This window comes from Flavobacterium kochi, from assembly GCF_048286715.1.
Classification (GTDB): Bacteria; Bacteroidota; Bacteroidia; order Flavobacteriales; family Flavobacteriaceae; genus Flavobacterium.
Window position 1 is genome coordinate 1 of sequence record NZ_JBLVPW010000028.1, and the last position, 47,924, is coordinate 47,924.

Sequence of the window (47,924 nt, forward strand, 5' to 3'; positions counted from 1 at the left end):
ATTAAAACATTTATGAGCAAGTTCGGAATAAACCCTAACAAGAAAAAAAATAAGATTATCTTTCGCAAACTGTTAGACTTTGGTAAAATTGCCGCTTAAAAAGTACCGAAGTATTGAAAATTATTAACTATATCTTTAATCAATGCTGGTGGGTACAAGCTAGAAGACATTTGATTATATTTATTTAAAACCCGGGCATTTAAAAGAAAGCAGTGGGGGCGAAAAACTCCAGTTGATGGGATATTTTCCCCAAAAAGGATAGCACCAGCAACTCGTGTCCCATGCCCGCCATTACCATACAGATCCGAGGTAGTATTATCAAAAGTATCGTAATTTACTGATTTATTTGATAAAATAGATTCCGATAATAATCGATGGTTTTCTTGTATACCGCTATCAATTATGCATATTTGGGGAGCATTTTCTTCTGGAGCAATAATGTCTAGGTCATTATCAACAGGTTGGCCATTTATACTTATTGGTTGTTCATTTTCTGAATATTCTACAACTTCAAAAACATAAGGATAATTTAGGACAAAATCTTTTAAAGCAGCTCCCGACAAAGTAACTCTAAAGCAGAAACTGTCGTCAAATTGAACACTTTCGGGATTAATGTCCGCATTATAACTGCTAAGAAATCTTTGTATTGATTCTTCTCGTGCATCTGCTAAATCTGATTGGCGAAGACTTATTTCTCTTGCCTTAGTATGCCAACGTTCAATTCTTGCCTGAAATTGTTCATCTGTTTCCTCTTTATTTTGTTGAGGCTGAACTGGTGTTGCTATATAACACGCAACGGAAATATCTACTGTAAATATTTCGACATCTTGAATAGAGGGCCATTTTTGAAGTAAGTTTTCACATAAAATCTGTTCAGTTTTCCATGAAGTTCCAGTATTAATTTCCCACAATTGTGCGGCTTGGTTCTTATATTTGCCTTCCTCGTTTATGAATTTTTCTATTTTTGCTTGTAAAGATGCAAAACTATCGGTACTTGCTCCAATAATGTAGCCATTGAGTTCTTCTGCAATAATATCAATACCCATTCCCTTTAAAGATTCTGTGTTGAATAGATTGGTGTCTACTTTAAGAAATATTGGTATAGCGGTTTCTTCTGGAATATCAGGCAAACCAGCCTTTCGTCTATCTGTAATAATTCTTTCACGTTCATCTTTAAGATTAGATGTGGCTAAAATTAATGATTTCCCGTACGTCTCCCTGTTTGCAATGTTAGCAGCCGTAATCGGATCAATAGGTTTATTTCTACCATTACTTGCCGGTTTATGAGTGCCAGTAAGTGTTTGGATTAATGGGAGATGTGGAAATTCTGCCATTTATGATTTGATGTATAATTGTTTTTCCTTTAATGATTCTTCAAGGAAAAACAAATTCACATTATCGTTTCCTTTGATTATTGAGAGCTTTGCGGCATCATTAGCTATTTTAACAATCAGCGCTGCAGAAAAGCCAATCATTTTTTTGGCGATTATATTCCACTTAATATCTTTGGCAATTTTTATTGACCCAAGCGTAGATCTTAGAATATCTTCTATTTCCTCATGACCAGGCTTAGGCATTTCTATGATATCGTCAAATCTTCGAAATAATGCTTTATCAATTGAACCTTCTAAATTCGTAGTTGCCATTATAATTCCCGGACCATCATAATCTTCTAAAACATCGAAAAAAATTGGGTCTGTCGCAGCTGTCGAGCATAAATTTTATTTATTATTGCTTTCGGTGGGTATCAATAAGAAATAGTCCGGGTTTGGTCAGTAACTTTTTCCAGATTAAATATGAAAGCCTGATTCGAGCATCGTGCTTTAATTATTGAATGTACTTACTTATGAGTTTTTATGTAAAACTGAAAAATAATCGTTTTACTGCTTTATACTTTTGAAATATCAGTTTTACTAAAAGTATATCAATTTTACTGCAACCCTTCGAATTTATCAATTTTAAAAAACGTTTTTACAGAAAGATTGGAGTTTTTTATTATATTTACTGCGATAATATCTTTTTTACCGCATTTTATGGCATTACAAGTAGCAGGAAGCCTTTGGCTGAAAGAATATTTTGGACTCACCTATTATCGCATAACCCATCGGTCTTATATAGGCACAAGGGACAAAATTGAAATGGCTCTTGACGGCAGTACCGAACAAACTTATGGTCCTAAATACGCCCCTAAAAGCGATACTGTAACAGGTCATATCGAATTCATGCTGAAATATGACGATTTAAATCTTGACCTTTTAGCTGCAGTATATCATAAAATGGAAGAACAGGAACTTCTGAATTATATTTCCGAAAGCCCAAACGGGCGTTATTCAAGGAGAATAGGCTATTTATATGAATGGTTAACCAGTAAAAAACTAAATTTAATACATGAAGCTAGCGGCAATTATACTGATTTACTGGACACAGACCGATACCTTACTGGCAATATAATAAAAAATGCCCGCTGGCGAATCAACGACAATTTATTGGGTGTTCCTGAGTTTTGCCCGATAATTCGCAAGACGCAAGCCTTAGATGCATTACTTGCCAAAGACATCAGGAGTGAAATTGAAGGGCTTAAAAATAATTATACCCCTGAAATATTTCAACGCGCCACCCAATATCTATACCGAAAGGAAACCCGATCGTCTTATGAAATTGAAAGCGAAAAGCCATCGCCTGACCGTGTAGATCGCTTTATCAATTTACTCCACCACGCAGGCAAACAACCTTTTGAGGATGTAATGGCAGAACAGAATTTAACCACTTTACAAAATGCTATTGTAGATCCTCGCTATGCCCAGCTGGGTTTTCGTAATTTTCAAAATTATATTGGGCAGGCCAATTATCGAGGTGAAGAAATTTATCACTATATATGCCCGCCACCGGCCATGGTTCGTTCTATGATGAAAGGACTTACCATAACAGAAGAAAAAACCTCCAGAACTCCGGCGGCTGTACGGGCGGCAATAATTGCCTTCGGTTTCGTTTTTATACACCCCTTTTTAGATGGGAACGGACGCATTCACCGTTTTCTAATCCACGACATGCTCACCCGGGACGGTTTGGCTGAGCAAGGACTTATCATCCCTGTCTCGGCGCATATGCTACAAAACATTACGGAGTATGACACTGTACTTGAGGAATATTCGAAACCACTGATGCAGCGTATTCGCTTTACTATTTCGGCAAACGGTGATTTGACCATTGACAATACTGAGAATATCAGCCCATACTTTAGATATCCAGACCTGACTTTACAAAGTGAATACCTAGCGAATACAATATTTGCGACCATACGACAAGACTTACTTGAAGAGCTATTTTTTCTGGAACGTTATGACGTACTAAAAAAGGAACTCCAGCAATTGATTGATATGCCTGATAGGAGACTAAGGGATGTCATTATGTACCTTCATCAAAATAAAGGCATTTTTCCTAATCGAAGAAAAAAATATTTTGAAGAAATTACTGATGCGGAATTTAAAGAGATGGAGAGTATTTATTTAGAACTATTTTATAAATAGTATCTTTTCAGGAAATACCAGTGGTTGGGGCTAAAAGAAACCAATAAATTATAAAAAAGACTTCTCTTCTAGGGATAAGTGGAGGTATGAATACTGATAAAAGTGACTTAAATTTTTGTAGGAACTTCTGATTCTCACAATAGAAGTATAAGTCAGATGGTTGGTTTTGTCGCATCTGACAATAACTTTTATCTTTAGGCCTTTTAAATCATTCTGTCCATGAATATCAAAGGTCACTGCTATCCAAAATCTATCATTCTTCAAGCTGTATATTTCAAACTTAGATTTACGTTAAGCTATCGAGATGTTGAGGAAATAATGAAAATGAGGGGAGTTGTTGACCATTCGACAATTCAGCTTTGGGTGTACAGGTTTAGTCCTTTTATCGAGGCGCAAATGAAAAAACGAAAACTAAGAGTTGGAAAAGTTGGAGAATGGATGAAACCTATATAAAGGTTAATGGTAAATGGTGTTATTTGTACAGAGCAGTTGATAAATCGGGTAATACAGTTGATTTCCTATTAACCAAGAAGGAAAAGGATGAGTGCCCAATCTTTTTTAATTATGGCAATTGGAAATAATGGTAAACCAGGAATAATAAATAGTGACAAAAGTGGATCAAACATAGGCGCTATTAGAGTTTATAATCAGCGTTCGTTTTCTAAAATAGTGATCCGGCAATGTAAATACTTGAACAACATTGTCGAACAAGATCATCGTTTTATCAAGTGGAGAATTCTAAATGGATTAGGATTTGCAGCTTTTGAATCAGCTAAAAGAACGTTAGGTGGAATTGAAGTTGTACATATGTTAAGAAAGAAACAGATGATTAATCCTGATGTAACTATGTTTAAATCATTCTGTTCATTGGTAGCATAACCCATCGAAAGCAATAATAAGTAGATTTGTAATCGACAGCTGTGACAGAACTTTTTTTAGTCATCATTATTCAATCTCCACTCAGCAATTTTCGATATTCAAAAATATTCAGGTTGTCCAGATGTCTGTGCCTTCTATTGGTATTGTAAAATTTTTCAATGTATTCAGAAATTAAAGATTCAGCTTCGTATTTGTTTTGAAAATGATTCTGGTAGACCAGTTCTACTTTTAATGTCTTGAAGAAACTCTCTGCAACTGCATTGTCCCAGCAGTTTCCCTTTCCTGACATGCTCCTGGTAATTGATTTGTGATTGTTTATTTCACGGACAAATTCCCCACAGGCGTATTGTATTCTGCGGTCAGAGTGGAAAATAAGGGGAGAATTGTTTGTGATTGCTCTGTTGGCAAGGGTCATTCTGAAGGCACTGACACTGGTGTTTCTTGCTGTGATCACAGAGGACAGTGCCCAGCCGATGACCTTCCTGTCGAACAGGTCGATTACCGTTGTCAGGTACAGCCACCGCTTCGCTGTCCTGATATAGGTTATGTCCGACACCCAGGCCTGATTTTCCCTGCCCATGGTGAATTCCCTGTCAAGCTTGTTTGCTGCTACCGGATAGCTATGGGAAGAATCGGTGGTTATCTTAAATTTTCTTTTAAAGACACTCTGCAGGGATGCCTGCTTCATCAGTTTCCGGATCAGTTTTTCCGAGGCATGAAAGCCCGAGACCTTCAGCTCTCTTGCTATCCTCGGACTTCCATATCTTTCCTTGTTTCGGTAGTGTATAATTTTTATCTGTTCAGTCAAGACAAGATTATGCAGTGCTCTTTTGGATGGCTTCCTGTCATTCCAATAGTAATAACCGCTCTTGCTGACGCCGAGTATTTTGCAGATGTTCTCGACAGGATAGCAGTCTCTGTACTCTCTTATGAATTCAAATTTAACCTGCGTTCTGCTAAAGAGAGTGCTCGTAGCTTTCTTTAATATGTCCCTTTCCAGCTTGACTTCTGCAAGCTCTCTCCTCAGCCTTTTTAATTGCAGAAGTTTACTTTCCGATGCAGAAATTAGCAACTCATATTTTAATAGTGTTTTCAGTTTCAGTGGTACAATTATGGTACAATTTAAAGCAAACTATCACAAAATAAAACAAAGTATCCTTATTGAGATAACAAAACTCATGGGAGTTGTTTAGTACAAAAATAGTACAAATTTTGAATATAAGATATATAAAGTTATTTATAAATGAAGGAGTTATGTTATAATACATTTGAAATTAAATAGATATTTATCTGTATATAAAGAAGGCCAAAAATCTGAATTTAATACTAGATTTTTGGCCTTTTTTCGACATCGCATTTTATTTCTAAATAAGTCTTTACCCGTCCTGACTTAATCCATTCCATTAATTCATTCCTGTAAAAATAAATACGTTTACCTTGTTTATTAACTGGAATTTCTTTCTTACAAACTTTACTATAGATTGTAGCTACAGATAGATCTAAAAGTTTTGATGCTTCTTCAACATTAAGAAGTTCATCTTTAGTTTCTCGTGAATCGGAGATTTGCTCAATTAGTTTTTCCAAATGCTCTAATTTGTTATGAAGTTTGTTCATCATTATTGGTATTTGGTCAAAAGTAAATGGCTTCATGTTGATTTATTTATAATTAAATATTTAATACGATCTAGTTGAATGATTTAATTAGATATATTGCAAACTTTATATAAAAATATAATAGTATTAATATTTTTATTATTGAATGTCTCCACAAAAGTTATTTTGGCTTTTAGTTTCTGACAATTAATGTTTTTAGTCCAGTATGTGGGCTGAAGTGAGAGGTACTATAATTAAAAGTTTTTGCTTTTGAAAATTTCAGATCTAAAAAAGTGCAGTGTGTGGTAGAGTGTGCAGATTGTAAAAAAACAAAAGCAGCTGTTGGATGGGGCTGAACAAAGAATTAGTGGTTGGATCCTCTAGTGCCTGTAAATGAACTGATTTTCACGGATTATAATCTTCAGCATTATTCCAAATGGTAAAGGGGGCGAGGGATGAATGTCGAATGAAAATTTGTGTACAATTAAAAAAAGAATAAAACTGAAAACTTTAATTTATATTTATGAAAAAAACTTCTTTTAAAAGTAATTATAAAAATATTGAATTTTTGTGTAAAAAAATCTATGTTTGGGCAGCTAACTTCTATTGCTGGTTTTGGATTATTAGAGAAATATTTTGGCGAAAATCAACTGATTTTGAATCCTACATTTTATGGTTTTTTCTATCTGCTGGTATGTATTTCTTTATAAGAGACAGTAAAGATTTAGACATAATTTATAATATTGACATAGAGGAAAAACAAATATCTAAAGAGAAAACCAAGCATATGTAATTATTAACGAAGTACAATAGAAAGATTTTTAATAAATTTAAAACTACACAATATGAAAAACCGTCTAATCATCAAAGGTACACTACTAAATACTCAAGAAGGTTTTTATGTTGGCGGTGAAATATTTTCTTCTATTTTGTTTTCCGTTGTAAACTCTTGGTTTTATTCTAACTATGAAAATAATGGAGCAATAAAATCTAATATTTCTGAAGAAAAAGCCAGGGAGTTTGGAAAAATAAAATCTGCAATTTATGGATTTACAGAAGATTTACATAATCTTTCAATTAATTATTGTTTATTCAAAGAAATTAACGAGACTGTGCACATAAACGGGCATAAATCTAATCTTTATATTTCTGTAATTTTAGAAAATTTATTTACCAATTTGAGAAGTATATACGACTTTCTATATCATTTTGTCAAAATAGCTCTGACTGATAAAGAATTAAAACAGTATCCAGTGAAAGATTCTATAAATAATTTACTAACCTTTTCAAAAAAAGATAATAATAAAGATAAATTACCAAAGAACATAATTTGGGTGCTTAACAATATTGAAAGTGACTTAAATGATATTAAGCAAATAAGAGATAATATAATTCACAAGGGTAAGGACTTTCTTCTGACGAGAAAAGAGGGGATTTTATTTATGAGAGTTCCAATTAAAGAAATTAATAGTAATGATAATTTACTGCCGAATATTTTAAAAACGGATGACATCGATTATAATGTAAATAAGTATCTAAATAAGATAATTAAAACAACTCTCAAAAACATTGAAGATTTTGGTGTAGTAATTTACAATGAAGTATCAAGCAATTCTGAAATTCACTTTAACTTATACTCTATAAGTAATTATTGTATTGACGAATTTAACGAATTCCTAATAAATAAAAATAGCCACTAACAGCATTTTTTTTAAAATAGGTAACTGTCAAAAATGCATTTTCATTCAACTCTCTGAATAAACGAATATGAGGCTGCGAAATTTCACAAACAATTTCACAGACTTAACAATATGATATAATTGTTAAACGAACTTAAATAGACGTAATCTTTGAATTCGAAATTCTTAAATTTAGAATCTTGTTTAAATAAAAAACACTTTATTATTTTGCATTATACTACTTATTTAATTAATCCCAATTCCTTTCCAAGATCTTGATATAATTTTGAAAGAGGTCTTTTATGTTGATCCTTCTGTAATGCGTAATTTCCAAGAATCATTCTATCAATTTCTGATTTACTAAAGTTTAATCCTGTGTAGGAATTTAGATAATTATTATAATTTTTTGAGTACTTTAATCTTTGTTTTATTACCAATTCGATTGCGTGATCATGGTGTAGTGAATAAATGTCATCCAAATTAAAAATGTCACAATGACTTTGAATTTTTTTCTTGAAAAATACTGTTATATCTGATTTGCCAACTAAAGGATTAATAATCGCAATATTGTTAACTTGATGAGAGAAAATAAAGTCATCAATGTTAAGTAAGTACGGATTTACCATGTTTTCGGAAAAGGGATCTTTTTGACCTTTTGCACCAAAACCATTACAACATTCGCAAGAGGGTATTAAATTATAATAACTTAATCCTAACATTGGATATTTTTTTTTGGGATAAAAATGGTCAATTTCTGGTTTTATCCTTTTATTCTTTGGTGTTGTAAAAATGTAATTTCTATTACAATAAGAGCAGGTGTCAACGTTAATTCTATTTATAAATTCCCATTTATCAAAATCATTTTCGTAAACACTACTAACGAAAATATTACCAAGGATCTTATAATCGGGAGATGTTTCGTCAATGTAAGATGAAACAGTGTTATGCCACTCCATTATTAAGTCAATCAGCTGATCAGGAGTTTGGGTAATTAAAGGATATAAAAAAGTGTCTGGATCATTTAAAAAATTATTTAAATCGTTTTCCAATTCTGGCGAGTATCTAATTGTGTAGTTAGCTGCATTTTTTGGCTGTTTTTTTATTCCGCCATTATTCAGAATTCTTTCTATATGATGTAAGAGCTTAGTTCTTATTTTATCAAAATGAATTTTTGCGTACGAATCATTTACCTGAAGTGGAATCATTTCTCAATCGATTTATTTTTTCTATTAATTTATTTATTTCAAGTTCTTTATAATCAGAAAATGTTTCTAGAAACATATCATTTAATTTGTCACGTAAATAAGGTTCTCCAATTTGATCAAGTACTTTTTTTACATCATCACTTGATGTAATCCATTTTTTGGGCGTGCAGGTTCCTGCTGATTTTATATATTCAATCGAATCCTGAATCTTTTCCTTTGCAAACTCACCAATTAATCCATCAGCTAAAAAAAAAGAATCAGATAATAAATCAGAAATGTTTGCTCCGAAAGATTTTTTATCAGATTCAATATTATCTAGCAGTACACTAGTTTCCTTATCTTTTTTTAAATATGTAACACTTGAATTCGGAATATCAGAAAGAGTTAGCGGATCATGAGTTGTAAAAATGATTTGGACAAATGGAATTTTTCTTAAAGAGATATATTCACCTTTTTCACTATCATATTTGTACGGAGTAATTTTTGAGAATAAAAGTGGTAATGTTTTAGAGATCGCGTTTATAAATTTCTTTTTCCATAAAGGCTGAAAACCTAGGTCAGGCTCGTCTAAGAGTAGGAGGTAAAATTCATGACTAGTATGATTAGATTCTTTGTTAATATCAATATAATTGTATATTGAGGAGTAAAGATCTAAAATGGATTTTTCACCAGTTGAGAGTTTTTTATCTGGAAAAAAATCAAATAAAGATATGCTTGTTGGAATATTACCCAATGAGTTTAAAATATATTTATATTTAAAAACGAATTCATTAAATAAAATTACTTGCTTAGTGTCTTTTACATTAAAAATTAGTGTATTATTTTTAAATAAAAAGGATTGTTGGGTCAAGTCTAGTATGTACTGATAATAGTTAAGAATTTCTTTGAATGATTCACAATGTGTAATCATCCTGTTCTTTATAGGCTGTAATTCAACCCCCTGAGTCTTTACAAACTTATCATTTTTAATAAGAGCTATAATACTTTCAGTTTCCTCAACTTTTATTCCCTTTAATTTCCCAATTATTGACTGGGTAATAATTTTTTCTTCGTTTGCTAGGTACATTTCTAAAAAAAGATCTAGCCTTTCTTTAAAATTTACTGTTTGCGTAATTCTAGAGAATTCTATTCCCCCGCCAAGACCGGTTTTTGGAAATACCGCACCAAGTAGTAAATAGCTTAAAATAGTAACCTCCATATTTTTTATAAAACTATCAGAATTGTGGATATAATCATATCCACTATCATCGATAAAATCATAATCATCAATACCCCATAATTTATTGAATTGCTCTGTAAAACTTTCGCTTTCTAGGATGGCAATATTTCTTTTACTTAAATCTATTATATCTTCGTTTGTGTAGGTTGATTTTCCAGATTTATTATTTTCGAGATCACTTATAAAACCGGTCAGTTCATTTTTTAAAACATCTCCTTTGTGAGGATTGCCGAAATTAGCTTCTAAATATGGAGCTCTAAATTTGGATTTTCTGTGCTTTTTTATCTGAATACTCACTGTATCGTAACTTGGGAAATCATCGTAGATATTTTTTATATCTTCAATTATCTCATTGTTCATTAGGGAAATATTCCTAATCACTGAGTCAATGAAATAATTCTCAAGGTCCTCGTCAAAATAATTTACAAGAGAAATGGGCGAATATGAATCTTTTAAATCAAAATCTAAACAGGGTGAATAAAATAGTGGCTCAAAAATTTTATTAGAGACTATTTCAAATTCCAAGTCTATTAAAATTTTAATTGTTATGTTTGTTTCATTGATAATTGTCAATTTTTCTGAATCATCATATTCAATAATGTAGACAAGTTTTTTATTTGAAATATCTCTGGAATTATTCATAGCTCGTAGTAGGGATGTTTTGCCTGCGGCATTCTGACCTACAACTGCACTTATTAGGCCTAAATTCTCATCAAAAAAGTTATTAATGAAATTTGAATTCTGGATCTTTTCCGTGATAATTATTTCCGTGTCATTTTCATCAAAAAAATAAAAATTACGACTTCCTAAATTCATTGTTTTAGCGCTATGGTCTTTACCGAAGACGTGAGGTAAAGTGCTTTTGGGAATATAAATTGCTGCTAATTTCATGATTAATTCTTATTATATTTAGGTAAAAATGTGCTTTAAAATCGATGAATCTTACAAGAATATCGTTACACCAATTAACTTGGATATCAATCTCACATTTCAAAATGTTTCCAGCGTTTGTTTTTAGAGCAAATATTAGAATTTAATTCGTGAGTTTAATATGGAATAAAATATTTTCTAGGTTTAATTCTTTGCTTTCAAAAATACAGATTCATAAAGAGAAACTAATACGTAATTATACGGATTTATTTTTTCCATAAAGGATGAGGATTATACTTTATAATATGTGACGTCGGACTGTTCTGTTTCAGAAGATAATTATTGCAACGTAACACAACAAGTGATGGCAAAGTCTACAATACTATCTTAAAATTGGACTATATAAATCAAGTTATTAGCAATTGGTATATAATTATGCATAAAAACAATTTATACCTTAATAAAAAAACTCAGATATGACTGAGTAAATAAATTATCTTTATGGCAGATAGTTCATTTTCTACACGCATTGAGGAAGTGTTCTATAATTTATTAAAATACTTTTAATCAAATGGATAAAATTAATTGGGCTAATTACAACTATGATGATTTTGAAATGTTTTGCAATGGTCTGCTGACGTTTGAATTAGGAAAAACTTACCATCCTTATTCAGCTGCCGGTAAAGATGGCGGTATTGATGGAGCATTCACGGGAACATATCAAAATTTTTCTGGAAATTGGAGATTTCAGTTTAAGTTTTCTCATGCTGCTAGGGGTGAGGCAGTCAGCAATCTACGCTATCAGTTAAAAAAAGAAGTTGCCAAATTAGCAGAAGAAAATTATTTTGTACTTATTACGAATATTGAGTTGTTACCACAGGAACATAAAAGTTTAGTAGAAATTTTTGAAACCGAAAGAATTAAAGAAAATAAAACTTGTATTGGGTTTATTTGGGACGGTGCAAAAATATTTAATTTATTACTTCATCATCCGATTTTATTTTTATGGCTCAACGACGGTTTTACTACAGCACAGATTCAAAGCTACAAAACGGTATTCTACAATAATTTAAATTCGGATCATTTTGAGCCATCTTCCTTGGCTAATTTTTTTATTTCCCGTGAAAATGAGCTAAAAGAAATAAAGAAATTTATTAATTCTGAAGATAATATGATTGTGGTTACTGGTGAGGCAGGGATAGGTAAAACCAGACTTGTTATTGAATTTTTTAAGCAAGAAGTTGATCCGCTAAACCACTGGATACCATTAGTTTTGCTTAACAGAAATATTGACTTTGATAAATTAAGAAAAGCTTTAACATCAAAAAACAATTTTATTATTTTAATTGATGATGCTCATACTTATAAGCCCGAAATCATTGCTGATATTAAAGTTTTAGTACAAGGCTTGAGCAATAAAGTAAAATTAATTTTGACTTCCAGAACAATTGGCGCGCTTGATTCTCTTTCATTGTTAAAAGAATATGAGAAAATTTTGTTCATTAAACTTAATGAACTTTCAAGACCTGATACCGAGGCAATATTTAAGCATTATCTTGAAAATACAGATTATAAACATTATACAAATCAATTGATAATGACATCTTTTGGCAAACCCATACTTATTGTGGCAATGCTAAATGCAATTTTTAGAGGAGAACCTATCAGTAAAATAAAAGAACAACACTTCTTAAAAAACTATGTAAATGGTTATTTTAAAACATATATTGAACAAGTCTCCGATATTACCGGTGTGAATAAGTTGAGCCTGACCAGATTATTGCAAAATATTGTTCTCATTGAGCCTATTAATTTTAATGATTCATTCATAATAAATAAATTAAGTGAATTACATTGCATTTCGGTTCCAGCATTAAATGAGTCTCTAAGTATACTTGTAAATAATGGATTTGTGAATGGAAGATATGAGCAAAGTATTAAGCCTGATTATTACAGTGATATAATTCTTTCTCAAATTAGAAGTTCAGAAATAGTTAATTACGTAAGTGAATTTTCACGCTACATAGATAATATAATTTTAAATTTGAGCAGTGTAGATGAAATAGAGAAAGGTCATACAAATGTGCTTAATGAGATACTTTTGACTTATATAGAAGTGATAGAAAACGAACATGATATTAAAAAAATTCAAAAGGTACTTTCTACTATTAGCAGGATCAGCTTTGTTCAGCCAGAAGTTGCAAGAAAAGGAGTCGAAATTTTTTTAGCTTCGTTGTTAATTGAAAATCATCCCATAATTATAGAATATGGAGAAAGTAAAAGTAATAATTATAATCCTGGAGAATCAGCTGTAATAACAATTATAGCTATTTTATCCACCCTTTACGAATTTCGGGAATATTATGAGTTTGTATATAGCAGTACTTTTAAATTATATAATATTCTTGAGGAAAGTAAAATAGCAGGTATTTATATCTTTTCTAAAAGAGATATTGTTGAGAGATTTAGCATGGAACGTCAAAGTTACTTTGTAGAATTATTTGCTAAGGATGCTGATAAATACAGCGAAAAAGAATTATTACTGGCTTTTGCATGCTGTAAATCTTTTATGAGTCTTGATTTTAGTAATTCTGAATGGGATGCGGTAAATAGGGAGAGTATTATTTTTACTACTTACTATATACCTGCTATCACCCAGGTAAAAAAGTTTAGAAGAACTATTATTAATTTATTATTTAGATTTTATAAACTACCCAATGCTCTATATCTAAAATCCCAAATTTTAAATTATATAATTGACATTCCACGTGCCATCTTTGCTACACACAAAAATACTACACCGTATAAAAATGACGTAGAAATTAAGTCCGTCTTACAATTTCTAATAAGGGAAGGGGCAGAATTTAATATTTTAGATCAGAAAGAAATACTAGAAAAACTTTATTGGTTTGAAAAATGGGGAATTTCAAATGATTTGCGACCATTAATTGAGGAGGTAAAGATAGCTCTTAAGCCTAAAAATTTGACAGAGCGCTTATCACAATTGTTTTCTAAAGCTGAAATAAGCATTCTTGACATGCCAAATATCGAACAATATGTATCTGACAAGTGTGATGAAATGGTTAAAATTGCGGACAGTGAAGAATTAGCTGATAGTATAATTTCATTCTTAGAGCCTCAAAAATATCCTCCGCATTATTACTTCAATTTTCAAAAGACACTTGAAAATAAATATCCGGTTTATGCTAAAAAGTTGCATGATAAAATGTATAATTACTCGCTAAGACTATACAGCATATATGGGTATAAAATTTTATCTACATTATATTTTAAACATAAGGAAAATATATTCTATTGGAGCCAGGTCAAAAAGTTACAGAAATTAAATACTGTTGATGCTGACAATTTTTTACTCTCTATTTATTCAGACAAGGTGCCAGGTTCATGGGACTTGGGAGAAGAAGATATAGAAATAATACTTAAGGTTTTCAATAAGAAAAAATTTGAAAATAGTTTTAATTTATCCACTGCATTACAAAGTCTTTTTGCTGTTAAACACCCTTATGTTTTAGAGATTTGTGGTGATTTTTTGGACAGGACCCCGCAGCGTCAAACTGAAATGTTTTTCATTCGCCTAAGTGATAATCCTACTGTAACTGAATTTCAAATGTCGGAACTTGTTTTGAAACACACCCTTGGATACCAGCTAACTTATGAAATTGAACACTGTCTAAATAAAATACTAATATTTAATGGTCCAGAATGCATTTTTACATATTTTCTGAATAGATTTAATTTTATAAAGAATCTTATGATCATTAAAAAGACTTTTGTAGATTATGAATTTGCTCCTGATGGCAATCATTCGCACTTATTTACTAATTGTGATCCTATCATCAGAGAAGAAATGTTTCTCCGGTCTGTAAACTGGTATTTAAATTTAGATGAGTCGGTAGAGCATTTATATATTGCAAAAGATCTTTTGGAATATTTGAAGCCTGGTAAAGCACTTTCAAATTATTCAGCTGATTATTACTATTTATTAATTAATAAATATGCTGCAGATACTGAAAAACTTGAAAGAACAATCATGAGTTTAGATATTTTTCATCAGAAGGAGGAAAATATACTTAATATTATCATTTATGCATTTAACATTGCTGCCAGTTATAAAAATAAGCAAGTTGAGAAATATGAAAGTCTCAGGGATGCCTGCTATATTGTCATAATTACAATGGGAGTGAAATCAGGCTCGGCCAATATGCCTTTTCAAGTTGATGTTGATCTTCATTCTCTATTAAGTAATTTTATTTCTGTAGAACCAAGGGATCTCCCGTCAACTACATTTCTTAAAGAAGTATTGCAATCAGTTGAAGCAGATATAAATCGTATAACCGATAAAGATAATCTAACATGGTAAAAACAATTATTTTAAGCAACTTTACTGCTGAGAGAAATGCTTTATTGCTTATTGTCAGAAAGAAAATTTCCGAAACAAAAATTACTAGTCATAATGAAGTTTTTCATAATAAATATAAAGTACAGCTCAACTCCATTACTGAGCTTTTGAATGCTATCGAAGCCAAATTTAAAAGATGTGAGATTCTTTTTCATACTTATTTTGAGGATATTGATCATGCAATTTTAAGTAATAATGTAACTTCATTACCATTTGATATGGATTGCACATACTTTGATGGTACTGCACAATTGAAATATAACTTTAAGGTGGATGATAAAAATTTTTACAAAGAAATAATCGATCTGAATTTTCAAAGCTTTATACTACAAATTGCCTCCCTATATGAAAATTTGGTTTTTTTAGCTGAAATACTAATTAAAAAGGTAATCGTTTATGTTAGAGAACCATTAAGTTCTCCATTATTGGATTATTTAAACTATTTAAAGCGTTTGGTTAATTTAGGATATCGACAAAATGATAAACTAAATATCTGCATTAACTCTCACAACGCATTTTTCGACAAGTACCTTTTACAAATTAATAATTTAAGAAACAGGTTTATACACGGATATAGTATAAATTTAAATTCTGACGGCTATAATTACTACGTGGATAAAATGGATAAGACTCCATTCCTACAAAATTCACCTGATCTAATGATTGATATTTTTGCAAAGGAGATTTTAGACAATACAAATTTTTTTATAAGAGAACTTTTAACTGCCTTAAAACACTCAGCAAGTCATCATACAAAATCTATTCCGGTCTAATACGGCCAACAGTATTCATGGTCCAAAAAAACAGCTAATTATTTCATATATAAAAACAAGTCTTTTTATTGGACTTGTATTTCTACTAAAATATTAAAGGTAACCATCTAATTCTTTAGTAGGAATAAATAAACAAAAATAAATAAAAATATATATATTGAATTACGATAAAAATAAGCTACGACGACATACAAAGGAGATAAATGACATCATGTTGTTAGCTCAGTCCTCTTTTAAAATTGTTGATTATCTAACCAACCCGCAATCTGTTATTGAGAGGGAGGTAATAAATCAAAATAAATTTTTCAAATACAGTACAGAACTAAATTGGCGAATTTTCGTAATCGAAATGGCCAAATTATTCTCAACGAGCGACCGCGCTCATTTTTATAATCTTAGTAAGTTTATTAGGAAATTTAAACCTGATGGAGAGTTCGGTCAAGTAGAAGAAATAGACCAATATTCCATGTCTATTTGGGAACAAAATCTTAATTTGGAAAAAATTAAAATTGATAATTTAATGTTACAAAGAGATAAGTTATATAGTCACAATGACCCAAACCGAGAAGGTATAAAAAACGAACTTTCATTTGTTGATGCAAAAGAATTGTTGAATGTTGTAAAACGCATTATTAGTGAAATATATGCTGCAGTTTTTGATCAATATCGCAGCTACGATTTATTAAACGAACCAGTGGAAGAATTGAAAAAAATTGTTTGTGAATTGTCAATATTAAAGCAACAGCAAATAAATGATTTTATTAGGCATAGCGAAAAGAATGACATCGATCCTGCCGAAATGGGTTTAGGTTAAAAATGCTATTTTGAACCTATTAATTCTAAAGACTCTAGTTCGAATTAAAGTAATTTAATCGCTTCAATACAAAAGTAATTAGTCAAAAACAATTTGGATTATTTAAAAAAATCAAGACTTTGTTTTGAACTTCTTAGCATGAGATAACTTAGTAAACCAAAGGCATTAAGTATAAAAAACTGTAATTATAAAACAAATACAATTTAAATGGCGGAAATAAAAAGAGAAGCAGGTGATAAAACTAAAGGATTTACATTACAAAAACAAAGAGCTCTAGGGCTTTTTTTTGATGAAGTAAAATCGAATTCAAATGCTAATATTAATGTAGCCATTGAATATAAAGGCGACGTATTCCTGCAAAATGAAGATTCTCGATATATTGAAGAAGAAAAAAATTATGATAAAAATACATCATTTTCTTTCAACTCTCAGCAAATATTAAATACTCTTGTCTATTTTCTCGAAATCTGGATAACGGAGAAAAAAAGTTCAAATTTAAAATTTGGTTTTTATTCAACCAATAAAATAACCGTTGAGAAAATTACAAAAAAAATGACATTTTTGGGTGTTACTTTATTTACAGAAGGGACATTAAAACTTATTATTGAAAAAAAATTATCAGAAGAAAATTTACTTGATTCTATTAGAAAGTACTTAGTACAGGAATATATTGAACAGTATTCTACTGACATAGAATCAGAGTTAGATGATAATTCTTTAACTACTTTTTTAAATTCTATTGAGTGGTATTTTGAGCAAGATAACGAGAAAGACTACAAGAAAGAAATAGTTGAAAAAATTAGGGCTTCAGATTTTGCGAGATTTACTACTCCATATCAGCCAGAATTTGTTTATGCAGCACTAATGTTAGCATTAGAAGAAAAGCAGGATGAGGTGGACACTATTTTAAAACTCCTTCGAAAAGATAGTGTGGAAAACTTTTTTCTAAAAATTTGCGCTGGAAATGAACTTAATTTAAAGGCTTATAAATATGTAACTAGCGACCTGACAGAAATTAAAATTAAAACTAAAATATGGTTAAAAACATTTCTTGAAAATAAATATTTTTCTAATGTTAAAGATAAATCATTTCCAGAATTGATAAAACGGAAGATTGCAAAACATAATAGAGAAATCAAAATTGAAAGGAAGAATATTGAACAGACAGATCCTGAAAAAGCAAAAAATTTGGATGTTGTAGTTGAAGACTTTGGGGATTTAATTAATGATTCACACCCAACATTTTTATTCGGAGAAATAGGAAGCGGAAAAAGTACACTGTTGGCTCACTATTTCCTTACTGAATCCAGCGAGGATATTCTCCCAATTTTTATACCCTCGACGTACTTAAAGGGGAAAGTACCAGCAGCTGTTATAGAGCTGAAATCAATTATTAATGATTTTGTAAATGAAGAATTAAATATTACTGAGAAAGGATTTTATTTAGAAACTATCCTTCATGCTAATCAAGAAGTAACATTAATATTTGATGGTTTAGATGAATTTGATTTAGACGAATCAAAAAAGCTGATAGGGCATTTGCTAAATATGTCCAAAGGCATTTCAAATATCAGAATAATAGCGTCTGGGAGGCCAATTGAATTATCATCAATTGTACATTTTGATCAATGGAATTGTCTTACGACACTAGATTTGACAGATAAAGAAATAAAAAATTTGCTAAAAAATGAGGCGGTGGGTGCAGGGTTAAGTACTAGTGAAGCAGAGAAAGATGCATTACAGCGATTGAAAATTTTAAATTCGAAACAAGAATTAAAAGCTAATGCGATTACACCGCTAACCGTTTGTTTGATTAGGGATTTTCTTGATGAAAATCTTAGTATTAAAACATTAGGTGATATAATGTATGAGGTATTGAAAAGCAGACTTAATTGGCATAAAGATGATCAAAAAGAAAATTTAGCAACATTTTTAAGTGAATATCCCCATACCCTGCAGAGAGAAAAATTTATTGCTCCTATTGCTTACAAAATATATACATCGTTGGACGGTACAATTAGCGAAGATGCATTTTTTCAGATAATAGATTCTAATGAGCTTATACCTGCTAATATTGCTAGTAGAAACTTATTAGTTAGCGAAACGATAAACTTTTTTAAAAGTAATTTTTTACAAAATATAGGCGATAAGTATACTTTTCAGTCTCATCAGCTTCATCAATTTGCGGTTGGTTTGCATCTTTATAAAACTGTATCTGAAGGTAAAGATTTTAGGTATAAGAATAGCAGGATTGATTCATGGAGAGAAATTTCTCATGCGGCTGCAATTGCAAGAACAAAAGGAGAAAGCAATCTTCTGAAACAATTTTTATTTGAAGTAATTGATGAATTGTTGTTCACCAGTGGCAATACTCCAGCAACGGCTGTTTTATTAGCAGAAGCACAAATTAGGGAGTTAAATTCTAAATTTCTTGATAAAATTAAATTGATAGGATTTAGGCCCTTGAAGTTTTGGGGAAAATCAGATTCCTTAGTTCCGCACGCTTATTCCTATATAATAAAAGATTTAAAACAAGTTGGATTCAATTGGTTTTTTAATGATTACCTTAACCCAAAGTATCCTGCTTTAATGGGTAGTGATGGAATTGCAGCTCTTATTCTTAAGTTTTATTTATTAAGATCACAGTTTAATTTAAATGAGAACGAAAAAAGCAAATTGAGCTCAATAATTCCTTTTCATTTAACTGCTCGAACTTTCTCTTGTAATGAGTTACTACCAATAGTTTCACTAGTTCTTCCCGAAAAATTTGAAGTAAGAGTACGTTGTATTCTTTTAGCAGATGCGTTACGAAATAATTTACTAAGAGAAAGAGCAGAAGCATTATTGAGGCAAGAAATAATTACCGGAGAATTATTGAGTGTTAAAAATGCTTTAGAAATTGCATGCAGGAATAAAGATTATGAACCTGTGGAGGCACTCAAATTGTGGCTAGAATTTTTTAGCGACGATATCCCTAAAGTAATTCTTGATAATTGTATAAATCACATCGGAAATGGAGAAAGTGAGCTTCTTCCTATACTTCAAGAGAGGCTGGGAGAATCGAATCTGGAAGCGTATTGTAGATTCAATATTGTCAAAGAAAGCGCTATTTCTGATTCTTGCGCAATAATTTTATATCAGTATTATTTAGAACGTGATCCAATTTTGATTGGCGAGACCATTTTAAAGAAATCCTCATGGTTTGATTATAAAAATAGTGTAAGGGAAGAAATTGTTGCTTCGCTCATTTACAATAATCAGAATAGGGAAGGATATATAATAACCTATATCTATAATCTGGATCTAAAATCTGGAATTTCTGAACTGTACTTAAAGTATTTTTTAATGGAGGTTATGAATTCTGAGAAAATTTACCTTAATGAATTTTTATATGTTGTAAAACATTTGGCGAAGTATAGTTTGTCAAGATATCCAGAAATTCGGCAAATGTTTACCAAAGTGCTTTCCAAACCACAATATTACAATGGTTTAAAGGATTCACTTAACAATCTTGATGGTAATTTAAGATTTCGCTCGGCTTCAGTTTTGTTGGTGTGTAATCCTGGTAATGAGAAAAAGGCTTTAGAAATAATCATCAGGTCAGCTTCAAAAAGAATATTTGACAATCAAGAGTTCTTAAGACTCTGTATGAAGCTCAATTTTGGGAATTCAACACTTGATTTTATTAATAATTTAGTAGAAGACTTACCAGAATTAGCAAAAACTTTTGCTTTGAAACTTCTCTATCATAATAATCAATACAAACTGAATAGTATTTTATTGGGGGAGCTTATCAGCGGATTGAATGGCAATTCTAATTTTTTGGATTGGAGCGGCAACTTACTAGATGATGGTGTTGAAAGGGTTATGGGTAAAGAAGAATTTTACAATTTCGTTCGGGAAGATTTGATGAATTCAGATCAGTTAGAAATCAAGATAGCGGCCGCCCACAACCTAATTAGGTTTTATTACGATAAGCTTGACATTAAAGAGAAGGCCTATTGCTGGCTTTTGCATATTCAATCTTATAATGCAGAATTGATTGAGTTTCATTACAAATTTCAAGAATTGTTTAAAGATGCCGATTTTATTAGCGAGTTAAAGGAAAGATCGAAAGCAATTCAAGAAAAAGATAATGTAAAGGAAATTCTACTACTTAGGTATTATGAAGTTGTTAAGGAAGAGGGCAGTTGGCAGAATTTCTTTTTAGCTCTAATAGGAAGTGAAAAAAGGTCCAATCATGATACTTTTGAACAATTATTTGGTTTTATAATTGAATTAGGAAATTCAGATCCCGACATTAAGCAAAAAATGGGTAGATCAATAAAAAATATAATGACTTACCCTTCATTATCAGAAGATCATCTCCATAATTTGTTAATTCCTTTCCTTTCAATCTTAGCTCATGAGTTCGAAGCAATGAACGATGAAAAGATAATTAAAATTTTGACAGATTATAGAATTTCTCAAGATGCATTGTTATGTGCATTGCTTTTCAGATTAGGGAAAATACCGGAAGGATTAAATTTAGAAGAAGGATATATTGAACATATCTCAGCCTTTGCATCAAACAACGTTGTACCATTTAATTATTTTAGTATAGACGATCTAAATATTCTGTTGCACGATGGTGATGAAATTCCTAATAATTTGATAACTGCAATAGAATCAGTAATAATAAAAGGTGATTTAACTCCTGATATACTTAGAAACTTATCTATAAAAGGAAACCTGGGATGCTATTTTTCGACAGTGATAAATTTTTCAAGAAAGCATAAATTAGAATTAGCAAATTTTGAAATTGCAAAAGATATTGGCAGTTTAAGGTTTGATAATAGATCGACAGAGCAATTTTATAAATCTATTCTACTAAAAATTAAGGATATATTTTTGTCTGACAGTCAATGCGAAAAGTTGTATGTCGAGTTATTAATAATGCAAATTAGTGACGAAAAAAAATCTAAAGATAAAATAGATTTATTCTCTGAATTATTTTATTATGAGCCTAATTTTGATTTCAAATTACTTCCAATCTTATTTGATACTTTGATTGAAGTTCCTTATCGCAATAACTTTAATCTAGTTTATCGAGTTAATGAGTTTGTTTTAGGTCTTGATGATGAAAAACAAAAGGAGCTTATAAAACCATTAAAAACCATTTTAAAATCAGTGAATAATTTTCATAGAGATAGACATGAAAATGATCTGGAACTTTTGTCCTGGTCTTTGTCGCTTATTTTACTCTATCTTCAAAAGGTGGTTGATGAAGAAATTGAAAGGGGTTTCTTGATAGGATTGAAAAACATTTTTATTCAAAATGGACGACAGTACGCTACTGGAGATGAGACATATCTAAAATTTACAGGGAGAGATCTCTTTATACATAGTAATTCAATAATTAAAGAAATTGAACCTCACCTTTTTAAACAACTTATAAAAAATGGTATTGAAAGCAATATTCCAGAAATCAGCTCTGTATGCAGTATGTTTACTGTATTCACTACTTAGGATTAAAGGTTAAGGACAGGATTTAAAGTTCAAAGCACAGGATCTTGACCAAGCTTGTAATGGGAATAGGTGCACCTGGGTTGCTGGTATAATTTATAAGAAATTATTTCTTCTTTTTATATTATGCATTCTCTATATTGTGCTATTTTGTAGATTTGTAAATGACCGCCGAAAACATTTAGAAGTTTAGGTACTGAATTAAAAAATAATCTCTATTTATTGTCAATGGATAACCTGATTAACTGGGAGAACCTTAAATCATATGAGGACGACAAAAAGAAAAGCTTTGAAGAATTATGCTATCAGCTGGTTTTTGAGTTGTATTCTGCACAAGGCAGACTGACTTCTATAGATGATAGTGGAGGAGGAGATGGAGTTGAGTTCTATCTTGAACTGCCTGATGGTGATATCTGGGGCTGGCAGTGTAAATTTTTTGGGCGCTTTAGTGAAAGTGGCAGACAGGAACAAATAAAAAAATCTTTACAAAAGGCTGCAGATATTCATGGAACCAAGCTTAAGAAGTGGTTTTTATGCAGTAAACTATCTATGACACCATTGGAAAAAAAATGGTTTGATGAGATTGGTGCTCTGACATTTAAAGGAAAACCGGTTTTGAATTCTGTATGCAGTCCAGAATTAATTCATTGGGGAGAGAGCGAAATATTAAATTTTTTGCGGAAGTACCCAGATATTCACCGGTATTTCTTTTCAGATAAGATACTTGATTTGAATTGGTTTAAAGAAAAATTTACCCTTGTAAGAGAGTCAAGGGTTATCAAATCAAAATATTTGGAAAAACTGCATACAAAGGGGCAGGCCGACGAAGATATCGCACAAGTAATTGGAGGCAAAGCCCTTGCATCTCTTATCCTTGAACGGTCAAGAATTCTTAATATAGATAAATTTAAAAATGATTATCATGATAAGTTAAGAAAAATAAAGGAATTTGATGTAGATCAAGGATTTGAAAAAACTGTAAAAAAAATCAGCGATTTTGTTCTCAGTGATAATCATTTAACGTTGATAGACAGAGGTAATTTTCTTTTGAAATCGGTGCGGAAAACTTTGGAAGAAAAAGATCTACATGAGCTTCAGCCTTTACTACGCGCTGTAAATGATTTTGTTGAAGAATATCAAAATTTTTACAGTGAGTACTCCAGTTTTAAAGAAGATATTACGGTTGCTGATATCAACTGGAAAACTGAGGAAAAGGAACCTGATGAAAGGAAAAGACGAAAAATTCGTGAATGCCGCGACTGTATGTTTGGGCCTTATTTTACGATGCGAAATTTTGAATCTTACCTGCACATATTTCAGCTTCTTAAGTCTGTAAATCAAACAGAAGTGTACATTACAGGAAATGCTTCAAAAGGCAAGACTCATCTGGCAGTTAACACGGTTCTTCTGCAAATAGAGAATGACAAGCCGGCGATTTTTCTTTTTGGAAGCCACTTTAGATCTAATCTGCCTATAAAGGAGCAAATGAAACAATTACTGGACATTCCAACTGACTGGACAGTAAAAAATTTTTTGGGAGCACTTGAAGTTTGTGCGCGTGTACATCAGACAAAACTTGTGATTGCTATTGACGGGCTCAACGAATCAACGTACTGGAAGGAAATATGGGCTGTTGGTATAGACGAGCTGGCTAATGAAATAAGACTTCATTTCCCTAACGTGCTCTTACTGGCCACATACCGCAGTTCCTATGAAAAGGTATTGTTCCCTAAAGGTTATTTGTCTTATCCTGAGGGCAAATGGCAAATGAAAGTACAGGTCGACGGCTTTACACGTTATAACATAAATAAAGCAATTAAGAGGTACTTTAAGCATTATAATATTACAGTGGTGAATTCGGTAAGGTTAAACCATTTTAGTGAACCTTTGTACCTGAAAATCTTTTGTGAAGCCAAAAAGGGTGAGACAGTATCATTTCACAACGAGGATATGTTTGACATTTTTGAGATATATCTCCAGAAGTGCAATGAAAACATTGTCGAGAGACTTGGGCGAGAGCTTCGTTACCACAAATCCTTTACAAATGATATTCTAAATAAAATTTCTACGGCATTATGGGAAAGTGATAAAAGGGATGTAGCACTCCAGGATATTGTGCCTACTGTGCTTGACCCCAACACACTTCATGCATTTGAAGGTGAGGATCTGTTGATTTTCAGGGACTGGGATGGAAGAGAAGTTGTAGCATTTACATATGATTTGCTTAACGGCTACCTGATTGCCAAAAGTATTTTACAGGGAGTAAAAGATAGCGGCGAAGTTCAGCTGCTAATAATTAACAAAAAATTTGAATCATCTCTTTTTGGCAAAAACCGCAGACATCCCTTATATGATGATATCCTGCGGTCATTTTGCATACTGGCAGTTAAGTCTTATGGTCTGGAATCTCTTGTGAGTGAATCTTTTACTTTATCGCGATATACGGTGGAATCTTTATTTGATTTGAATGCAGATATTGTGCTTCGGAGTGAAGCACTGGCAAAAAAAATGGTTAGCGAAGCTTTTAAAGATATTTCCAGAACGTGGTCGACAATTATTCTTTTTGATACCACTGAGCTGGTTATGGAACATCCGCTTAATTTCCTGTTCCTTTCAGAGCTTCTTCATTCAATGAATGTAGGTTTTAGAGATATTTACTGGACAGAAAACTGCAGAGGAGATTACTCTTTCGAAGAAAAGACAGGTTTTTACAGATATATTGATCATTTTGAGAAAGTTAACAAAGAAAATCAAGTTGTGTCAGACCGTGTTCATATTGTAGCGAGAAAAGTGATGTGGATGCTGACGGTCACAAACAGAGATATGCGTGACCAGGCCACACGTGCGCTGTATTATTATGGCAGGAGATTCCCTGAGGAGTTTACCGAGCTTCTTTCGTATTCGCTAACCATCAATGATCCCTATGTGTGGGAACGAACCCTTGGCGCAGCATATGGAATAATACTGGCAGAGCATAACCGTAGTGATTCGCAATTTCGGGACCTTCATTTAAGATCTATCGCCCAGATGCTTTACAGGTTAATTTTTGCAGCGGATGCTCCGCATGGAACCACGCATTTTCTTGCTCGCAGTTATGCTGCACAGAGTATAGAAGTGGCTTTGAAGTACTATCCGGATCTGCTTTCAGAAATGGAACAGATTAATATACGAGCACCATACACTACAGACGGTAACAGGGAATGGGGTGAATTTGATTATGAGAATGAAAAAGGTAATTTCAGTGATCCGATTTACATGGATTTCAGTAACTACACAATCGGCAGGATAGTAAGCGAAGGAAGAAGTTATAATGACCCAGAGAATAAAAAAAAGGTACGCCGTCAGATATACTGGCGTATTTTTCAGTTAGGCTGGGACTCCTTGATATTTAAAGAAATGGACAGCAGGATCCAAAGAGAGAGCCATTCTAGCCGGACGCAGAAAGCTAAAATAGAACGCTATGGCAAGAAGTATTCGTGGATTGCTTTTTATGAACAGGCGGGTTTAAGAGATGATGCAGGCCTGCTTAAAAATGAATATGAAGATTTCAGGATAATCAGTCCTGATATTGATTTGAGTTTTCCTGAAGATGTGAATGATAACAAAACAAAATTTGTACAAACAGATTATCTCGGTGACAGGAGTCTGAGTTTAATGGAATGGTACAAAAACGGGGGTGGGGCAGATGTTTCAAAATACCTTGAGGTTTCTGACTTAAACGGTCAGGGGAAGCGATGGATCTGTATGGACGGATTCATAAATCAGGAAGATAAAGAAATCCACAGAGAACGGTTTATATTTATCAGAGCACTTATTGTTAAGACTAAAAATCTTGACGATATACTGGCGCGGTTAGAAAAGCGGGATTTCAGAGGAAGATGGCTTCCTGAAAAAATGGATAATCATGATTGTTTTGCCGGTGAGATGTATCTTTTTGAAAAGGCGGTTTATGATAATAATATTAAATTATCTTTTGTTGAAAAAACTATAAAATATAACGTACAGAAAGATCATCCAGATTATTATCCAAAATTTAATCCTGATACGTTGAAAATGGAATATCCTGATGAAATGGAAGTTACCAAACGGATAAAGAAGAAATTTAATGTTCTTCTGCCTGTTATGGAATTTGCATTCTCAAGTGAAAGCGTTCTCCATGATTTTGGATATAAAACTGTTATTTCAAAAGAATTAGTTGACGAGATGGGATTAATTAATGAACCGCAGACTTTTGATCTAAAAGATTCTAAAGGTTCCATTGCTTCACAGGAAGTTAATTATAATTTTGATTATGATAATAAACACAATTTAGTTTATCTAAGAAAAGATTTGCTTGATGAGTTCCTTACTTCTAAAAATTGCACTTTAGTCTGGGGAATCTGGGGCGAACGCCAATTAAGTTTTGAGAATATTGACACTAAGCAGGACCTGCATGGCGAAAGTGGATTAAAAAATTTCCCTGTTTTCCAGTCAGTTGAAATTTACAAACCATAGTGCATTGCTGCAATAAAACAGATAATCCATATTTTTCAAAAGATGAAATTATGTATCAAGACTTGATTTAAAATTCCATCTAATTTATAATTTTCAGTTGATGATTAAATAAATGCCCTATTCAAAGATTCCAAATGTGTTTTTTTGGGAATATTTGAATAGCCATATCACTTAATATTTGCTTGCGATTAAGAAGCGCGTTGTTGATTTCATAGTATTCAATAAAGATAAAAAACAGTTTACAATCGCTATCTAAAATGGCTAAAACTTCTGAAAAGCAATCAAAGTGATTTTCTAGTATAATTTATACTATTACTTTAAAAAACCTTCAATATCCTTTTTAGCAACATAAGTAAATTTTCCTTGTGAAAATTTACTTATGTTATTACGTTTTATAAGATTGTATAAAGCCCCACTTGAAATTTTAAATTTATTCTGTATTTCAGTTATCGTGTAACAGTCTTTAATTTCAGCGTGTTTTTTTTGTTCTATTGGTCGTAATACTACTTCAAATCCAATTTGTGGCTTTTCAAATAAAGCATTAATATCACACCGTCTAATTAGGGTTTTTCTTTCTGAAAAGTTATATGCGTTTATTTTTTTTGTATTGATCAAACGATAGACAGTTTTAACTGAAAAGCCTAAAAGCAATCCAAGTTGTTTAACATTTAAAAATTCTTTGTCTTTAAGATCAATGAGCGGCTGGTTTTTTATTTTGATTGTTTGAAGGTTTGAGCTTTCAATTTTCTGATTTTTTAACCTTCGCTTATAATCTTTACTTGAACATTTTAATGAGCAATACTTTGTAGTGGTTTTATGTGCAACAAATTCAAAACCACAAAATCCACATATTCTATATACTGAAATATTTGAGCTCATTTCCAATTTTTATTAGTTGGAATTATAGGACTGAAAGTAGTTAACTAAGAATGGAATGAAGTTAAAATACTTAAATAATAAGTTTTAATTGGTAGAGAAATTATTACAAGTATATTTTTTTAATTATCTGGCTAACTATTTAGTTACTTCAGTAAATATAGGGATTTCAATTCTAAAGAGTTATGTTTCTAAGCTTAATTAAACAGTTTAAAAAATTTGCTAATTTCTGTAAAAGAAAGTAACAAATCAGTATTTACAGGACCTCACAGATAATAGATGAAAGAGTGGTACATTTTTATACAAAATAAAACAAAAAAAAGCAAGTAAAAATGTTAATTTGACTATAATTTTGGTTGTTTTTAATAATATTAAGTGGATTTAAGAGCATTTAAGCGTCGTTATTTGCCCCTAAAAGACACATAAAAGAGATTTTTTCTTTTATGGTACAATTACGGTATAAAAAGTGTATTTTGAGGTAAAATATGTAGGATTTTTAGCTTTAAATTTAACAAAAATTTAAGTTAATATGTTAAAATTGTGTTAATTATTTACCGATACAGAAATTAGCAAATATATTCCCCAACAATTCATCATTCGTTACTTGCCCGGTAATCATCCCAAATTGATACAAGGCTTCCCTAATATCTAATGCCATCAAGTCGCTTGAGAGGTTAGTTTCAAGGCCATATTTCACTTGTTGTATTTCGTTTAATGCTTTTAATAGGGAGTCATAATGCCTTGTGTTGGTAATGATTGTCTCGTTATTTCTTAATGTTCCAGTATTAACAAACGAAAGCAATTTGTTTTTTAAATCCTCAACACCCAGTTTTTCTTTGGCACTTAAAAGTAATATAGTATCTATTTCACTTTTGATCTTCGACTTTTGATTTTCATCTAATTTATCAGCTTTGTTACCAATTATTATCAACGGTTTCAACGGAAATTGATTTTTGATTTTCTCTAATTCAATTTGAATTTGTTTAAAGCTGCCATCCGTCATTTGTGAACTGCTATCTATTAAATAAACTACAACTTGCGCTTGTTCGATTTTTTCGAAAGTCTTACGAATACCAATGCTTTCCACCACATCTTTAGTTTCCCGAATTCCGGCAGTATCGATAAATCGAAACCCGATTCCGCCAATAACCAATTCATCTTCAATAGTATCACGGGTAGTTCCTGCAATCTCTGAAACGATGGCGCGTTCTTCATTCAGTAAAGCATTTAAAAGCGTTGATTTTCCTACATTAGGTTCACCTACAATTGCCACTGGAATTCCATTTTTTATGACATTTCCTACGGCAAACGAATCGATTAATCGTTTTAGTACAAACTCGATTCTGTTTAATAATTCATGAAATTGGGTTCTGTCTGCAAATTCCACATCTTCTTCGGCAAAGTCAAGTTCAAGTTCGATCAATGAAGCAAAATTCAATAATTCTTCACGAAGTTTAGCTATCTCGTTAGAGAATCCACCACGCATTTGCTGCATTGCAATTTGATGAGATGCTTCATTATCACTTGAAATCAAATCGGCAACGGCTTCTGCTTGAGATAAATCCAGTTTGCCATTTAGGAATGCTCGTAGTGTAAATTCACCTGCATTTGCCATACGACAGCCTTTTCGAAGCAGCAGCTGGATAATTTGCTGCTGGATATAAGTAGAGCCGTGACAGGAAATTTCTATCGTATTTTCGCCAGTATAGGAATTTGGACCTTTGAAAATTGACACTAAAACTTCATCTAAAGTTTTGGAATCATCCACAATGTGGCCCAAATGTAACGTATGGGTTTTTTGTTTTAATAAATTTTTGTTTTTAATGGATCGAAAAACAGAATTACCAATTACTATGGCATCTTCGCCAGAAATTCGAATTACGGCTATCGCTCCGGCTCCGGAAGGAGTTGCCAGTGCCACTATAGAATCGTGAGGTATCATATTTTTATATCAATTTTATGCAAAAGTAAGTAAAACTTGTAGAGCAACAAGATTCCCTTATAAAACCATTAACTTTATTCTGACTTAAAATAAGACTATCAGATAAATTTCTTAATTAATTTGTTTTTTTGTCGTAATTTTATGTAAATAATTGGCTAACAATTAATTAATATGTGTCATGAAGAAAATTCTATTTCCAACCGATTTTTCGGATGTTTCTAAAAATGCATTCATTTACGCATTAAAATTAGCGGATTCCATAAATGCTGAAATTATTACATTGCATGTGTATCAGTTGCCACAAGCCAATTATGTTAATATCTCGAAGTATTTACATGAAGTTTATGATGTTACTGAGTTGAGTAATTTTGAAAATTACAAAGATGAAGTTCCTATTTTAAGAAGCATTGCCGAAAAAAATAATTTGGATCATATTAAAATAAGTCATGTTTTGATTTTGGGGAATTTAATTCATGAAATAAAAAAAATGACCAAGGAAGATGCTATTGATTTTGTGGTAATGGGAACTAAAGGCGCCACGGGATTAAAAGAGACTTTTTTGGGTACGGTTGCGACCAAAGTGATGAATGATGTCAAAACTGCTGTTTTGGCAATTCCTGAACACTGTCAATACCAACCCATTAAAAAAATACTTTTTGTCACACAATTCAGAACCGCCGATATTGCGTCGTTGGAAAGGGTAATGGTACTAGCCAAAGTTTTTGAGGCACATATTGATTGTTTGCGTGTACAAACATCCCATCATGAAAACAAAAATGATGCTGTGGAAGACTGGAATCAAATAGTTAAAAACCAAGACATTTTGTTGCATACCATAACTGGGAATGATGTGGAAGGAATCATTTTGAATTTTATTGAAGTGCACAAAATTAGTATGATCGGGATGCATGTCTATCATAAAAATTTCTTTGAAAAACTATTTCAAATCAGTCTTTCCAAAAAATTAGCTTTTCATGTGAATGTACCTATTCTTGCTATCCATGAATAAAATTAATTGGGTCTGTATTGGAATACTAGGTTTTTTATATGGGTTTATACTAGCAGTCTGATTATAAGCAATGTCTCGCTTATTTGGGCATAAATACCTGATAATTATCTTGTTAAATGTTAATTATTATCATTAACTTTGATTAACGAATCTTTTAATACTTATCGATAATGAAAAGAATTCTATTCCCAACAGATTTTTCTGAAGTAGCCACCAATGCCTTTGTGCATGCTTTGGAATTTGCAAAAATAGTTCAGGGTGAACTCATTTTATTGCACACGTTTGAATTGCCTGTATTTGATAATCAGTTTTTTCCTGAAAATTATGCAGTGATCTATGATTCGTTGGAATTATCTCAATTTGATATGTTTAAAGAGGAGATTCCAAAGCTTCGTGCTATAGCTGAAGAACGGAATCTCGATAAAATTAAGATGACTCACAGGCTTATGGATGGTGATTTACTTTTTAATATTAAAAGAGCAATTAAGGAAGATAAAATAGATTTTGTTGTGATGGGTACTTCTGGTGTTACCGGATGGGAAGCATTTTTTGTGGGAAGCAATGCCGGTTCCGCTATAATTGGTATTGATGTTCCTATGTTGTGTGTCCCATTGGAGGCAAAATTTAAAAAAATTGAAACTATTGGATTTACGACCCGTTTTAGACCTAAAGATAAGAAAGCACTAAAAACAGTATTAGATATTGCAAAAAAAACGAACGCTAAAGTGAAATGTCTGTACGTAAAAACCAGTAGTTCTGATGTGTCAAAAGATACAATAGAAAAATGGGAAACGGAGTTTATGAAGGAACCTATAGAGTTTTTTGTTATTACCAGCGATGAAATAAAAGAAACTATTTTAGACTTCGTTTTGTACAAAGATATCGATGTGTTAACGATGCTTACCTATAAAAGAGGCTTTTTTGAAGGTTTGTTTAAACCAAGTTTTACAAAAAAAATAGCGCCTAATTTTGATATTCCTATTTTGGCCATTCATATCGATTAAAGACATTCAAATTTGAAACATTTTGAAAATAAGTTGATTTGTAGGAATTTGATTCAATTATTCATTGTTCATTGATGAATAAATTGTCTTTGTAAGCACTATATTTGTAGTTCATCAATTTGGATTATGGAAGTATACAAAGCAAAAAAAATACACTTTTCGATAGCATTAAATACAATCAATAGAAAATACAATAGTATCAGCATTTTAAGGCTTGTTACTATTGTATTTTTTTTAATGTCGCTGTATTATTATATAAAAACGAGCGGAGCTCTTTTTATAGCTCTGGCCGCATTTCTTTTTGGACTGTTTATCGTTTTAATGCGTTTTCATTCTAAATTAGTTTTTAAAAAGCAAATCAAACAAGCGCTATTGGATATTAATGAAAATGAAAGATCCTATTTGAAAAGAAAAGAGATTCCATTTGAAAATGGAGGAGAATTCAATGATTTTCACCATCCTTACGCCTATGATTTGGATATTTTTGGTGAGCATTCCCTGTTTCAAAATCTGAATAGAACTGCGTTGTTTATTGGAAAAAAAACGCTTGCAAAACAACTTTTAACAATTTTACCCAATGGGGAAATTGTTAGAAACCAAAAAGCCTTAAAAGAATTAGCCGAAAAGTTAGATTGGCGTCAGGAATTTTTGGCGTTGGCCAAAATAAGTTGCGATACTAAATCCGGTTATGAATCTTTAGTACAATGGAGTAAATTTGAAAGTACACCGTTATCAAAAACAAGTATATTGGTTTCTTTTATTACACCGGTTCTGTTCCTGGGAACTTTTATTGGGTATTTGCTTACATCAAATCCAGCTTTTTTATCGGTGTTATCCATTCTGTTTGTTTTTAATTTGGGTTTTTTAGGCAAATATTTAAAGCGTATTCAAATTGAAATAGCCAATGCATCTAACATTGATAAAATCATTAAGCAATATGGTTTATTGATGCAAAAAATCGAGAATGAGTCCTTTCAGTCCGAGAAATTAATTGATTTGCAACAAAAACTGACATTCAAAAAAGAAAATGCAAGTATTCATTTAAAGCAATTGGCTACTTTATTTTCTAATATGGACAGTATTGGAAATTTTGTGACGGGACTACTATTCAATGGAACTTTTTTATTTAATTTTCATGTTTTAAAGGGATTGATTCAATGGAAAAAAGGACACACTGAAGCACTTGAAGATTGGTTGGAAGTTATAGGTGAATTTGAAATGTTAAATAGTTTGGCAAATCTAGCTTACAATAATCCCGAGTTTGCATATCCAACCTTAAATACCAATTATGAGATTGACTTCACCAATTTAGGTCATCCGTTGCTAAATATGCAAACTAGAGTAGGGAATACCGTGAGTTTCCATCCTGAATCATTTATGATTTTGACAGGTTCAAATATGTCAGGGAAAAGTACTTTTTTGAGAAGTTTGGGTATCAATATGGTATTGGCAGGAATGGGTTCACCTGTTTGTGCTGTTCAGGCTAATGTGCATCCATTGCCCGTTTTAGTGTCCATGCGCCTGTCGGATTCGTTATCAGATAGTGAATCGTATTTCTTCGCAGAGATTAAGCGCCTGAAGCAGATTATGGACGAATTGGAAAACCGGCCTGCATTTGTTTTACTCGATGAAATATTACGCGGAACTAATTCAGATGATAAACGAAACGGAACCATAGAAGTGGTCAAAAAAATAATTTCAAAAAAGGCAATTGGAGCCATTGCAACTCATGATATCGAAGTTTGTCTGACTACAAATGAGTATCCAGGTATTCTCACCAATAAATGTTTTGAAGTGGAGATTGTCGCTGATGATCTGCATTTCAATTATAAATTGCGTGACGGCATTTGTAAAAACCGAAGCGCTACGTTCCTGATGAAAAAAATGGGCGTAATATAGCTTGATACAAACAAACAAAAACAAAAAACCGCAATTTCAAAAGAAGTTGCGGTTTTTTAAATATAAAAATGGTTTGGTTAATAGCGTATTTGTTTTACAATGGTAAGTATTATATTTGGATTTTAAAAGTATAATTACAATAAAATCAAAATTTAATGTTAACTATTTAGCATTACCGGCATAACCAGCATGGTAACTGTTTCTCCTTCTTCTAATCCATCGACAGGAGTAAGGATTCCGGCTCTGTTCGGTAATGACATTTCAAGCATAATCATGTCCGACTGTAAGTTAGTCAACATTTCAGTTAAGAAACGAGAATTATAACCTATCTGCATATCATCACCTTGATAGTCACAAGTCAATCTTTCTTCAGCTTTATTTGAGTAATCTATATCTTCGGCAGAAACATTCAATTCAGCACCAGCGATTTTCAAACGAATCTGATGCGTAGTTTTATTAGAGAAAATTGCTACACGACGGACAGAACTCAAAAATTGAGAACGGTCAATCATTAATTTATTTGGGTTTTCTTTTGGGATTACTGCTTCATAGTTTGGATATTTTCCGTCAATCAAACGACACATTAAAACGTAATTGTCGAAAGAAAAAGTAGCATTAGAATCGTTATATTCAATTTTTACTTCAGCATCAGAAGACGAGAGGATATTTTTTAAGATGTTCAAAGGTTTCTTTGGCATAATAAAATCAGCCACTTGAGAAGCCGTTACATCGGTACGCGCATATTTTACTAATTTGTGCGCATCAGTTGCTACAAAAGTCAATCCCTGTGGAGAGAACTGAAAGAATACACCAGACATAACCGGACGCAAATCATCGTTGCCGGCGGCAAATATTGTTTTGCTTATGGCTGTTGCCAAAACATCAGCAGGAACAAGCGTTACAGATGGATCGTCTAAATTTACAGATTTAGGAAATTCATCACCGGGAGCATAAGCCAAAGCGTATTTTCCGGAATTTGAACTGATTTCAATTGTACTGTTTTCTTCAACTGTAAAAGTTAATGGCTGCTCGGGAAATGTTTTGAGGATTTCCAAAAGTAATTTTGCGGGAACAGCAACACTTCCTTTGCTTTCAGAATCAATTCCTAAAGTAGCAGACATTGTTGTCTCTAAATCGGACGCTGAAACCGTTAGCACGTTGTGATCTAAATCGAATAGAAAATTATCTAAAATAGGTAAAGTATTACTACTGTTGATAACGTTACCTAAAACTTGTAATTGTTTCAATAAGTACGAACTCGATACTATAAATTTCATCTGTTTTGTTTTATTTTTTAAGGTATTTCTCTATATTCAAAATACGATACATTTTACAAATATATCGTAAACAATTCTAGTTTGGAAACTTTTTTATTAACATCTACTTGCTGTATTTCCTTTTTCTCAGGAAAGTAAATAGAATACCAAAAAGCAGTAAAATTAGAATTGGAAGCCCGATAGTTATGAATTGCGTAACGGTGTAGTTTTGATAAACTTTTTCTTTATCCAATAATGGCAAATCAAGATCTTTGCTTCGAATGTTAATAAGTCCGTTGTCATCCAACAGGTAATTGACACAATTTATGAGAAAATCTTTATTGTCATACAAATTTCCGGATCTTTGATCGTAACCTAATTCTACCGGTTGAAAATTTTTATCCAATTGGTTTTTAATCAAATCTCCATCAGAAATTACAATCATTTTATTGTCTTTTCCTTTGGTTTCAAATGTTTTCTGCTCGAATGGCAAGACTCGATTTTCAAACATTGAATGAAACGAACCTTCTAATAAAACTGAAAGCGGAATGTTCCCTTTGTTCAAGTAATCATTGGGAGAAGCTTCCTCGGTAACACTATTCAGATTTATTTCTGTAGGTGTGCCTATTTTTCTCGAATATTGAGATGATTGTAACAGAATGGTTTTTTTAATTCCATTTTTCAACGTATCAATGGGATTTGCAAAATCAAACCGGATTCCTCCTAAATTTTTCACAATAGGATGTGTACTGTTGGGATAAACCTGAGGTGCAAATTTCCAGTTAAATTCCTGAAATTGAGTGGCACTTCCTTGTTCTCCTGTAGCTAATTTAATAGGACTTCCACGTTCGTCCTGTACTAAATCAGGGTTGATTCGAATGCCATATTTGAAGAATAAATCATTCAGGTTCAAATCTCTGGGATACGCCAAAGTTGCTCCGGATGAGTTGTATAAACTGTCCATTTCAATAGCAACCTGATCAACAAGCCACAATGTTTTTCCACCGTTGACAATGTATTGGTCTAAAACTTGTTTTTCCCCATCTGAAAAAGTTTCTGTCGGTTTAGCAATAATCGCCAAATCATATTTCTCTAAAGCTTCTAAACTTCCTATTGGATTTTTTGCAACTGAATCTAAGGTAAATGGACCAATATGATAACTTTCTTTTATTTGCAATAGAAATTTAGCTATTACGACATCCTGAAGTTCGCCATTCCCTTTGATTACAGCAATTTTCTTTTGTTTGTCTTTGGTAATTTTGTTCAACGCATCTGCAATAGAATATTCCAAATGCTGTACAGAACCAATCACTTTTTGGGTAGTTGAAGCTCCCATTCTATTTTTTAACAATGGAATATTAACTTCTTTATTATTATAAACTGCAATTGCCCAAGGAAAAACCATCGTCTGAGATTGTTTTCCTTTGTCGTCAACAGTTATGTTTATCGGTGTCAGTCCTTTGCGATACAATTCTTTTATGTTGTCCATACTTTCGTCTTTGTTTTCCAATGGATCCACAAATTCGAAAATAATATTTTTATTGTATGCCTGAAATTCTTCCAGTAATTGTCTGGTTTCTTGCTGTAATCGTTTGAATTCAGCCGGTAAATCGCCTTGCAGATACACTTTTATAGACAACGGATTTTTTACTTGTTTGATAATGTTCAAAGCAGTAGCTGAAAGTGTATACCTTTTATCTTTTGTTAAATCAAAACGGTGAAAAAATGTACTTCCAATCAAGTTCAAAAGCAATAAAACAGCAATAGTGATTGCAACGGATTTTAGATTGTTTTTTTTAGCTGTATTCATTACGATTTAAAAGATTTTAGATTATAAACAGTAAACGAAAGAAAGCCGACTGTTAGGCTTACAAAATAGGTAATATCTCTTGTATCTATAACACCTCGGCTCATACTTTTATAATGATCTTGTATTCCTAGAGCCGAAATAAAGTTTGAAATAGCTGGCGCAACAGTAGCTAAACCTTCAAATCCAAAGTACAGAAAAAAACATAAAAATACCGCAACAATAAATGCTACAATTTGATTATCTGAAAGGGTAGAAGTAAATATTCCAATCGAAGAATAGCCTGCAATAAGGAATAATAATCCAAAATAGGAACCTATCGTGCTACCCATGTCAATATTTCCTTCAGGCATTCCTAAAGCGGATATAACTTTTACGTAAATGAATGTCGGAATGATTGCCATTACGATCAAAATCAATGCTCCAAGAAATTTTCCGTTGACAATTTGCCAAATGCTCAAAGGTTTTGTGAGCAATAATTCCAGAGTTCCCTGTTTTTTTTCATCTGAAAAACTGCGCATCGTTACCGCTGGAATTAAGAAGATTAAAATCCAAGGAGCTAATGTGAAAAATGGAGTCAAATCGGCAAAGCCTGTATTCAAAATGTTGTAATCTTCTTCGAAAACCCAAAGGAATAATCCGTTGATAATTAAAAAAATGGCAATAACAAGGTAGCCAATGGGCGAACCAAAAAAGGATTTTATTTCTCGTAATACTATTGATTTCATATTTTATTTTTTTGCTGCTAAGAAGCAAAGGTGCAACGTTTTTTGTATATCGCAATTGCTTGACCCTGTTTCCTTGGCTCGAATCGGAATTTATAATTCGTACTTATTCTAAACTTACTAATTTATCAACACTCCAAGCTTCTGGTTTGTCGTTGAATAACTTTTTAGTGAATGTCCAAACATCATAAAAAAGTTCAGAATTTCTATAATTTTCTAAATCGGATTCGGTTTCCCAATAACTATAGGTAAAGAAAATGCTTTTGTTATTTTTATCCTGATACAGTTCTAAGAAACGATTTCCAGGCGCATTTCGTATTTTAGTTTTCATTAGTTCGAAGTTTTCTAAAAAAGCAGGAATATTTTCCTCGTGAAAACTCAATTTTACTATTCGTACAAACATTTGGGATTTATGATTTAAGATTGAGGATTAACGATTTTGAATTTTTTTAAACTGATTATTGAGCCCTGCTAACGGAATATTATATGTATAATGTCCCTATAATTCAATCCAAGTAAACTATTAGCAGAGCCTACTTTAGAAGGATTGCTTCGAAAAATGGCAATTTCAAGAAAACCGGTTTCATTGAAAATGGCTAATTTTTCCCCTTCATAATATTTGATCGGATATTTATCAGAACTTGCAATCGCCGAATAATTTGGCAAAATGGTTTTAATATTTTTGGTTTTCAATACAATCTCATAGGGTCGCCCTTTCGCCACTTCAATAAAATATTTTTTTGAAATATTGGTCACTACATTCCCAAAATGGTCGATGTAAATGACATGGCCCTTCAAAGAATTACCATCAGCGGCCGCTGCAGCCTGTAAGTCGGTAACTTGTTTAATACCATTTATTTCTTTACCAATAACGTTCATGGAACCACCTTTGGCAATGTGACAGGCTACTTTTACAAAAACATCAAGATCAGTAGCTTCGGTATGCAAACGGTCATGAATATTAATGGCAACCATTTTTTGCGGAACAATCTTTTGTGAAAGCATGCTTAAAATGCCATTATCGGCGGCAATAAAATAATGATCGTTCCATTGCATGACAACATGTTGATTTTCTTTATTGGATTCCATATCGACTCCAATAAGGTGAACTGTCCCTTTTGGAAAACTGGCATAGGATGCTCCAATAATGTAACTTGCTTCTACAGTGTTGAATGGGTCTATGTCATGCGAAATATCAATAATGGATGCCTCGGAATACTCAGATAAAATCTTCCCTTTCAACGCACCTACAAAGTGGTCTTTCAGTCCGTAATCGGTAGTAAGGGTAATTATTGACATAAATTTGTTTATAACTATTGGCGTTATGTAGAACTAATTTTATTAAATTTGAGAAGTGCAAAGCTAATAATAGTAAACTCAAAAAACGAAAAACAAAAAACAAATTCTATTTAAAAACTATAATTATACCCGACAGCCATTGATTTATAAAAAAATTAATTCTAATTTAAAACTACCTCAGTTGAACGAAAGAATAATCGAGCTCATAGACATCGCTCCAAAAGACTTTTGGGGCGCTCAAGACACTCATCTTGAAACAATTAAAAAATACTACCCAAAATTGAAGATTGTTGCTCGGGGAACAACCTTAAAAGCTTTTGGTGAAAAAGAGGTTTTAGACGAGTTTGAAAAACGATTTCAACGGTTAATGGTGCACTTTTCAAGATACAATAATATTGATAACAATGTAATTGAACGTGTTATTCTTGGGGACGTACAGGAAGACAGGAAGTTTCAGGGGCAAGATAAAATATTAGTGCACGGTGTAGGGGGGAAAATCATTAAGGCAATGACTCCCAACCAACAGTTGTTGGTGGATACCATGGAAAAAAATGATATGGTTTTTGCCGTAGGGCCTGCCGGAACTGGAAAAACGTACACTGGCGTTGCGATGGCCATTAAGGCGCTGAAAGAAAGGCAAGTTAAGCGTATTATACTTACGCGTCCGGCAGTAGAAGCAGGGGAGAATCTTGGTTTTTTACCTGGTGATATGAAGGAAAAACTGGATCCTTATATGCAGCCTCTGTACGATGCGTTGCGTGATATGTTGCCCAACGAAAAACTGGAGGATTACATTCTAAAAGGAATTATCCAGATAGCGCCTTTGGCATTTATGCGTGGTAGAACGCTGGATAATGCTTTTGTAATCTTGGACGAAGCCCAAAACACAACGCATTCCCAAATGAAAATGTTCTTAACCCGTATGGGGAAAAGCGCTAAATTCATGATTACCGGTGATCCCGGCCAGGTCGATTTACCAAGAAGAACCATTTCCGGACTTAAAGAAGCATTGTTGGTTTTAAAAGATGTCGATGGAATCGGAATTATTTATCTTGATGACAAAGACATTGTACGTCATAGATTAGTCAAAAAAGTGATTGATGCGTATAAGATGATTGAGAACAACGATTAAAACAAAAAAAGGCTTTACAAAAGCCTTTTTTTGAATTATTTTTTCTACAAAATCAATTGTTATTTAAAACATAGAACTCCAATTTTTGAATTCTATATCAGCAAGTTTATATTGATTTAAACTTTCAATAAAAGCATTATAGGCAGTGTCGAATAACGATTTTAGTTTGCAATTGTGTGATTGAAATAGACACGGTTTCGAATTGCAATTAATGATGGGTGTATCGTCTTGTTCCAATAGATGAATCAGATCTCCTAATCGGATTTCTCTTGCTTTTTCACCAATCATTATCCCGCCATTCTTTCCTCTTTTGGTGAGAATTAATTGATTTGCCGATAAGAATTGAACCACTTTAATGAGATGGTTGCGCGAAATTTTAAAAGTATTTGCTAAATCATCCAAAGAACTTTGCGGAGTATCTTTTTTTTGATTTAGATACATCAAAACGCGCATACTAAAATCGGTAAAGTGATTCAATTTCATATTAAAATTTGCTAATTAAGACTTAATAATTGAGGGCCAAATTCTTCGTAAAGTATATTTTCTCTATTTACGCCAAGTGCAACCAAAGATTGGTATTGAACTTTTATAAAAATTGCCGGGCCACAAATATAATATTTTGCATCCTCAATAAGGATTTCTTCTTTAATTTCATGTAAATCAATTCGTCCTTCGATAGCGTTTGTTTCCGATTCCGGTAAAGTTTCATAGAAAACAAAAGAGGTTAACCACGTATTTTCGTTGTTTAATTCCTCAATAGTATCTTTAAACGCATGCACATTTTCATTGCGACAACTGTGAATCCAAACTGTTCTGTTTTTTTTAAGTGAATTTTTATTGGTTTCTATCATACTCATCATAGGAGTGAGTCCAACACCTCCGCTGACCAATACTAAAGGGTTTTTTGCTTCCGGGTCAGCAAAAAACACACCCGCTGGTGCACTAAGTTCGATTGTATCACCCTCTTTTTTATTGTGCAATGCATTGGAAACAATGCCGTCAGGAGTTGTATTTTGACTGATTTCTTTTTTAACTGAGATTCTATAATATTCGTTATTGGAATACGATGACAGACTATATTGTCTAGGCTGTTTATGACCTAATTCAGGAATAAACGTGCTTACTGATATATATTGTCCAGGATGGAAATCGACAATTTCTTTATGGTCTTCCGGTTTAAGGTAAAAGGAACTAATTTCTTCGCTTTCTTTTACAATTTGGGATATTACAAAGGGTCTCCAGCCTTTCCAGCCTCCTTTTTTATTGGTTGTTTTTTGATACATTTCAGCTTCTATACCTATCATTATTTGGGCTAATTCATTGTAAGCGCACGTCCAGGCATCAATTAATTCGGTAGTTGCTAAATCTCCTAACACTTCTTTTATCGATCCGATTAAATGATTTCCAACGATATCATACTGCTCTGGTGCAATATTTAAACTTACATGTTTATTGCCAATTGATTTTAAGGTATTGATCAGGACTGCAGGATTTTCAATATTTTCGGCATACGCCAGAACAGCTCCACTTAAAGCATCCTGTTGTTTTCCGCTGGCCTGTTTTGCCATATTAAAAATGTTTTTTAACTCTGGATTATTTTTTAACATTCTATGGTAAAAGTAGGTTATCAAATCTTTACCATTAGATTTTAAAATAGGGACAGTTGCTTTAACTAATTCTTTTTGACTTGTATTCATGATGGATTATAATTTAAATTTTTACAAAAATAGCAATTATTTTTATTGTTGTATATTAAATACAACAATATATATGTAAAAAACTAAATTAACAGAGCAGGGTTAACTTGAAAATAGTTCAATACTAAAAATACTTTGTAAAAGGTGAACTCAAACTTTTCAATAAACATTGTTTATATCTTCAAAATGCAATAAATTTGTAATTATTAAAATGACAGTGAAAAATAAAAGATGCTAAAAGAAAAAATAAAAGTCGTAATCAGCGATTTAGACGGAACTTTGCTCAATTCAGATCACAAAATTTCAGAATATACGAAAACTGTTTTTCAAGAACTCCACAATCAAAATTATTTAATCATTGTAGCTACCGGTCGCCACCATCTGGACGCAATGCCTATTGTGGAATATTTAGAGATTCCTCTTTATTTAGTTACCTCTAATGGAGCACGGATTCATTCTCCAGCAAAAGAGCTGCTTTTCTCAATTAATATGGAAAGTGATGCGGTTAAGTCTGTGTTATCCTTAGATATTGACCCGGAAATTACCACCGTTTTGTTTAGAGAAAATGTTTGGCAAACCAATAAACACAATGAAAAACTAAATAGTTTTCAAACGGAATTGAATTATCATCCAGAACTGGTGGATTTTAGCACAGTTGAAGATTTAAGTGCTATAAAAGTGTTTTTTACTCATGATAAGCATTCAAAATTATTGGAACTTAGAGAACAAATCTTAGAAAAGCATTCCGCGCTTTTTAGTCACGCCTTTAGCCTTCCGCTTTGTTTGGAATTTATGGACAAATCAGTAGATAAAAGTGTCGCGATTGCAAAGATTTTGGAAAAAGAAAATTTTATTTTTCAGGAAACAATATCTTTTGGAGATGGATTCAATGATGAAAACATGCTTAAATCAACAGGCAAAGGATTAATCATGGGAAATGCTCCCGAGGGTTTGAAAGATAAACTTTTCCATTTAGAAGTGATTTCAACTAATGATAATGAAGGAGTTGCTAAATATCTTGCTAAAGAATTATTAAAAAAATATACCGCAGAAGTAGAGTAGGCATCAACAGTAAATTGCTCCATTTTGAATTTTTGGAATTCATTTTTAAAGGACTATTAATTTATACTTTGAGAATAAAGGATTCTTTGCTTTTCTTTCCAAAATAATCATAAATTTGCAGCTACATAAAAAACAACACAACACTATAATAATGAGTAACACCATCACAACTACTAATTTTAAATTTCCAAACCAGAAATCTGTTTACAGAGGTAAAGTAAGAGAAGTTTACAATATAAATGACGATCTTTTAATAATGGTTGCCACGGATAGGCTTTCTGCTTTTGATGTAGTTTTACCAAAAGGAATTCCTTACAAAGGTCAAATTCTAAATCAAATTGCAACTAAATTCATGGAATTAACCCAAGATATTGTTCCTAATTGGTTGATTGCAACTCCGGATCCTAATGTTGCTGTTGGTCATTTATGTGAACCTTTCAAAGTTGAAATGGTAATACGTGGTTACCTTTCAGGTCATGCGGCTCGTGAATATGCATTGGGCAAAAGAGAAATCTGTGGCGTTGCAATGGCAGAAGGTTTAAAAGAAAACGATAAGTTTCCGGAACCAATTATCACACCAACTACAAAAGCTGATAACGGAGAACATGATGCTGATATTTCAAGAGAAGATATCCTTTCTAAAGGAATTGTTGCTGAGGAAGATTATTTGGTTTTAGAGCAATATACCAGGGCATTATTTCAAAGAGGGACAGAAATTGCTGCAAGTCGCGGATTGATTTTGGTTGATACCAAATATGAATTTGGCAAAACTAAAGAGGGTGTAATTGTTTTAATTGATGAAATTCACACACCGGATTCTTCTCGCTATTTTTATGCAGAAGGTTATCAGGAAAGACAGAATAAAGACGAAGAGCAAAAACAATTGTCTAAAGAATTTGTTCGTCGTTGGTTAATAGAAAATGGTTTTCAGGGATTGGAAGGACAACAAATTCCAAATATGAGTGACGAATATATTGAAACTGTTTCTGAAAGATACATTGAGTTATATGAAAATATTCTGGGAGAAAAATTTGTTAAAGCTGACATTTCAAATATTGATGACCGGATCAAAAAAAATGTTTTGGCTTATTTAGCAAATAAATAAAAATGTTTGACAAAATAAAAAACCGCAGCTCAAATTAGAATTGCGGTTTTTTTATACGAAACATTACTATTTTTCTAAAACTATTTTTAGATTATTCAATCCATCCTGTAAATCTTTGCCAAGCATTTTTTCCATATTCATTATGGGTAACATTAGATTCATTGGATAAGGCATTTTTCCATTAAATCCCCACTTTACTTTAGTTTGATTTGGAGATATGGCTTCTGTTATAATATAAGCATTATCTGTTGATTCAAAAGGAACTTTGAAACGTAATTCGAAGTCGATTCGTTCTCCTTCAGTGATTTTTTTTATTTCCTGTTCTCCGACACCAACATTTTTGTCTTTACTATCCCAAGCAGCAATAGCTCCGACTGTGCCATCTGTTCCTTTAAAAGTTTTTTTCATTGCAGGATCTTTTTTGGACCACACACTAAAATCATCTTGATTTTTTAAATACTTGACGTAGTTAAAAACACTGTCTTTGGGTTTGTTGATAGTAATTTCGCGTTCCACAGCGTAGTTTTTTGGCAGGAATAGGGCAATAATCAATGCGATAGCAATAATTGCTAATATCCCTAAAAGAATTTTTTTAATAATATTCATATCTTACATAATTTAGGTTAATACTTATTTTGTTTTGCGAAATAGTGATTCGTAAGAAATTATCCAATCATTAACAGACATTTTCTGCATGAGTACCGCAATTAAATCAAAAGGGATTTGATAGAATTTTTTAAATCGAATGCAACTTTTTCCCATATCCAGTTTTTGATCGGTGTATTTTGAAAATTCTGTGATAAACCATTGCAATAATTCGGGATTGGCATAGATTCCCATGTGATATAATGCTATAAAATTCTTTTGATTGGCAATGTTTACAAAGGGTAACGGTAGTTTTGGATCGCAGTGATATCCTTTTGGATATAAATCATGTGGCACAACAAAACCAATCATTCCATAAGACATCTGTTCGACAAATCCTTTTGGAATATTAGTGACTATTGTTTCTCGAAGTTTAAGAAAAGCTTGTTTTCTTTCGTCGGGAATTTCTTTTAAATAGCCATTAACATTTGTTACTATTGATTTCATTTTAAGAATTGTTTAAGTAAAAATACTAAAAAAAAGGATAATTACGATTTCAATTACTTTTTTTTATTAATAATAAACTTGTTATTTTATTGTATTGGTTTTTGAAATTGATTTTTGCTATCAATAGCTTTTATATTTGTAATTATTTTAATTACCTGTATGTTAGTGTGTTATATTTTATGAGTTACTCTTCATATTTATTGCTAAAGGTTAATATTTTGTTAAATTTAAGTACCTTGCAAAACAAGATACCTTCTTTTGGATATATATATATATATATATATATATGCATAGAATATCAGTTCACAATTTAAATCATCAAAAAAAATCAATCATTTAACAAAAAAAAATCAATCATCATGAAAAAATCAATCGCTTGCCTAGGAATTGCTTTAGTAACGTTTTCAACTGTTTCTCAAGCATCAAATCACAATTCATTAATTCAAAAAGAAATCAATCGTTCTTATGAAGGTTCAACGTCTTTGTGTATTGCGATCTACAAAGGAGAAATTGATCTTGTAAAAAAATTAATTGTATATGGTGTTGACGTTAACGAAAAATCAAATGGATTAACTCCCTTAATGGTGGCTGCAAGGTATAATAAGGTTGAAATTATTAAATTATTATTAGCGAATGGCGCCCATCTAAGAGAAAAAAATGAGAATGGTATTAGTGCATTGAAGTATGCTGAAATATCAAAAGCAAAAGAAGCTGTCGCATTTTTGAAACTATCTGAATCAAAACCTGTTGCCAGTCTTTAGTATTTAATTTAAATTATAAAAAAGCATCGTTGTACATTACAACAATGCTTTTTTATATTTACAAAATAAAAAGTAAGACTATTTAAAATAAGAAAATGTTTCTTCGTTTTCTAACTTTAATAAAGTCTCATATATAAGTTTAATCACATTTTCAACATCATCACGGTGTACCATTTCAACTGTTGTGTGCATATAACGCAACGGCAATGAAATCAAAGCAGAGGCAACGCCACCGTTACTGTATGCAAACGCATCTGTGTCAGTACCTGTAACACGGGAGGAAGCTAATCGTTGGAATGGGATTTCTTTTGCAAAAGCAGTTTCTAAAATTAATTCTCTCAAATTATTCTGAACAGCAGGAGCGTAAGTAACTACGGGACCTTTACCAATTTTAGTATCTCCTTCAATTTTCTTTTCTATCATTGGAGTAGTAGAGTCATGGCAAACATCAGTAACAATGGCAACATTAGGTTTAATAGTTTTAGTTATCATTTCAGCACCGCGTAGACCTACTTCTTCCTGAACAGAATTAGTGATATACAATCCAAAAGGAAGTTTTATTTTGTTTTCGTGTAGCAATCGAGCTACTTCAGCAATCATGAAACCACCCATACGGTTGTCAATAGCACGACAAACAAATTTGTTTTCGTTCAAAATCATGAATTCATCAGGATATGTAATTACACAACCTACATGAACTCCTAATTTATCGACTTGCTCTTTGGTTTCGCAACCAATGTCAATAAATAGATTATCGACTTTAGCCACCTCTTCTTTTGCTCGATTACGAGTATGAATCGCTGGCCAACCAAAAACACCTTTTACAATTCCGTTTTTAGTGTGAATATTGACACGTTTTGAAGGGGCGATTTGATGATCGGAACCACCATTTCTTATCACGTAGATTAATCCATCATCAGTAATGTAATTTACGTACCATGAAATTTCGTCAGCATGACCTTCAATTACTACCTTATAAGGAGCATCTGGATTTATAATTCCCACGGCAGAACCGTAGGTGTCTGTTATAAAAGTATCAACATAAGGTTTCAAATAATCCATCCATAATTTTTGTCCATCACTTTCGTAACCTGTAGGTGATGCGTTATTAAGGTATTTCTCTAAAAACTCAAGCGATGACTTCTTTAATATTGATTTAGTACTCATAAAAATATTTTTTTGCTAAATTATAAATTTGGCATCACAGTTGCATATATAATGTATAATTTTGGCAATTAAATTTATTGACATATGAAGATTATTCAGCTTTTATTTTTTTTACTTTTTATATCTATACCTATTAATGCACAAGTAACTCCAAAGGATACCACCAAGATGGGTTATGTGTTGACCGAAAATGATTCTATACTTAATGACACCATACAATTAGAAGAAATAATAATTCACAAGGAAAAACTGGATCCGGAAGCAAGAAAGCAATTTCTGATTCTTCAAAACCGGGTTTACAGGACCTATCCATATGCAAAACTGGCAGCGGAAAGATTGACAGTGCTAAATAGAGGTATGGCACACCTTAAAAGCAATAAAGAGAAAAAAAGATACTTTAAAATAGTAGAAGGGTATCTTAGTAATGAATTTGAAGCAAAACTTAAAAAACTTTCGCGCAAGCAGGGTCAAATATTAGTTAAGTTAATTCATCGTCAAACCGGAACTACTACCTACGAGCTGGTAAAAGATCTCAAAAGTGGTTGGAAAGCCTTTTGGTCGAATACAGCAGCCAGTATGTTTGATATAAATTTAAAAACAAAGTACGCTCCATATGATGTAAATGAAGATTTTTTAATAGAGACTATATTAGTAAGAGCATTCGATTCAGGAAGGTTGCAAAATCAGACTCCGTCAAACCCTGTTGATTATGATAGTCTTACGGAAACTTGGGAAACAAGAGCTGCTAAGTTAAAACAGTAGCTACTATTTGGGCGTTCCCCATTATAACAAAAGAGGCAATTATCTTATTGAGGTAGTTGCCGCTTTTTTCATATTAAGGCGAAGGCTATGGGTTGCAGGTTCTTTAAAAATTCTATTTTATTCGGTTTTGCTGTGGACTTATTTATGCGCAGGTTTTTGGCTGTTGTCCTTAAAAGAGTATTGTTGCATGGATTTTGCCCTTTCGGCACAGGAGAGATCTTTACCATGACCTTCCGCTTTATTTCATAGCTATATATAGGAGGGAAGTCACTGGCGAAAGTCCTGTGTTTTGTTGGACGAATGATAAGGTCTGCGATCACTATTGTCCAGAACCTGCGCATTAGGTGGATG

At 32.2% G+C, this 47,924-nt stretch carries 35 protein-coding genes and 1 pseudogene; 17 read left to right on the forward strand and 19 right to left on the reverse strand.

What is annotated here, in order from left to right; genetic code table 11:
- Positions 1 to 95: 95 nt before the first annotated feature.
- Together ACNQGH_RS18680 and ACNQGH_RS18685 are read right to left on the reverse strand one after the other, a co-directional pair.
- Positions 96 to 1,334, reverse strand: a complete 1,239-nt coding sequence (locus ACNQGH_RS18680; protein ID WP_417957538.1) for a S8 family serine peptidase — start codon at positions 1,332 to 1,334, stop codon at positions 96 to 98.
- A complete protein-coding gene (locus ACNQGH_RS18685) occupies positions 1,335 to 1,646 on the reverse strand; it encodes a hypothetical protein (protein ID WP_417957539.1) in 312 nt (103 codons plus the stop codon).
- 387 nt (positions 1,647 to 2,033) lie between these two features.
- On the opposite strand from ACNQGH_RS18685, the gene ACNQGH_RS18690 reads away from it, so the two are divergent.
- Entirely contained in the window at positions 2,034 to 3,527 is a 1,494-nt protein-coding gene (locus ACNQGH_RS18690) for a Fic family protein (RefSeq protein WP_417957540.1), read from the forward strand.
- 219 nt (positions 3,528 to 3,746) lie between these two features.
- Positions 3,747 to 4,406 (forward strand): annotated as a pseudogene (locus ACNQGH_RS18695) (IS6 family transposase).
- A 70-nt stretch (positions 4,407 to 4,476) separates the two neighbouring features.
- Here the strand turns inward: ACNQGH_RS18695 and ACNQGH_RS18700 are convergent.
- Both ACNQGH_RS18700 and ACNQGH_RS18705 read right to left on the reverse strand, forming a co-directional pair.
- Complete coding sequence (locus ACNQGH_RS18700) at positions 4,477 to 5,478, reverse strand: IS3 family transposase (RefSeq protein ID WP_417957541.1); 1,002 nt, start codon at positions 5,476 to 5,478, stop codon at positions 4,477 to 4,479.
- A gap of 254 nt (positions 5,479 to 5,732) precedes the next feature.
- On the reverse strand, positions 5,733 to 6,056 hold the full coding sequence (locus ACNQGH_RS18705) for a helix-turn-helix domain-containing protein (protein ID WP_417957542.1): 324 nt from the start codon (positions 6,054 to 6,056) through the stop codon (positions 5,733 to 5,735).
- 466 nt (positions 6,057 to 6,522) lie between these two features.
- Here ACNQGH_RS18705 and ACNQGH_RS18710 point away from each other — a divergent pair, with 466 nt between their 5' ends.
- Positions 6,523 to 6,792, forward strand: a complete 270-nt coding sequence (locus ACNQGH_RS18710; protein ID WP_417957543.1) for a hypothetical protein — start codon at positions 6,523 to 6,525, stop codon at positions 6,790 to 6,792.
- Between the two features lie 52 nt (positions 6,793 to 6,844).
- Entirely contained in the window at positions 6,845 to 7,699 is an 855-nt protein-coding gene (locus ACNQGH_RS18715; protein ID WP_417957544.1) for a hypothetical protein, read from the forward strand.
- Positions 7,700 to 7,920: 221 nt separating this feature from the next.
- Here ACNQGH_RS18715 and ACNQGH_RS18720 read toward each other — a convergent pair whose 3' ends face one another.
- Both ACNQGH_RS18720 and ACNQGH_RS18725 read right to left on the reverse strand, forming a co-directional pair.
- Positions 7,921 to 8,883, reverse strand: coding sequence for an HNH endonuclease (locus tag ACNQGH_RS18720; protein WP_417957545.1), 963 nt, complete (start codon positions 8,881 to 8,883; stop codon positions 7,921 to 7,923).
- The gene (locus ACNQGH_RS18725; RefSeq protein ID WP_417957546.1) at positions 8,861 to 10,993 is read right to left on the reverse strand and encodes an AAA family ATPase; all 2,133 of its coding nucleotides are present in this window, start codon (positions 10,991 to 10,993) and stop codon (positions 8,861 to 8,863) included. The genes ACNQGH_RS18720 and ACNQGH_RS18725 overlap by 23 nt, the downstream gene beginning before the upstream one ends.
- Positions 10,994 to 11,543: 550 nt before the next feature.
- On the opposite strand from ACNQGH_RS18725, the gene ACNQGH_RS18730 reads away from it, so the two are divergent.
- The 5 genes from ACNQGH_RS18730 (at position 11,544) to ACNQGH_RS18750 (ending at position 26,978) form a co-directional block, all read left to right on the forward strand.
- Entirely contained in the window at positions 11,544 to 15,353 is a 3,810-nt protein-coding gene (locus ACNQGH_RS18730) for a hypothetical protein (RefSeq protein ID WP_417957547.1), read from the forward strand.
- A complete protein-coding gene (locus ACNQGH_RS18735) occupies positions 15,347 to 16,165 on the forward strand; it encodes a hypothetical protein (RefSeq protein WP_417957548.1) in 819 nt (272 codons plus the stop codon). Before ACNQGH_RS18730 ends, ACNQGH_RS18735 begins: the two co-directional genes overlap by 7 nt.
- 157 nt (positions 16,166 to 16,322) lie before the next feature.
- The gene (locus tag ACNQGH_RS18740) at positions 16,323 to 16,979 is read left to right on the forward strand and encodes an AbiU2 domain-containing protein (protein WP_417957549.1); all 657 of its coding nucleotides are present in this window, start codon (positions 16,323 to 16,325) and stop codon (positions 16,977 to 16,979) included.
- A 207-nt stretch (positions 16,980 to 17,186) separates the two neighbouring features.
- Positions 17,187 to 22,487: an NACHT domain-containing protein gene (locus ACNQGH_RS18745; RefSeq protein WP_417957550.1), complete on the forward strand. Its 5,301-nt coding sequence runs from the start codon at positions 17,187 to 17,189 to the stop codon at positions 22,485 to 22,487.
- A gap of 225 nt (positions 22,488 to 22,712) precedes the next feature.
- The gene (locus ACNQGH_RS18750; RefSeq protein WP_417957551.1) at positions 22,713 to 26,978 is read left to right on the forward strand and encodes a hypothetical protein; all 4,266 of its coding nucleotides are present in this window, start codon (positions 22,713 to 22,715) and stop codon (positions 26,976 to 26,978) included.
- 312 nt (positions 26,979 to 27,290) lie between these two features.
- Here the strand turns inward: ACNQGH_RS18750 and ACNQGH_RS18755 are convergent, their stop codons facing one another.
- Positions 27,291 to 27,857 carry a helix-turn-helix domain-containing protein gene (locus ACNQGH_RS18755; protein ID WP_417957552.1) on the reverse strand — a complete coding sequence of 189 codons (567 nt, stop codon included), beginning with the start codon at positions 27,855 to 27,857 and terminating at the stop codon, positions 27,291 to 27,293.
- A gap of 544 nt (positions 27,858 to 28,401) precedes the next feature.
- On the reverse strand, positions 28,402 to 29,796 hold the full coding sequence (mnmE, locus tag ACNQGH_RS18760; protein WP_417957553.1) for a tRNA uridine-5-carboxymethylaminomethyl(34) synthesis GTPase MnmE: 1,395 nt from the start codon (positions 29,794 to 29,796) through the stop codon (positions 28,402 to 28,404).
- 178 nt (positions 29,797 to 29,974) lie between these two features.
- Here mnmE and ACNQGH_RS18765 point away from each other — a divergent pair, with 178 nt between their 5' ends.
- From ACNQGH_RS18765 to ACNQGH_RS18775, 3 genes are all read left to right on the forward strand, one after another.
- Entirely contained in the window at positions 29,975 to 30,805 is an 831-nt protein-coding gene (locus ACNQGH_RS18765; RefSeq protein WP_417957554.1) for a universal stress protein, read from the forward strand.
- Between the two features lie 170 nt (positions 30,806 to 30,975).
- The gene (locus ACNQGH_RS18770; protein ID WP_417957555.1) at positions 30,976 to 31,809 is read left to right on the forward strand and encodes a universal stress protein; all 834 of its coding nucleotides are present in this window, start codon (positions 30,976 to 30,978) and stop codon (positions 31,807 to 31,809) included.
- 126 nt (positions 31,810 to 31,935) lie between these two features.
- Positions 31,936 to 33,708, forward strand: coding sequence for a MutS-related protein (locus ACNQGH_RS18775; protein WP_417957556.1), 1,773 nt, complete (start codon positions 31,936 to 31,938; stop codon positions 33,706 to 33,708).
- Positions 33,709 to 33,866: 158 nt separating this feature from the next.
- On the opposite strand, the gene dnaN is transcribed toward ACNQGH_RS18775, so the two are convergent.
- The 5 genes from dnaN to ACNQGH_RS18800 form a co-directional block, all read right to left on the reverse strand.
- Positions 33,867 to 34,985, reverse strand: coding sequence for a DNA polymerase III subunit beta (dnaN, locus tag ACNQGH_RS18780; RefSeq protein WP_417957557.1), 1,119 nt, complete (start codon positions 34,983 to 34,985; stop codon positions 33,867 to 33,869).
- A gap of 103 nt (positions 34,986 to 35,088) precedes the next feature.
- Positions 35,089 to 36,774 carry a gliding motility-associated ABC transporter substrate-binding protein GldG gene (gldG, locus tag ACNQGH_RS18785; RefSeq protein WP_417957558.1) on the reverse strand — a complete coding sequence of 562 codons (1,686 nt, stop codon included), beginning with the start codon at positions 36,772 to 36,774 and terminating at the stop codon, positions 35,089 to 35,091.
- Complete coding sequence (gldF, locus tag ACNQGH_RS18790) at positions 36,774 to 37,499, reverse strand: gliding motility-associated ABC transporter permease subunit GldF (protein WP_417957559.1); 726 nt, start codon at positions 37,497 to 37,499, stop codon at positions 36,774 to 36,776. The genes gldG and gldF overlap by 1 nt, the downstream gene beginning before the upstream one ends.
- Before the next feature lie 103 nt (positions 37,500 to 37,602).
- Positions 37,603 to 37,899: a putative quinol monooxygenase gene (locus ACNQGH_RS18795; RefSeq protein ID WP_417957560.1), complete on the reverse strand. Its 297-nt coding sequence runs from the start codon at positions 37,897 to 37,899 to the stop codon at positions 37,603 to 37,605.
- A gap of 68 nt (positions 37,900 to 37,967) precedes the next feature.
- Entirely contained in the window at positions 37,968 to 38,795 is an 828-nt protein-coding gene (locus tag ACNQGH_RS18800; protein WP_417957561.1) for an SAM hydrolase/SAM-dependent halogenase family protein, read from the reverse strand.
- Between the two features lie 181 nt (positions 38,796 to 38,976).
- Between ACNQGH_RS18800 and ACNQGH_RS18805 the strand changes: the two genes are divergently transcribed.
- A complete protein-coding gene (locus tag ACNQGH_RS18805) occupies positions 38,977 to 39,927 on the forward strand; it encodes a PhoH family protein (RefSeq protein ID WP_417957562.1) in 951 nt (316 codons plus the stop codon).
- A 63-nt stretch (positions 39,928 to 39,990) separates the two neighbouring features.
- Here the strand turns inward: ACNQGH_RS18805 and ACNQGH_RS18810 are convergent, their stop codons facing one another.
- Complete coding sequence (locus ACNQGH_RS18810; protein WP_417957563.1) at positions 39,991 to 40,410, reverse strand: RrF2 family transcriptional regulator; 420 nt, start codon at positions 40,408 to 40,410, stop codon at positions 39,991 to 39,993.
- Between the two features lie 11 nt (positions 40,411 to 40,421).
- The gene (gene hmpA / locus ACNQGH_RS18815; protein ID WP_417957564.1) at positions 40,422 to 41,624 is read right to left on the reverse strand and encodes an NO-inducible flavohemoprotein; all 1,203 of its coding nucleotides are present in this window, start codon (positions 41,622 to 41,624) and stop codon (positions 40,422 to 40,424) included.
- 231 nt (positions 41,625 to 41,855) lie between these two features.
- Between hmpA and ACNQGH_RS18820 the strand changes: the two genes are divergently transcribed.
- Together ACNQGH_RS18820 and ACNQGH_RS18825 are read left to right on the forward strand one after the other, a co-directional pair.
- A complete protein-coding gene (locus ACNQGH_RS18820; protein WP_417957565.1) occupies positions 41,856 to 42,686 on the forward strand; it encodes a Cof-type HAD-IIB family hydrolase in 831 nt (276 codons plus the stop codon).
- A 151-nt stretch (positions 42,687 to 42,837) separates the two neighbouring features.
- On the forward strand, positions 42,838 to 43,791 hold the full coding sequence (locus tag ACNQGH_RS18825; protein ID WP_417957566.1) for a phosphoribosylaminoimidazolesuccinocarboxamide synthase: 954 nt from the start codon (positions 42,838 to 42,840) through the stop codon (positions 43,789 to 43,791).
- Between the two features lie 66 nt (positions 43,792 to 43,857).
- Here ACNQGH_RS18825 and ACNQGH_RS18830 read toward each other — a convergent pair whose 3' ends face one another.
- Together ACNQGH_RS18830 and ACNQGH_RS18835 are read right to left on the reverse strand one after the other, a co-directional pair.
- Positions 43,858 to 44,397 carry an SRPBCC family protein gene (locus tag ACNQGH_RS18830; protein WP_417957567.1) on the reverse strand — a complete coding sequence of 180 codons (540 nt, stop codon included), beginning with the start codon at positions 44,395 to 44,397 and terminating at the stop codon, positions 43,858 to 43,860.
- Positions 44,398 to 44,421: 24 nt separating this feature from the next.
- On the reverse strand, positions 44,422 to 44,883 hold the full coding sequence (locus ACNQGH_RS18835) for a DUF1801 domain-containing protein (protein ID WP_417957568.1): 462 nt from the start codon (positions 44,881 to 44,883) through the stop codon (positions 44,422 to 44,424).
- Positions 44,884 to 45,242: 359 nt separating this feature from the next.
- Here ACNQGH_RS18835 and ACNQGH_RS18840 point away from each other — a divergent pair, with 359 nt between their 5' ends.
- On the forward strand, positions 45,243 to 45,644 hold the full coding sequence (locus tag ACNQGH_RS18840) for an ankyrin repeat domain-containing protein (RefSeq protein WP_417957569.1): 402 nt from the start codon (positions 45,243 to 45,245) through the stop codon (positions 45,642 to 45,644).
- A gap of 78 nt (positions 45,645 to 45,722) precedes the next feature.
- On the opposite strand, the gene ACNQGH_RS18845 is transcribed toward ACNQGH_RS18840, so the two are convergent.
- Positions 45,723 to 46,811, reverse strand: coding sequence for a M42 family metallopeptidase (locus ACNQGH_RS18845; RefSeq protein ID WP_417957570.1), 1,089 nt, complete (start codon positions 46,809 to 46,811; stop codon positions 45,723 to 45,725).
- 84 nt (positions 46,812 to 46,895) lie between these two features.
- Between ACNQGH_RS18845 and ACNQGH_RS18850 the strand changes: the two genes are divergently transcribed.
- Positions 46,896 to 47,573, forward strand: a complete 678-nt coding sequence (locus ACNQGH_RS18850) for a DUF4294 domain-containing protein (protein ID WP_417957571.1) — start codon at positions 46,896 to 46,898, stop codon at positions 47,571 to 47,573.
- A 68-nt stretch (positions 47,574 to 47,641) separates the two neighbouring features.
- Here ACNQGH_RS18850 and ACNQGH_RS18855 read toward each other — a convergent pair.
- Positions 47,642 to 47,924, reverse strand: a 283-nt coding sequence (locus tag ACNQGH_RS18855; protein ID WP_417957572.1) for a hypothetical protein, incomplete at its 5' end; no start/stop codon positions are given.

Coding starts and splice junctions, on each gene's coding strand:
- ACNQGH_RS18835 (WP_417957568.1), bottom strand. CDS start 44,883: ATGAAATCAATAGTAACAAATGTTAATGGCTATTTAAAAGAAATTCCC.
- ACNQGH_RS18710 (WP_417957543.1), top strand. CDS start 6,523: ATGAAAAAAACTTCTTTTAAAAGTAATTATAAAAATATTGAATTTTTG.
- ACNQGH_RS18825 (WP_417957566.1), top strand. CDS start 42,838: ATGAGTAACACCATCACAACTACTAATTTTAAATTTCCAAACCAGAAA.
- ACNQGH_RS18770 (WP_417957555.1), top strand. CDS start 30,976: ATGAAAAGAATTCTATTCCCAACAGATTTTTCTGAAGTAGCCACCAAT.
- ACNQGH_RS18685 (WP_417957539.1), bottom strand. CDS start 1,646: ATGGCAACTACGAATTTAGAAGGTTCAATTGATAAAGCATTATTTCGA.
- ACNQGH_RS18735 (WP_417957548.1), top strand. CDS start 15,347: ATGGTAAAAACAATTATTTTAAGCAACTTTACTGCTGAGAGAAATGCT.
- ACNQGH_RS18840 (WP_417957569.1), top strand. CDS start 45,243: ATGAAAAAATCAATCGCTTGCCTAGGAATTGCTTTAGTAACGTTTTCA.
- ACNQGH_RS18845 (WP_417957570.1), bottom strand. CDS start 46,811: ATGAGTACTAAATCAATATTAAAGAAGTCATCGCTTGAGTTTTTAGAG.
- mnmE (WP_417957553.1), bottom strand. CDS start 29,796: ATGATACCTCACGATTCTATAGTGGCACTGGCAACTCCTTCCGGAGCC.
- ACNQGH_RS18820 (WP_417957565.1), top strand. CDS start 41,856: ATGCTAAAAGAAAAAATAAAAGTCGTAATCAGCGATTTAGACGGAACT.
- ACNQGH_RS18720 (WP_417957545.1), bottom strand. CDS start 8,883: ATGATTCCACTTCAGGTAAATGATTCGTACGCAAAAATTCATTTTGAT.
- hmpA (WP_417957564.1), bottom strand. CDS start 41,624: ATGAATACAAGTCAAAAAGAATTAGTTAAAGCAACTGTCCCTATTTTA.
- ACNQGH_RS18775 (WP_417957556.1), top strand. CDS start 31,936: ATGGAAGTATACAAAGCAAAAAAAATACACTTTTCGATAGCATTAAAT.
- ACNQGH_RS18810 (WP_417957563.1), bottom strand. CDS start 40,410: ATGAAATTGAATCACTTTACCGATTTTAGTATGCGCGTTTTGATGTAT.
- ACNQGH_RS18755 (WP_417957552.1), bottom strand. CDS start 27,857: ATGAGCTCAAATATTTCAGTATATAGAATATGTGGATTTTGTGGTTTT.
- ACNQGH_RS18765 (WP_417957554.1), top strand. CDS start 29,975: ATGAAGAAAATTCTATTTCCAACCGATTTTTCGGATGTTTCTAAAAAT.
- ACNQGH_RS18705 (WP_417957542.1), bottom strand. CDS start 6,056: ATGAAGCCATTTACTTTTGACCAAATACCAATAATGATGAACAAACTT.
- ACNQGH_RS18690 (WP_417957540.1), top strand. CDS start 2,034: ATGGCATTACAAGTAGCAGGAAGCCTTTGGCTGAAAGAATATTTTGGA.
- ACNQGH_RS18800 (WP_417957561.1), bottom strand. CDS start 38,795: ATGTCAATAATTACCCTTACTACCGATTACGGACTGAAAGACCACTTT.
- ACNQGH_RS18795 (WP_417957560.1), bottom strand. CDS start 37,899: ATGTTTGTACGAATAGTAAAATTGAGTTTTCACGAGGAAAATATTCCT.
- ACNQGH_RS18680 (WP_417957538.1), bottom strand. CDS start 1,334: ATGGCAGAATTTCCACATCTCCCATTAATCCAAACACTTACTGGCACT.
- ACNQGH_RS18750 (WP_417957551.1), top strand. CDS start 22,713: ATGGATAACCTGATTAACTGGGAGAACCTTAAATCATATGAGGACGAC.
- ACNQGH_RS18715 (WP_417957544.1), top strand. CDS start 6,845: ATGAAAAACCGTCTAATCATCAAAGGTACACTACTAAATACTCAAGAA.
- gldF (WP_417957559.1), bottom strand. CDS start 37,499: ATGAAATCAATAGTATTACGAGAAATAAAATCCTTTTTTGGTTCGCCC.
- ACNQGH_RS18725 (WP_417957546.1), bottom strand. CDS start 10,993: ATGAAATTAGCAGCAATTTATATTCCCAAAAGCACTTTACCTCACGTC.
- ACNQGH_RS18830 (WP_417957567.1), bottom strand. CDS start 44,397: ATGAATATTATTAAAAAAATTCTTTTAGGGATATTAGCAATTATTGCT.
- ACNQGH_RS18850 (WP_417957571.1), top strand. CDS start 46,896: ATGAAGATTATTCAGCTTTTATTTTTTTTACTTTTTATATCTATACCT.
- ACNQGH_RS18730 (WP_417957547.1), top strand. CDS start 11,544: ATGGATAAAATTAATTGGGCTAATTACAACTATGATGATTTTGAAATG.
- dnaN (WP_417957557.1), bottom strand. CDS start 34,985: ATGAAATTTATAGTATCGAGTTCGTACTTATTGAAACAATTACAAGTT.
- gldG (WP_417957558.1), bottom strand. CDS start 36,774: ATGAATACAGCTAAAAAAAACAATCTAAAATCCGTTGCAATCACTATT.
- ACNQGH_RS18745 (WP_417957550.1), top strand. CDS start 17,187: ATGGCGGAAATAAAAAGAGAAGCAGGTGATAAAACTAAAGGATTTACA.